The organism is Nocardia sp. CA-145437, assembly GCF_050956485.1.
Classification (GTDB): domain Bacteria; phylum Actinomycetota; class Actinomycetes; order Mycobacteriales; family Mycobacteriaceae; genus Nocardia.
In genome coordinates, this window is sequence record NZ_CP191204.1 from 6,251,086 (window position 1) to 6,307,436 (window position 56,351).

At 68.6% G+C, this 56,351-nt stretch carries 54 protein-coding genes and 1 tRNA gene (2 of these 55 only partly in view); 27 read left to right on the forward strand and 28 right to left on the reverse strand.

The window, feature by feature from the left end:
• From ACQPYY_RS29105 to ACQPYY_RS29115, 3 genes are all read left to right on the forward strand, one after another.
• Positions 1 to 272, forward strand: the 3' portion of a protein-coding gene (locus ACQPYY_RS29105) for a hypothetical protein (protein WP_433591736.1). It extends 193 nt beyond the left edge of the window; 272 of the gene's 465 nt are visible here — the last part of the coding sequence; the start codon falls outside the window, past its left edge; its stop codon occupies positions 270 to 272.
• A 182-nt stretch (positions 273 to 454) separates the two neighbouring features.
• A complete protein-coding gene (locus tag ACQPYY_RS29110; RefSeq protein ID WP_357280193.1) occupies positions 455 to 1,672 on the forward strand; it encodes an acetyl-CoA C-acetyltransferase in 1,218 nt (405 codons plus the stop codon).
• Positions 1,673 to 1,831: 159 nt separating this feature from the next.
• Positions 1,832 to 2,170, forward strand: a complete 339-nt coding sequence (locus ACQPYY_RS29115) for a DUF1330 domain-containing protein (RefSeq protein ID WP_433591737.1) — start codon at positions 1,832 to 1,834, stop codon at positions 2,168 to 2,170.
• Between the two features lie 90 nt (positions 2,171 to 2,260).
• On the opposite strand, the gene ACQPYY_RS29120 is transcribed toward ACQPYY_RS29115, so the two are convergent.
• From ACQPYY_RS29120 to ACQPYY_RS29145, 6 genes are all read right to left on the reverse strand, one after another.
• Positions 2,261 to 3,124 carry a Bax inhibitor-1/YccA family protein gene (locus ACQPYY_RS29120; protein WP_379093294.1) on the reverse strand — a complete coding sequence of 288 codons (864 nt, stop codon included), beginning with the start codon at positions 3,122 to 3,124 and terminating at the stop codon, positions 2,261 to 2,263.
• Between the two features lie 140 nt (positions 3,125 to 3,264).
• Complete coding sequence (locus tag ACQPYY_RS29125; RefSeq protein WP_433594760.1) at positions 3,265 to 4,191, reverse strand: LLM class F420-dependent oxidoreductase; 927 nt, start codon at positions 4,189 to 4,191, stop codon at positions 3,265 to 3,267.
• Between the two features lie 14 nt (positions 4,192 to 4,205).
• The gene (locus tag ACQPYY_RS29130) at positions 4,206 to 5,354 is read right to left on the reverse strand and encodes a class I SAM-dependent methyltransferase (RefSeq protein WP_433591738.1); all 1,149 of its coding nucleotides are present in this window, start codon (positions 5,352 to 5,354) and stop codon (positions 4,206 to 4,208) included.
• 92 nt (positions 5,355 to 5,446) lie between these two features.
• Entirely contained in the window at positions 5,447 to 6,874 is a 1,428-nt protein-coding gene (locus tag ACQPYY_RS29135) for an MDR family MFS transporter (protein ID WP_433591739.1), read from the reverse strand.
• A 355-nt stretch (positions 6,875 to 7,229) separates the two neighbouring features.
• Entirely contained in the window at positions 7,230 to 8,906 is a 1,677-nt protein-coding gene (locus ACQPYY_RS29140) for a DUF885 domain-containing protein (protein ID WP_433591740.1), read from the reverse strand.
• A 58-nt stretch (positions 8,907 to 8,964) separates the two neighbouring features.
• Positions 8,965 to 9,882 carry a ribonuclease Z gene (locus tag ACQPYY_RS29145; protein ID WP_433591741.1) on the reverse strand — a complete coding sequence of 306 codons (918 nt, stop codon included), beginning with the start codon at positions 9,880 to 9,882 and terminating at the stop codon, positions 8,965 to 8,967.
• Positions 9,883 to 9,988: 106 nt separating this feature from the next.
• Here ACQPYY_RS29145 and ACQPYY_RS29150 point away from each other — a divergent pair, with 106 nt between their 5' ends.
• Positions 9,989 to 10,456: a DUF6153 family protein gene (locus ACQPYY_RS29150; RefSeq protein WP_433591742.1), complete on the forward strand. Its 468-nt coding sequence runs from the start codon at positions 9,989 to 9,991 to the stop codon at positions 10,454 to 10,456.
• 89 nt (positions 10,457 to 10,545) lie between these two features.
• The gene (locus ACQPYY_RS29155; RefSeq protein WP_433591743.1) at positions 10,546 to 11,196 is read left to right on the forward strand and encodes a DUF305 domain-containing protein; all 651 of its coding nucleotides are present in this window, start codon (positions 10,546 to 10,548) and stop codon (positions 11,194 to 11,196) included.
• 58 nt (positions 11,197 to 11,254) lie between these two features.
• On the opposite strand, the gene ACQPYY_RS29160 is transcribed toward ACQPYY_RS29155, so the two are convergent.
• Positions 11,255 to 11,542 (reverse strand): hypothetical protein, encoded by a 288-nt coding sequence (locus tag ACQPYY_RS29160; RefSeq protein WP_357092367.1) that lies wholly within the window; start codon positions 11,540 to 11,542, stop codon positions 11,255 to 11,257.
• A gap of 147 nt (positions 11,543 to 11,689) precedes the next feature.
• Positions 11,690 to 13,147 carry an amino acid permease gene (locus ACQPYY_RS29165; RefSeq protein WP_433591744.1) on the reverse strand — a complete coding sequence of 486 codons (1,458 nt, stop codon included), beginning with the start codon at positions 13,145 to 13,147 and terminating at the stop codon, positions 11,690 to 11,692.
• 288 nt (positions 13,148 to 13,435) lie between these two features.
• On the opposite strand from ACQPYY_RS29165, the gene ACQPYY_RS29170 reads away from it, so the two are divergent.
• Positions 13,436 to 14,308 carry a hypothetical protein gene (locus ACQPYY_RS29170; protein ID WP_433591745.1) on the forward strand — a complete coding sequence of 291 codons (873 nt, stop codon included), beginning with the start codon at positions 13,436 to 13,438 and terminating at the stop codon, positions 14,306 to 14,308.
• Between the two features lies 1 nt (position 14,309).
• On the opposite strand, the gene ACQPYY_RS29175 is transcribed toward ACQPYY_RS29170, so the two are convergent.
• Complete coding sequence (locus tag ACQPYY_RS29175; RefSeq protein ID WP_433591746.1) at positions 14,310 to 15,062, reverse strand: hypothetical protein; 753 nt, start codon at positions 15,060 to 15,062, stop codon at positions 14,310 to 14,312.
• A 24-nt stretch (positions 15,063 to 15,086) separates the two neighbouring features.
• On the opposite strand from ACQPYY_RS29175, the gene ACQPYY_RS29180 reads away from it, so the two are divergent.
• On the forward strand, positions 15,087 to 16,019 hold the full coding sequence (locus ACQPYY_RS29180) for an alpha/beta fold hydrolase (protein ID WP_433591747.1): 933 nt from the start codon (positions 15,087 to 15,089) through the stop codon (positions 16,017 to 16,019).
• A gap of 6 nt (positions 16,020 to 16,025) precedes the next feature.
• Here ACQPYY_RS29180 and ACQPYY_RS29185 read toward each other — a convergent pair whose 3' ends face one another.
• The gene (locus tag ACQPYY_RS29185) at positions 16,026 to 17,066 is read right to left on the reverse strand and encodes an NAD(P)-dependent alcohol dehydrogenase (protein WP_433591748.1); all 1,041 of its coding nucleotides are present in this window, start codon (positions 17,064 to 17,066) and stop codon (positions 16,026 to 16,028) included.
• A gap of 139 nt (positions 17,067 to 17,205) precedes the next feature.
• On the opposite strand from ACQPYY_RS29185, the gene ACQPYY_RS29190 reads away from it, so the two are divergent.
• Both ACQPYY_RS29190 and ACQPYY_RS29195 read left to right on the forward strand, forming a co-directional pair.
• Positions 17,206 to 18,669 carry a flavin-containing monooxygenase gene (locus tag ACQPYY_RS29190; RefSeq protein WP_433591749.1) on the forward strand — a complete coding sequence of 488 codons (1,464 nt, stop codon included), beginning with the start codon at positions 17,206 to 17,208 and terminating at the stop codon, positions 18,667 to 18,669.
• Positions 18,670 to 18,674: 5 nt separating this feature from the next.
• The gene (locus ACQPYY_RS29195) at positions 18,675 to 19,592 is read left to right on the forward strand and encodes an alpha/beta hydrolase (protein ID WP_433591750.1); all 918 of its coding nucleotides are present in this window, start codon (positions 18,675 to 18,677) and stop codon (positions 19,590 to 19,592) included.
• 18 nt (positions 19,593 to 19,610) lie between these two features.
• Here the strand turns inward: ACQPYY_RS29195 and ACQPYY_RS29200 are convergent, their stop codons facing one another.
• From ACQPYY_RS29200 to ACQPYY_RS29230, 7 genes are all read right to left on the reverse strand, one after another.
• Positions 19,611 to 20,180 carry a TetR/AcrR family transcriptional regulator gene (locus ACQPYY_RS29200; RefSeq protein WP_379093253.1) on the reverse strand — a complete coding sequence of 190 codons (570 nt, stop codon included), beginning with the start codon at positions 20,178 to 20,180 and terminating at the stop codon, positions 19,611 to 19,613.
• A 161-nt stretch (positions 20,181 to 20,341) separates the two neighbouring features.
• Positions 20,342 to 21,577: a cytochrome P450 gene (locus tag ACQPYY_RS29205; RefSeq protein WP_379093250.1), complete on the reverse strand. Its 1,236-nt coding sequence runs from the start codon at positions 21,575 to 21,577 to the stop codon at positions 20,342 to 20,344.
• A gap of 82 nt (positions 21,578 to 21,659) precedes the next feature.
• The gene (locus ACQPYY_RS29210; protein WP_433591751.1) at positions 21,660 to 24,332 is read right to left on the reverse strand and encodes an alkaline phosphatase family protein; all 2,673 of its coding nucleotides are present in this window, start codon (positions 24,330 to 24,332) and stop codon (positions 21,660 to 21,662) included.
• Between the two features lie 101 nt (positions 24,333 to 24,433).
• Positions 24,434 to 25,570 (reverse strand): BTAD domain-containing putative transcriptional regulator, encoded by a 1,137-nt coding sequence (locus ACQPYY_RS29215; RefSeq protein WP_379093244.1) that lies wholly within the window; start codon positions 25,568 to 25,570, stop codon positions 24,434 to 24,436.
• A gap of 225 nt (positions 25,571 to 25,795) precedes the next feature.
• On the reverse strand, positions 25,796 to 27,943 hold the full coding sequence (locus ACQPYY_RS29220; protein ID WP_433591752.1) for a glycosyltransferase family 39 protein: 2,148 nt from the start codon (positions 27,941 to 27,943) through the stop codon (positions 25,796 to 25,798).
• Between the two features lie 228 nt (positions 27,944 to 28,171).
• Positions 28,172 to 29,068 (reverse strand): hypothetical protein, encoded by an 897-nt coding sequence (locus ACQPYY_RS29225; protein ID WP_433591753.1) that lies wholly within the window; start codon positions 29,066 to 29,068, stop codon positions 28,172 to 28,174.
• Between the two features lie 93 nt (positions 29,069 to 29,161).
• Positions 29,162 to 29,521 (reverse strand): hypothetical protein, encoded by a 360-nt coding sequence (locus ACQPYY_RS29230; RefSeq protein ID WP_433591754.1) that lies wholly within the window; start codon positions 29,519 to 29,521, stop codon positions 29,162 to 29,164.
• Between the two features lie 179 nt (positions 29,522 to 29,700).
• Between ACQPYY_RS29230 and ACQPYY_RS29235 the strand changes: the two genes are divergently transcribed.
• From ACQPYY_RS29235 to ACQPYY_RS29250, 4 genes are all read left to right on the forward strand, one after another.
• Positions 29,701 to 30,948, forward strand: coding sequence for a hypothetical protein (locus ACQPYY_RS29235; RefSeq protein ID WP_433591755.1), 1,248 nt, complete (start codon positions 29,701 to 29,703; stop codon positions 30,946 to 30,948).
• Entirely contained in the window at positions 30,945 to 31,433 is a 489-nt protein-coding gene (locus tag ACQPYY_RS29240) for a hypothetical protein (RefSeq protein WP_433591756.1), read from the forward strand. The genes ACQPYY_RS29235 and ACQPYY_RS29240 overlap by 4 nt, the downstream gene beginning before the upstream one ends.
• 236 nt (positions 31,434 to 31,669) lie before the next feature.
• Complete coding sequence (locus tag ACQPYY_RS29245; protein ID WP_433591757.1) at positions 31,670 to 32,515, forward strand: universal stress protein; 846 nt, start codon at positions 31,670 to 31,672, stop codon at positions 32,513 to 32,515.
• A gap of 78 nt (positions 32,516 to 32,593) precedes the next feature.
• Positions 32,594 to 32,670: transfer RNA gene (locus tag ACQPYY_RS29250), tRNA-Leu, on the forward strand.
• 266 nt (positions 32,671 to 32,936) lie between these two features.
• Here ACQPYY_RS29250 and ACQPYY_RS29255 read toward each other — a convergent pair.
• Positions 32,937 to 33,383, reverse strand: coding sequence for a hypothetical protein (locus ACQPYY_RS29255; RefSeq protein WP_433591758.1), 447 nt, complete (start codon positions 33,381 to 33,383; stop codon positions 32,937 to 32,939).
• Between ACQPYY_RS29255 and ACQPYY_RS29260 the strand changes: the two genes are divergently transcribed.
• Positions 33,373 to 33,981: a histidine phosphatase family protein gene (locus ACQPYY_RS29260; RefSeq protein WP_433591759.1), complete on the forward strand. Its 609-nt coding sequence runs from the start codon at positions 33,373 to 33,375 to the stop codon at positions 33,979 to 33,981. The genes ACQPYY_RS29255 and ACQPYY_RS29260 overlap by 11 nt on opposite strands.
• Positions 33,982 to 34,143: 162 nt before the next feature.
• Here the strand turns inward: ACQPYY_RS29260 and ACQPYY_RS29265 are convergent, their stop codons facing one another.
• From ACQPYY_RS29265 to ACQPYY_RS29280, 4 genes are all read right to left on the reverse strand, one after another.
• Positions 34,144 to 34,881, reverse strand: coding sequence for a biosynthetic peptidoglycan transglycosylase (locus ACQPYY_RS29265; protein WP_433591760.1), 738 nt, complete (start codon positions 34,879 to 34,881; stop codon positions 34,144 to 34,146).
• Between the two features lie 172 nt (positions 34,882 to 35,053).
• The gene (locus tag ACQPYY_RS29270; protein WP_433591761.1) at positions 35,054 to 35,563 is read right to left on the reverse strand and encodes a hypothetical protein; all 510 of its coding nucleotides are present in this window, start codon (positions 35,561 to 35,563) and stop codon (positions 35,054 to 35,056) included.
• Between the two features lie 11 nt (positions 35,564 to 35,574).
• Positions 35,575 to 36,807, reverse strand: coding sequence for a DUF6973 domain-containing protein (locus tag ACQPYY_RS29275; RefSeq protein WP_379093173.1), 1,233 nt, complete (start codon positions 36,805 to 36,807; stop codon positions 35,575 to 35,577).
• Positions 36,804 to 37,097, reverse strand: a complete 294-nt coding sequence (locus tag ACQPYY_RS29280) for a hypothetical protein (protein WP_433591762.1) — start codon at positions 37,095 to 37,097, stop codon at positions 36,804 to 36,806. The genes ACQPYY_RS29275 and ACQPYY_RS29280 overlap by 4 nt, the downstream gene beginning before the upstream one ends.
• A 178-nt stretch (positions 37,098 to 37,275) precedes the next feature.
• Between ACQPYY_RS29280 and ACQPYY_RS29285 the strand changes: the two genes are divergently transcribed.
• The 4 genes from ACQPYY_RS29285 (at position 37,276) to ACQPYY_RS29300 (ending at position 40,336) form a co-directional block, all read left to right on the forward strand.
• Positions 37,276 to 37,626 (forward strand): YbaB/EbfC family nucleoid-associated protein, encoded by a 351-nt coding sequence (locus tag ACQPYY_RS29285; protein WP_433591763.1) that lies wholly within the window; start codon positions 37,276 to 37,278, stop codon positions 37,624 to 37,626.
• Positions 37,627 to 37,809: 183 nt separating this feature from the next.
• A complete protein-coding gene (locus ACQPYY_RS29290; protein ID WP_433591764.1) occupies positions 37,810 to 38,952 on the forward strand; it encodes a hypothetical protein in 1,143 nt (380 codons plus the stop codon).
• Positions 38,953 to 38,980: 28 nt separating this feature from the next.
• Entirely contained in the window at positions 38,981 to 39,835 is an 855-nt protein-coding gene (locus tag ACQPYY_RS29295; protein WP_433591765.1) for a hypothetical protein, read from the forward strand.
• Between the two features lie 150 nt (positions 39,836 to 39,985).
• Positions 39,986 to 40,336, forward strand: a complete 351-nt coding sequence (locus ACQPYY_RS29300; protein WP_433591766.1) for a hypothetical protein — start codon at positions 39,986 to 39,988, stop codon at positions 40,334 to 40,336.
• Positions 40,337 to 40,353: 17 nt separating this feature from the next.
• Here the strand turns inward: ACQPYY_RS29300 and ACQPYY_RS29305 are convergent, their stop codons facing one another.
• Positions 40,354 to 42,498 (reverse strand): LuxR C-terminal-related transcriptional regulator, encoded by a 2,145-nt coding sequence (locus ACQPYY_RS29305; protein WP_433591767.1) that lies wholly within the window; start codon positions 42,496 to 42,498, stop codon positions 40,354 to 40,356.
• Between the two features lie 179 nt (positions 42,499 to 42,677).
• Positions 42,678 to 43,199, reverse strand: a complete 522-nt coding sequence (locus ACQPYY_RS29310) for a MarR family winged helix-turn-helix transcriptional regulator (RefSeq protein ID WP_433591768.1) — start codon at positions 43,197 to 43,199, stop codon at positions 42,678 to 42,680.
• Between the two features lie 72 nt (positions 43,200 to 43,271).
• Here ACQPYY_RS29310 and ACQPYY_RS29315 point away from each other — a divergent pair, with 72 nt between their 5' ends.
• From ACQPYY_RS29315 to ACQPYY_RS29345, 7 genes are all read left to right on the forward strand, one after another.
• Positions 43,272 to 43,946, forward strand: coding sequence for a hypothetical protein (locus ACQPYY_RS29315; RefSeq protein WP_433591769.1), 675 nt, complete (start codon positions 43,272 to 43,274; stop codon positions 43,944 to 43,946).
• Positions 43,947 to 43,970: 24 nt separating this feature from the next.
• Complete coding sequence (locus ACQPYY_RS29320) at positions 43,971 to 44,792, forward strand: SGNH/GDSL hydrolase family protein (protein ID WP_433591770.1); 822 nt, start codon at positions 43,971 to 43,973, stop codon at positions 44,790 to 44,792.
• Positions 44,793 to 44,801: 9 nt separating this feature from the next.
• Positions 44,802 to 45,482: a hypothetical protein gene (locus ACQPYY_RS29325; protein WP_433591771.1), complete on the forward strand. Its 681-nt coding sequence runs from the start codon at positions 44,802 to 44,804 to the stop codon at positions 45,480 to 45,482.
• Positions 45,483 to 45,590: 108 nt separating this feature from the next.
• Complete coding sequence (locus ACQPYY_RS29330; protein WP_357091916.1) at positions 45,591 to 46,436, forward strand: 3-hydroxybutyryl-CoA dehydrogenase; 846 nt, start codon at positions 45,591 to 45,593, stop codon at positions 46,434 to 46,436.
• Between the two features lie 205 nt (positions 46,437 to 46,641).
• Positions 46,642 to 47,052, forward strand: a complete 411-nt coding sequence (locus ACQPYY_RS29335; protein ID WP_379093134.1) for a hypothetical protein — start codon at positions 46,642 to 46,644, stop codon at positions 47,050 to 47,052.
• Between the two features lie 100 nt (positions 47,053 to 47,152).
• Entirely contained in the window at positions 47,153 to 47,521 is a 369-nt protein-coding gene (locus ACQPYY_RS29340) for a nuclear transport factor 2 family protein (RefSeq protein WP_379093131.1), read from the forward strand.
• 74 nt (positions 47,522 to 47,595) lie between these two features.
• The gene (locus tag ACQPYY_RS29345) at positions 47,596 to 48,414 is read left to right on the forward strand and encodes an alpha/beta fold hydrolase (RefSeq protein WP_379093128.1); all 819 of its coding nucleotides are present in this window, start codon (positions 47,596 to 47,598) and stop codon (positions 48,412 to 48,414) included.
• An 11-nt stretch (positions 48,415 to 48,425) separates the two neighbouring features.
• Here ACQPYY_RS29345 and ACQPYY_RS29350 read toward each other — a convergent pair whose 3' ends face one another.
• Positions 48,426 to 51,248, reverse strand: coding sequence for an ATP-binding protein (locus tag ACQPYY_RS29350; RefSeq protein ID WP_433591772.1), 2,823 nt, complete (start codon positions 51,246 to 51,248; stop codon positions 48,426 to 48,428).
• A gap of 307 nt (positions 51,249 to 51,555) precedes the next feature.
• On the opposite strand from ACQPYY_RS29350, the gene ACQPYY_RS29355 reads away from it, so the two are divergent.
• Together ACQPYY_RS29355 and ACQPYY_RS29360 are read left to right on the forward strand one after the other, a co-directional pair.
• Positions 51,556 to 53,037, forward strand: a complete 1,482-nt coding sequence (locus ACQPYY_RS29355) for an MDR family MFS transporter (protein WP_379093122.1) — start codon at positions 51,556 to 51,558, stop codon at positions 53,035 to 53,037.
• A 151-nt stretch (positions 53,038 to 53,188) separates the two neighbouring features.
• Entirely contained in the window at positions 53,189 to 53,500 is a 312-nt protein-coding gene (locus tag ACQPYY_RS29360) for a YciI family protein (protein WP_433591773.1), read from the forward strand.
• 4 nt (positions 53,501 to 53,504) lie between these two features.
• Here ACQPYY_RS29360 and ACQPYY_RS29365 read toward each other — a convergent pair whose 3' ends face one another.
• The 3 genes from ACQPYY_RS29365 to ACQPYY_RS29375 form a co-directional block, all read right to left on the reverse strand.
• Positions 53,505 to 54,971, reverse strand: coding sequence for a peptide MFS transporter (locus ACQPYY_RS29365; RefSeq protein WP_433591774.1), 1,467 nt, complete (start codon positions 54,969 to 54,971; stop codon positions 53,505 to 53,507).
• Positions 54,972 to 55,104: 133 nt separating this feature from the next.
• Positions 55,105 to 56,121: an exopolyphosphatase gene (locus ACQPYY_RS29370; RefSeq protein ID WP_433591775.1), complete on the reverse strand. Its 1,017-nt coding sequence runs from the start codon at positions 56,119 to 56,121 to the stop codon at positions 55,105 to 55,107.
• 52 nt (positions 56,122 to 56,173) lie between these two features.
• Positions 56,174 to 56,351, reverse strand: the end of a protein-coding gene (locus tag ACQPYY_RS29375) for a DUF501 domain-containing protein (RefSeq protein WP_357091942.1). The gene runs 371 nt beyond the window's last position; the window shows 178 of its 549 coding nt (coding positions 372-549); the start codon falls outside the window, past its right edge; it ends in the stop codon at positions 56,174 to 56,176.

A 56,351-nucleotide genomic window follows, 5' to 3' on the forward strand; every position in this document is an offset into this window, starting at 1 on the left:
GGGCGATCTTGAACGTGCAGGCGCTGCCGGTCGCCGGGTTCGATCCGGGCGAGTTCTCCTTCGCGCCGATGTGTGAGACCACCGCCACCGTCGCCTGGCGCAACATGAACACCGGCGCCGCCGGCGAATATCGAGTTCCCGTCCTCGCGGGCTTCTACGGCAGCGAGCACTACGCGTTGTTCCAGGACACCGGACCCGGGCACATCGTCGTCACCGTCTACACCGACATGGCGAACATCCCGTCCCACAGCACTTTTGATGTCCCCTCGTGAACGCGAACGTGCCCTACCCCTTCTCGACTCGTGCCGCGCTGCCGCAGGCAGTGCGGCACGAGAGCCGCGCGAGTGCGATTTCCCACAGACCAGTGGATGGGATACCGGCATACCGGATGTAGGACACGAAACACACCCGTCGTAAATTCGAAGAGGATCACCCCAGCAAAAAAGGAGTCCTCATGGCTGAGGCCGTCATCGTTTCGTACGCCCGCTCGCCGATCGGCCGCGCCGGCAAGGGTTCTCTGGTGAGCATGCGACCGGACGATCTGGCCGCGCAGATGGTGCAGGCCGCCCTGGACAAGGTGCCGGGCCTGGACGTCAACGATGTCAACGACCTGCTGCTGGGCTGCGGCCAGCCCGCCGGTTACGCCGGTTTCAACATCGCGCGCTCGGTCGCCGTGCAGCTCGGCTACGACTCCCTGCCGGGCGTCACCGTCAACCGCTACTGCTCCTCCTCGCTGATGACCACCCGCATGGCGTTCCACGCCATCAAGGCGGGCGAGGGCGACGTGTTCATCTCGGCCGGTGTCGAGACCGTCTCCAACTTCCCGAAGGGCACCGCGGACGGCTGGCCGGACAGCCACAACCCGCGCTTCGCCGACGCCGAGGCCCGCACCCAGGCGACCAAGGCCTCCAACGCCACCTGGACCGACCCGCGCGCCGAGGGCCTGCTCCCGGACGTCTACATCGCCATGGGTGAGACCGCCGAGAACGTCGCCACCTTCACCGGCATCTCCCGCGAGGACCAGGACCACTGGGGCGTGCGTTCGCAGAACCGCGCCGAGGAGGCCATCAAGGCCGGCTTCTTCGAGCGTGAGATCACCCCGGTGACCCTGCCCGACGGCACCGTCGTCACCACCGACGACGGCCCGCGCGCCGGCACCTCCTACGAGAAGATCTCGCAGCTGAAGCCGGTCTTCCGTGAGAACGGCACCATCACCGCCGGTAACGCCTGTCCGCTGAACGACGGTGCGGCCGCGCTGGTCGTCATGTCCGACACCAAGGCCAAGGCGCTGGGCCTGACCCCGCTGGCCCGCGTCGTGGCCACCGGCGTCTCCGGTCTGTCGCCCGAGGTCATGGGCCTGGGCCCGATCGAGGCCGTGCGCAACACCCTGAAGAACGCGAACATGACCATCAACGACCTCGACCTGTACGAGATCAACGAGGCCTTCGCCGTTCAGGTCCTGGGTTCGGCTCGCGAGCTGAACATGGACGAGGACAAGCTGAACGTGTCCGGTGGCGCCATCGCCCTCGGCCACCCGTTCGGTATGACCGGCGCCCGCATCACCGCGACCCTCATCAACAACCTGCAGACCCACGACAAGCAGTTCGGTCTGGAGACCATGTGTGTCGGTGGCGGCCAGGGTATGGCGATGATCATCGAGCGCCTGAGCTGATAACTCGGCACTGACGCGGGCCGCTCGACCTCACGGTCGGGCGGCCCGTTTCGTTTTCCCGGGCGCCGGGCCCGCGGTATTACCTGGCAGGTAATCGACTTCGTTCCGCGTAGGCGGAAACATCAAGGGCAGCACAGCAATCCGATCGAGGAGCTCGAAATGCCCGGTTACGCCATCGCCAATCTGTGGGACGTGGACCTCAACGCCGAGATCGTGGAATACCTGGAGCGCATCGACTCCACGCTGGAACCGTTCGGCGGCAAGTTCATCGTCCACGGCGGCACCCAGCGGGTCATCGAGGGCCCGGCGAGCGCGATCGCCATCGTCATCGAATTCCCCGACGACCAGGCCGTCATCGACTGGTACGAGTCGCCCGCCTATCAGGCGATCCTGCCGCTGCGCCTGCGGAACTGTTCGAGCGTCGGCATTCTCGCCGCGCACTGCGGCGAGAATCACGTCGCCACCGACGTGCTGAAGGAGGTGGTGACCAACGACTGACCCTGTTCTCAGGCTTGGCTACACAGCAGTGGGCGGGCACCGGATTCCCGATGCCCGCCCACTGTTCTCGCCTCTTGTCTGCGGCTGTCGCTACCGGTCCTGGAAGTAGCTGAGCAGGCGCAGGATCTCGAGGTACAGCCAGACCAGGGTGACGGTCAGGCCGAACGCCACGCCCCAGGCCGCCTTCTCCGGAGCCTGGGCCCGGATGAGCTGGTCGGCGGCGTCGAAGTCCAGCAGGAAGCTGAAGGCCGCGACAGCGATGACCACGAGGCTGAAGACGATGGCCAGCGGGCCGCCGTCACGCAGGCCGAAGCCGCCCGAGGTGAAGAAACCGGCGACCAGGTTGCCGAGCATGAGCACCAGGATGCCGATCATGGCGCCGACGATCATGCGGGTGAAGCGCGGGGTGACGCGGATCGCGCCGGTCTTGTAGACCACGAGCATGCCGAAGAACACGCCGAAGGTGCCGAGCACCGCCTGGGCGATCAGGCCCGAGCCGCCGACGCCGCCGATCTCGACATTGGTGAACAGGAACGAGAACGAGCCCAGCAGCAGGCCTTCCAGCGCCGCGTAGCTGAGCACCAGCGCCGGGTTGTCCTGCTTGCGGCCGAAGGTCATGATCATGGCGAGCGCGAAGCCGCCGAGACCGCCGACCAGCAGGAACAGCATGGCGAGGCCGTGGTTGGCCGAGGTGAGCGCGTAGGACAGGATCGCCGTCAGGGTGACCACGCCGAGGGTGATGCCGGTCTTCTGGACGACATCGTCGATGGTCATCGGACGGGTGGTGGGCACGGCCGGCTGGTAGGGCTGCTGGTACCCGCCCGGGTACTGCGGCGGCTGCTGACCGTAGGGGTTGCTGGGGAACTGTCCGGCTCCAGGCGCCGAGCCGAAGCCGGCATAGCCGCCCTGCTGCGGCTGCAAGTTCCGGAAGACCGGGTTGGATGTGGAGCGCATTTCCGTGCGTCCCTTTCTGGAGTCGCGGCTCACGTCGGTCGTGGCCAGTGAAGCTATTCGTCCAACGCGTGATGGGGGCCCGGAGTTCCCGAACCCCACAGATCGGACTGAACGGACTTTACCTCAGCTTTACTGAAGGATCAGCTCAGTTGACCCATCACACGAGTGGCGATCAGCTCCAGGTGGTCCAGATCCGACAGGTCCAGCACCTGCAGATAGACCCGGCGCGTCCCGGCGATCTCCGCGTAGCGGCCGAGCTTGTCAACCACCTCGTCCGGGCTGCCCGCCAGGCCATTGGCCCGCAGCTCGTCCACCTCGCGCCCGATGGCGGCCGCGCGCCGCGCCACCTCCGCATCGGTCGCGCCGACACAGGCGACCAGGGCGTTGGAGAAGGTGATGTCCGCGGGATCGCGGCCGATGTCCTTGGCCGCCATGCGGACCCGATCGAACTGGTCGGCGCTGGCCTCGGCGGACTGGAACGGCACATTGAACTCGGTCGCGTACCGCGCGGCCAGGCGCGGGGTCCGCTTGGCGCCCATACCGCCGATGATGACCGGGACGCGGTCCTGCGCGGGCTTGGGCAGCGCCGGGGAATCGGTCAGCGTGTAGTGCCGGCCCGCGAAGGAGAAGGTCTCCCCCACCGGGGTCGACCACAGGCCGGTCACGATGGCCAGCTGCTCCTCGAAGCGCGGGAACTTCTCGGCCGGGAACGGGATGCCGTAGGCGGCGTGTTCGGCCTCGAACCAGCCCGCGCCGAAACCGAATTCGACGCGGCCGCCGGACATGGCGTCGACCTGGGCCACCTCGATGGCCAGCACGCCCGGATGCCGGAAGGTCGCTGAGGTGACCAGGGTGCCCAGCCGGATGCGGCTGGTCTCGCGGGCCAGCCCGGCCAGCGTGATCCAGGCGTCGGTGGGGCCGGGCAGGCCGTCCGCGTCGCCCATCTTCAGATAGTGGTCGGAGCGGAAGAAGGCGTCGTAGCCGAGGTCCTCGGCGGCCTTGGCGACCGTGCGCAGGGTGTCGTAGGACGCGCCCTGCTGGGGTTCGGTGAAGATTCGAAGATCGATTCGTCCCATGAACCCTATTGTTCGGCGTCGCGCAGACCACACACCGACCGGGTCACAGTGAACTTGCGATTGCGGCCCATCACATCGGTTCTGCCGACCATGCGCTCCATGACGCTGCGGTAGTTCAGGTGCGTGTTGTAGACGGTCCAGAGTTCGCCGCCGGGGCGCAGGACGCGGCCGGTCTGCTGGAACATCTTGATGGCCGAACCGGTGTGCACGGCCGCACCGATGTGGAACGGCGGATTGCACAGCACCAGGTCGGCGCTGTTGTCCGGGGCGCTGGACATGGCGTCGTCGCGCAGCACGGTGACCCGGTCGGCGACGTCGTTGGCGGCGACGGTGGCGCGGGTCGAAGCGATGGCGGCGGCGGACTGGTCGGTCGCTGTTACCCGGATGCCGGGGCGGGCCTTGGCCAGGGCGACCGCGAGAATGCCGGTGCCGCAACCCAGGTCGATGGCGTCGCGGGCGTCGGGCTTCATCCGGCGCAGGTGGTCGAGCAGGAAGCGGGTGCCGATGTCCAGGCGCGGGCCGGAGAAGGCCGCGCCGTGCGCGACCACCTCCAGCCCCTGTTCGTCGAGGCGGTTGCGCACCGGAAAGCGGGGTTCGCCAACGGTTTTGGGCTCGGCCGCGAGCAGGATGCGGGACTTCTGGCGGCCGCGGCTGGCGTGCACCGAGCCGAAGGATTCGGCCAGCACCTCGTTCATGGCCGGGGTCAGGTACTTGTCGCGGCCGCCCGCGAAGACCTCCACCTCGGGCAGCGCGAAACGCGCGATGGCGTCAGCGGTCTCGGCCAGACCGGACAGGGCCCGCGGCAGCCGCCACAGCACCACGCGTACGTCGGCGAGGAGGTCCGGGCCTAATTCCTCGGTGGAATAGCGATCGGATAGTCCGACAATTCGGGCATTGTTGGCGAGCGCCAATTCTCCGGTCAGCAAATCCTGATGCACGCGCACGCCGCGCAGGTCGTGCGCGGCGATCGCGCCGAGCGTCAACGCGCCGTAGCCGTCGTCGATCACCGCCACCCGCCGGTCGCCCACGGCGGCCAGCGAATCGGCGGCGACATCCAGCATGAGCCGGTCAGCGGCATCGACCGCGTACAGGTTCACCGCTTCGACATCCGGATACCGGCGCAACCGGCGCAATACGTCCTCGACCTCAACCACACCTACAGTGTGCTAGATCATTGCCGGACTATTCCATTCGGCACCGCCGGTGGCCATTTTCCGAAATGGAATGACCTACGCGCAATTCCCGTTCACGCCGAATGGATTTCCGCCGCGATCCCGTCGCCCCGAGGCATGAACGCGGCCGCCGCGATCATGACCGCCGCCATCAAGGCCACGCCGACGAAGACCAGATGCACCGCGGGCGCGAGATCGGCCGCGGCCGGATGATCGGCGTTCCCCAGGCGCGCGTTGACCACCGCGCCGAACACGGCCACCCCGACCGCGCTGCCCAGCGAGCGGGCGAACATATTGGTGGCCGTCACCACGCCGCGCTCGGACCATTCGCTCTGCGACTGCGCCGCGATCAGGGTCGGGGTGGCGACCAGGCCCATGCCGCTCCCGACGATGAAGCAGCCGATCGCCACCTGGGTCAGGCTCGAGCCCGTGCCCACCAGCAGCAGTGACGCCGCACCCACGGTGGCGAGGACGGTGCCGATCAAAGCGGTCGATCGGAAACCTATGCGCAGGTACACCTTCCCGGCCTGGGACGCCGCCAGCGGCCAGCCGAGCGTGAGCGCGCCCACGGTGAGTCCGGCGATCATCGCGCCGCTGCCCAGCACGCCCTGCGCGAAGGTCGGCACATACGAGGTGAGCCCCAGCAGGATCGCGCCGACCAGCAGCGAGACCAGGCTGCTGGCCACCACCACGCGGCGGGTGAAAATCCACAGCGGCAGAATCGGATTCGCGGCCCGCCGCTCCACCAGCGCGAACGCCACCAGCGTCACCGCGCCGCCGCCGAACAGCGCCAGGCTGGCGGCCGAATCCCAGGCCCAGGCCTGCCCGCCCTCGAGCAGCGCCAGAATCAGCCCGCCCGCGCCGATGGTCAGCAGCCCGGCCCCGAGGTAGTCGATCCGATGGCTCTGCCGCGGAGCGCTTTCGGTGAACTTGCGCTGAATCATCCAGCCGGCCAACGCGGCGAGCGGCAGGTTGACGAGGAAGATCCACCGCCAGCTGACGTATTCGGAGAACACCCCGCCCAGCAGCGGACCCACCACCGAGGAGGTCGCCCACACGCTGGCCAGGTAGGCCTGCACCTTGGCCCGCTCCTGCACGGTGTAGACGTCACCGGCGATGGTCATCGCGATCGGGCTGACCGCGCCCGCCCCGATGCCCTGCACCGCACGGAAGACAATGAGCCCGAGCATGCTGGTGGCGAGCCCGCACAGCAGCGACCCGAGCGCGAACACCCCGATTCCGAACAGCATCACCGGTTTCCGCCCCACCATGTCGGCGAGCTTGCCGTAGATCGGCACGGTCACCGCCTGCGCCAGCAGATAGATGCTGAACAGCCAAGGGAACTGCGCGAATCCGCCGAGCTGGTCGGTGATGGTGAGCACCGCGGTCGCGATCACCGTGGAGTCCAGCGCCACCAAGGAGGTCGACAACATGAGCGCCGCGAGGATCGGCCCGCGCTCCGACCGCAATCCGACCGATGACTTCACATCCGCGACCGTCACCGGCAACCCCTTCTCCACGACCCGACTCACCAAGGAGTCGAACGCATCTCCCGGGCCACTATTCCCGCGGGGTCAGAACAGTCCGGCGCTGCCCGAGGACCATCCAGCGCTACCTGAGCCGAGCCGGCCTGCCAGTCCGCACGGGGAGGTCGTGGGTGGCGTGCTGCCCGCGGGTGCGGGTTGGATGTCGACAGCGACCGTCATCGTCTGCCCGGCGTACTCGACGGACAGGACGTGATGTCCGGCCGTCTCCGGGACCCACGTGATGCCGGCCCATGGCCGCCTCTCACTGTCGCCGACGTGCGCCGATTCCGTGCCCGTAATGCACTGGCCGTTGTCGTAGAAGCTCACCCATTCAGAGCTCGGCCGCCAGATCTCGCAGGACCGGCAGGCTGACCGAGCCGGCGCCGAGGACCTTGTCGTGGAAAGCCTTGATGTCGAAGGCGGTTCCCAGGCGCTCGGCGACCTGCGCGCGCTGGCGGCGGATCTCGAGCTGGCCGACCTTGTAGGCGACCGCCTGGCCGGGCATGGCGATATAGCGGTCGATTTCGACGCGGATCTCCTCGAGGCCGACGGGGGCGTTCGCGACCATGAAGTCGATGGCCTGCTGACGGGTCCAGCCCTTGGCGTGCAGGCCGGTGTCCACCACCAGGCGGCAGGAGCGCCAGGAGTCGGCGGCCAGCATGCCGATGCGGGCGAGATCGTCGGGGTAGAGGCCCATTTCGTCGGCGAGGCGTTCGGTGTAGAGCGCCCAGCCTTCGACGAAGGCGGTGTTGGAGAACGACATTCGCTGGAAGGCCGGGAGGTGGTCGAGCTCGTTGGCGATGGTGAGCTGGAGGTGGTGGCCCGGAATGGCCTCGTGGTAGGCGACGGCCGCGGTCTCGTAGCGGTTGCGGGTGCCGGGCTCGCGCAGGTTGACGTAGTACGCACCGGGGCGGGAGCCGTCGGCTGCCGGAGGGAAATAGTAGGCCGCGGGCGCGTCGGCGGCGAGGAAGTCGGGAACGGGCAGGATGTCGCAGGATTGGCGCGGCAGGCGGCCGAACCAGCGGGGCATCTCGGCCTCGGCGGCGGCCAGGCAGGCGCGGGCGTCGGACATGATGTCCGCGGCGTCGGTGTAGCGCAGCGCCGTGTCCTCGCGCAGCCGGGCGAAGATGGCGGTCTGGTCGGTGAGACCGAATTCGCGCCCGCCGATCTCCTCGTATTCGGCCCGCAGCCCAGCCAATTCGTCCAGGCCCAGCTGGTGGATCTCGTCCGCGCCGAGGTCGGGCAGCGTGGTGTGCCGTTGCAGCAGGCGGCGGTAGATGTCCGCGCCGTCGTCGCCGAGCCAGCACAGGCCGGGCCGCTCGTCGGGGCGGGCGACCGGCCGGAGTTCGGTGTCGAGCGCCTCCCGGTAGGCGGCGAACGCGGGCCGGATGACATCGCGCGCGACCTCGGTCAGCTCGGCGCGCCAAGCACTTTCGCCATCCCAGTCCGCCGGACCGGCGAGGGTGACGAAGGGATCGTCGGCCAGATCGGCGGAGAGGTACCCGTCGAGCTGGTTGATCGACCGCTCGATGGTGATGTGCGCGGGCGTGCGCCCGGCGGCGAGCCCGGCCCGGAACCGCTCCACCGCCTGCTCCATCAGCGTGCCGAACTGCCGATACCGCAGCACCAGATTGCGCGCGTTCTCCGGCGCGGGCGCGTTCACCTGCGGCGCCATGGTCAACATGGCCGAGTGCACCCCGGTCATCTGATCCGAGGCCATCTCCACCGGCCGCCACTCCAGATACGAGACCGCCGAAGCCAATTCGGTCCGCAGCAGACTCCGCGTGGTGCGGTCCTCCGCGCTCATCCCCGCCGCGTCCAACGCGTCCACCTCGGCCAGCAGCCCCCGCCAGGTGCCGAGCAACCGCTCCTCCGCCCCCGCCGACAGGTCCTCGATCCGGTCATCGAATCGCCTGTCCCCCAACAGGGTCGCCTCACTGGGCGCGGACTCCAGCATGGCGTCCCAGTACCGGTCGGCGAGTGCGATGAGCTCCTTGTGCGCGTCCATGCCGACCATCATGCCCGCGCCCGCCCCCGCGGCGGGGGCGCCGCGAAACTTCGCACCCTCAGCGTCGCGGCGGCACCGGGATTCGCATGAGGTCCTCGGCCACCACGATCTCGCCGTCGAAATGGGCTCGGGCGTCGACGAGATGCTGGTCGAGGGTGCGGTAGCGCTGCGAGTAGTGGGTGAGGACGAGGGTGCGGACACCGGCGCGGGCCGCGACCCGGGCGGCTTGGCCCGCGGTGAGATGGCCGTATTCGACGGCGAGCTTCTCGTCGGCGTCGATGAAGGTGGCCTCGATGACGAGCATGTCGACGCCCTGGGCCAGGTCGTACACACCGTCGCAGAGTCGGGTGTCCATGATGAAGGCGAAGCTCTGGCCCGGGCGGGCCTCGCTCACCTCGTCCAGAGTGACGGTGCGGCCGCCGATCTCGACGGCGCCGCGCCGCTGTAGTTCGCCGACTACCGGACCTGACAGACCGAGTTCGCGCAGTCGTTCGGGGATGAAGCGGAGGCTGTCGGGCTCGTCGAGGCGGTAGCCGAACGCCTCCACCGGGTGCGAGAGCCGCGCGGCTCGCAGGGTGAAATCGGCTCCCGGTGGAGGTAGTTCGCCGTTGTCGGTGATCGGGTGCGGGTGCAGTTCGACCTGGCGGTTGTGGGCGGAGGAGTCGACGAGCCGCTCGTAGAAGACCTCGCCCGAGGCGGGGAAGTAGACGTCCACCGGGTGCAGCGCCCCGTCGAGGCTGATACGGCCGAGTACGCCGGGTAGGCCGAAGCAGTGGTCGCCGTGGAAGTGGGTGACGCAGATGCGGGTGATGCCGCTGGCGGCCACGCCCGCGAAGCTCATCTGCCGCTGGGTGCCCTCCCCCGGGTCGAACAGCAGACCCTCGCGGTCCCAGCGCAGCAGGTAGCCGTTGTGGTTGCGCTGTTTGGTCGGTACTTGGCTGGCCGTTCCGAGAATGACCAGTTCGCGCTGTGACACGGCCGCCAGGCTACCGGCCGGCCCGCCGATCCTCGCGGCGGTGAGTCCGGCGCGTCCCGGCGGAGATACCGCAAGGGGGTATGACCCGCGTGCGTAGAATGTCCGGGTGGTCGAGCAACGGTCCCCCGGCACCCGGTTCATCCGGGCCTTCGGGCTGCTCGCACTGCTGGCCGGATTGGTGGCCATGCACGCCCTCGTGTTCGGCATGAGCCACGACGGCATGAGCCACGACTCCGATCCCGCCATGAGCGCACCGGCAGCGATGGCCGATTCGCACGACAAGCCGATTTCCCTGCCGGAAGCCGCACCGATCACCGTGCTGACGAACATGGATCAGTCCATGTCCGTACCGGGCTGCGGTGGCGACTGCGGTGATGGCCACGCCGGTATGCACGGCTGTCTGTTCGTCCTGACGGCCTTGCTGCTCGGCCTCGGGCCGGCGCTGCTGGCCTGGGTCGGGCCCGGCCGCCGCGACACGCTTGTCTCGACCCCGCGCCACCCGCGCGGATTCCCCGCCCGTCCACCTCCGTGGACGGTTCTCTCCCTGGCCGACCTGGCGATTCTGCGGATCTGATGGGCCCGCCGCGCCGCGTTACCTCGCGCGGACGCGGACTTCGGCATGCCCGGATCCGGATCGCTCACCAAACCCCAAGGAGTTCAACCATGTTCAGTGCCCGTCTCAAGTGCGCCCTGATCGCCGCCACCGCCGCCACCGCGCTCGTCGCGGCGGGCTGTAGCAGCAATGACAGCGACGGCTCGAAGGCCACCACCACGACCGCGGCCGTGGATCACGGGACCATGCCCGGCATGGATCACGGCCAGACCGGCACCTCGGCGCAGGCGGCGACCCGCAGCGACTTCAATGACGCCGATGTGACCTTCCTGCAGATGATGTACCCGCATCACGCGCAGGCCGTGGAGATGGCGAATCTGGTGCCGACCCGCTCGCAGAACCAGGAGCTGCTCACCCTGGCCAAGGCCGTGGAAGCGGCGCAGACCCCGGAGATGCAGCAGATCACCACGCTGCTGCGGAGTTTCGGCAAGCCCGCCCCGTCCGCCGACATGGGCGGTCACGCGGGCATGGACGGCATGATGACCAAGGATCAGATGGCGAAGCTGGAGAGCTTGTCCGGTCCCGAGTTCGACAAGCTGTGGATGCAGATGATGATCGAGCACCACAAGGGCGCGATCACCATGGCGAACACCGAACTGGCGCAGGGCTCCAACGCGGACTCCAAGGCCATGGCGCAGGCGATCGTCTCCGCCCAGCAGCAGGAGATCGATCAGATGAACAAGATGCTGGCGCAGGGCTAGTTCTCGAAACACGAACGGGTGCGCCAGGTTTCCGGCGCACCCGTTCGGTGGTTTTCCGCTAGCTGCCGATCACGGCGTTCATGATGGTTCCTGCGCTGGTGGCGGTCGCGCCGCCGATCATGGCCCCGGCCACCATCTTCGGTGACTCGAGCCCGCCGCCGCTCCACTTCTCCCAGGCGAACCGGCCGCCGCCGTAGGTGATGGCGGTGACGCCGGACAGCATGGTGAACCAGGTGAAGTAGCGGACCAGCTTCATCAGCTTGTCCGCCACCGGCGGCGTCTCCGGGGTGGGGTTGCCGATCTGCGCGACAACCGAGGTGTAAGCGTCATGCACGGCGAGGAGCATGCTCACGATCGGTTCCTCTCGGGATGCTGAGGCGGTGCTGATGGGCGGAACTTGTGGCACAACTCTCACTATTCGAGAGCAATTGAACCGCATTCCGGGAGGTGAATCCGTGACGACACACCACCAGCACCGAACCTGAGCACCCGATCAGCTACCGGTTTTGGCTTCCCGGCCGTTCAGCAGCGAGTGCCGGCGCCCGTAGGCGAAGTACACGACCATGCCGATCGCCATCCAGATGACGAACCGCAGCCAGGTCTCCACCGACAGGTTGAACATCAGCCAGGTACAGGCCAGCACAGACAGGATCGGGATGAGCGGCACCAGCGGCACCCGGAACCCGCGCGGCAGGTCGGGGCGGGTGCGGCGCAACACGACCACGCCGACCGACACCAGCACGAACGCGAACAGCGTGCCGATATTGACCATTTCCTCGAGGGTGCCGAAGTCGACGAACCCGGCCAGCACGGCGCAGACGACGCCGACGATGGCGGTGATCCGGACCGGGGTGCCCTTGGAGCCGGTGTGGGCGAGCTTGCGCGGCATCAGGCCGTCGCGGGCCATGGCGAACAGCACGCGGGTCTGGCCCAGGAACAGCACCATGACGACGGTGGTCAGACCGGCCAGCGCGCCGATGGAGATGAGGTTCTTGGCCCAGGTGACGCCGTGGATGGCGAAAGCCGTTGCGAGCGTGGCGTCGTTGCCCTGCAGGTCCTTGTAGGACACCATGCCGGTGAGCACCAGCGACACGGCCACGTACAGCACGGTCACGATGGCCAGCGAGCCGAGGATGCCGCGCGGCACATTGCGGGCGGGGTCCTTGGTCTCCTCGGCCGCGGTGGCGACCACGTCGAAGCCGATGAAGGCGAAGAACACGATGGAGGCCGCGGCGAGCAGGCCGTACCAGCCGAAGTGGCTGTTGCCGCCGCCGGTGACCAGCTGGAACAGGGTCTGGTGCACCGCGCTCGCGCCGCTGTCGGCGTTGGGGACCGATTCGGGGACGAACGGTTTCAGGTTGGAGGCCTTGAAGTAGGTCGCGCCGACCACGACCACCAGGGCGATGACGGCCAGCTTGATGGCGACCGCGACCGCGGACACGCGCGAGGACAGCTTGGTGCCCATGGCCAGCAGCACGCCGAGGATGGCGATGAGCAGCACCGCGCCCCAGTCGAACTTGACCGATCCGATGTGCCAGATGGGCTGGGTGTTCAGGACCGTGCCGAGGTATTGCGACCAGCCCTTGGCCACGACCGAGGTGCCGAGCGCGAATTCCAGGATCAGGTCCCAGCCGATGATCCAGGCGATGAGCTCACCGAAGGTGGCGTAGGAGAAGGTGTACGCGCTGCCCGCGACCGGCACGGTCGAGGCGAATTCCGCGTAGCAGAGGGCGGCCAGGCCACAGGCCACGGCGGCGAACACGAAGGCCAGCGAGACGGCGGGCCCGGCCATGTTGCCCGCGGTACGCGCGGTCAGGGTGAAGATGCCCGCGCCGACCACGACCGCGACGCCGAAGACCGTGAGGTCCCACGAGGTCAGATCCTTGCGGAGCTTGGCGTCCGGATCGTCGGTGTCGCGGATCGACTGTTCGACCGACTTGGTCCGGAACAATCCGCTTCCGCGCGGGGCAGCGGGACCGGCAGTGTCTCGCGGGGAGTCCGATAGCGCCACTATCTCTCCTAAATCTGGCTTCTCGGCAACAAAGTAGTTCTCACCGATCGGTCACCGGCAGGCTCCCGGCCGGTGTGCCGTCGCTGGTGGCCGGAGTTATCGGCATCACACGAAACCGTAGCATCGGCTGGTACGTACCAGTTCAGCAACTGGCTGGACAACGACAAGCTCCCTGCGTGCCGTCACCGCGCCACGCCGAGGACCGCCGGGTCGGATTACTGTTTCGGTATGGGTGTCGGGGGCCAGACCACGGGCGGTGATCCCGAAGCGCTGGACCGGGTGCTGGTCGGCGCCCGGGGAGTCCGGGTCCGCGAGATGCCGGGCGACGCGCCGACCCTGATCGAGGAGCGCGACCCGGTTGCCGTGCGAGCGCTGCGGGAGGCGTTGCGCGTCGCCGACCTGCCCGGCTTCGTGTGCATGTGCTGGGGCGATGTGGTGCTCGACTTCTTCGACGCCGACGAACGCCCCCTCACCTCGGTGACCCTGCATCACGGCTACTCGGTCCGCTGGCCGGGCTGGCCGCAGGACGCGCGGCTCGCGGACGGGATGCGCTCACTGGAATGGCTGGCGGTGCGCGGCGTCCCGGTGCCGCTGCAGGAGTTCCGCGCGGCCGAGCAGCGCCAGGCCGAGAGCGACCGCGTCGCATACGGCTGGGTGGCCGAGATTCCCGAACCGCTCATCCCCTTCGCCGGGCTCTTCCTGGATACGTCCACCACCGGCGGCGGTCTGACCGGACCCCAGGTGGAGGAGGCCCGCGCCCTGCTCCTCATGACGTATCCGGATCCCGTCGATCGAATCCTGCGACTGTGCGCCTGGTTCGCCGGAGGCACCGGGAGGTACTCGGGATACCCTGCGCACGAACGCATTCCGGCGCAGTTCCTCCTCCTGGAGGACCAGGCCGATTTCGCGCGAGCGGTGGAGCTGGCCGACGACCGCGCCACCGCGGGCGCGGTCCGCTACCTGCTCTGCTGGGATACCCGGAAGCGCTTGGCCCACCTGCTGTCCGCGCTCTCCCCGGGCGGCCGCCACAAGATTCTGGTGCACGCCCGGGACGTGGAAGCCCGCCGCTGGCTACAACGCCGCATCGCGGGATTGCAGTAGGTCAGCCGACCGGGGTCGGGCGCAGCAGCTGCTCACCGCAGAAGCGCCGGACCACTTCCTCATCGCCGAATTCGGACTCGGGAACGCCCTTTTCGTCGTCGACGCGGCAGCTGCTGTGGCCGTCCTTGTCGTAGGTCCGGATGATCTCCGCGACGAACACCAGCTTCGATCCGACGAACTTCTGGAATTCGATGTACTTGTCCGCGGGACCGTTCTTGGCCATGCCCGCGATGTAGCCGCTCGCCGTGCGATCGACTCCGATGCCGAAAACGCGTCCGGCCTCGACGAATTCGGACTTGCCGGCCTTGGGCCGGAAGATGACGTAGTTCGAGTTCCCCACGATCGCGGTGGAGATGGGCACGATCAGCTCGTCGCGACCGTCGGCGTCGAGGTCGGCCAGGTAGGGCTCGGCGGGCACCTCGGTGTCCCGGACGTACAGATTCTGCAGGGACTTTCCCCCGCTCCCCAGGACATCGATGTTCGTCCGGTCGTAGCCGTCGGCACTCGCCTTGTGCCGCACGATGAACGAGAGCCCCGCGCTGTCGCGAGAGGTCAGTCGGCAATCGGGCAGCACATCGTGTGCGCCCGCACCCGCGCCGGGGATGTCACCGCACATCGGCAGGGCCGCGGCATCCACCGTCGTCGCCGGAGGTGTTTTGGCCGGAGCCTGCGGATCCGCGGTGGTGTCGCCGGGCCCGCAGGCGGTGAGCAGCGTGCATGTCGTGATGGCCAGCATCGGCCAGAGCCTCCCCATACTGTGGAGATTAACCTGGATTCCATGGTCGAGTTTCCCGAGAGCAACGTGGGTCCGAAGTTCAAGGGCAAGCGGGTCGGGTACTTCCGCGAGACGGCGGGGTATCGGCGGTACGCGCAGGCGTACCGGGACGGGTTCGAGCAGCTGCCGCCGGCGCGCGAGACGATCGATGTGCCGACGAGTTTCGGTGTGGTGCGGGCCTACCGGTTCGGCGACGGGGACGCGACGCCACTGGTGCTGTTGCCCGGACGCCAGGCCGCGACTCCCCTGTGGGCCGCGAATCTGCCCGGGTTGATGGCGGTGCGGCCGGTGATCACGCTGGACCTGCTGGGTGAGCCGGGCCTGAGCGTGCAGTCCAAGCGGTTGACCGATGACGCGGATCAGGCGGCCTGGCTTTCGGAAGCGCTGGCCGAGCTGGAGCCTCGGCCCGTGCACGTGCTGGGGGTGTCGATCGGCGGGTGGTCGGCGGTGAATCTGGCGGTGCGCCACCCGGAGCGGGTCGCCTCCCTGATCACCCTGGACGCGCCGTTCGTGTTCGGCGCGATGACCTGGAAGATGATCGTCATCTCGTTGGGCTCGGTGCTGCCCGGCATGCCGGAGAAGTGGCGCAATTCGTTGCTGAGCTGGATTTCCGGTGGCGTGTCCGCGCCGCAGGACATGCCGGAGGGGCGGTTGATCGCGTCGGGCATGAAGGACTTCGCCGCGTACCTGCCGATGACGAGTCGGATTTCCCGGGAACAGCTTTCGGTACTCGCCCAGCCGTATCTGGGCATCTTCGCGGGCCGCAGCATCGTGCACAATTCCCGCAAGCTGGCGGACCGGGCGCGAAAGCTGGTGCCCGGCGGCCAGTTCGAGGTGTGGCCGGACGCGTCGCACGCCATCAACGGCGAGTATCCCGACGAGATCGCGGCGCGGGTCGCGAAGTTCCTCGGCGAGATCGAGCCCGCCGAGGACTGATGTCGGCTACGGCACCAGGACTGCGCGCCCCCGGATGTGCCCGGCGTCCAGGCGGCGCAGGGCTTCCGGGCCGTCGTTGAGGTCGAAGCGCTCGACCTCCATGTGGATCTTGCCCGCTTGCGCGAGCGCCACGCAGGCGTGCAGGTCGCCGCAGGTGCCGCCGAGCGACTTGCGCACGGTGGCGCCCCAGGGCCAGCCCGGGCCGCCCGCGGGTCCGGCGGTGATCTCCGGTGCGCCGCCGCCGATTCCGACCATGCGGTAGGCGCCGTTGGGGGCGACGGTCTCGCAGGCCAGTTTGGCGGTGGCGTCGACGCCGACGAAGTCGAACACGGCGTCCGCGCCGCGCCCGTCGGTGAGGTCGAGGATCTGCTTGGCGGTGTCGCCGCCGGAGAGGAAGCCGATGTCGGCGCCGCAGTCGCGGGCCAGGTCCAGCTTCTCCTGGGCCTGGTCGACCGCGATCACCCGGACGCCCGAGATGGCCTGCAGGATCTGCACGCCCACGTGGCCGAGCCCGCCGATGCCGATGGCGACGACGGTGCCGCCGGGCCGCAGGGCTTCCCGGGCGCCGCGAATCGCGTGGTACGCGGTGAGGGCGGCGTCGGCGACGGGGGCGGCCTGCACGAAATCGAGGTCGCCGATGGGTACGAAGGCGCTGGCCGGGATCCGCATGTATTCGGCCATGCCGCCGTCGAGGACCAGGCCCGGAGTGGGCGGCATGGCGACGCGGCCGGCGGCGAGGCAGACGTTCTCGTTGCCGCTCACGCATTCCCTGCAGACGCCGCAGGTCCAGAACAGGTAGACCAGGCCGCGTTCGCCGATCTCGCGGCCGTTCACGTCGGAGCCGATGGCCTCGATGGTGCCCGCGACCTCGTGGCCGAGGGTGAGCGGGTCCTCGCGCAGCTGGATGGGGAAGTTGACCAGCGTCAGGTCCGAATGGCACACGCCCGCGGCGCCGACCTTGATCAGCAGGTCGGTGGGTCCGATGTCCGGTACCGGGATGTCGTTGATCTGCACCTTTTCCGGGCCGGTCCACTGGAGTGCGCGCATCGTGTTTCCTTGCCTAGATGTTGTGACCTGGCGCACACGGTAGCAGTCGCTTTACACGGTGTCTAGCGAATGACGGAATGTCTACCGATATCCGCCAAACACTTCCCGCCCCGAAAGACACATGTCTAGGCTGCCGTCCATGAACTCACCGCGGATCGCCATCGTGGGTGCCGGAATCTCCGGCATCTGCATGGCCGTGGCCCTGCAGCGCGCCGGATTCCCCGAATTCACCCTCTTCGAGAAGGCCCACGACTACGGCGGGACCTGGCGCGACAACAGCTATCCGGGCCTGGTGTGCGATGTGCCGTCGCGGTACTACCAGTTCCGGTTCGCTATGAATCCGGAATGGACGCAGCTGTATTCGGCCGGACCGGAGATCAAGGACTACTTGGTCGGGGTGGCGCGCGAACACGGTCTGCACCGCCATACCCGCTTCGGCGCGGAGGTGACCGGCGCGGTGTTCGGCGACGACGGCTGGCAGGTCACCACGTCCGCGGGCACGACGGAACGCTTCGACTTCGTGCTGTGCGCAACGGGTTTCCTGCACCACCCGACCCGGCCCGACATCCCCGGCCTGGACGAGTTCGACGGCCCGGTCATGCATTCGTCGCGCTGGCGGCACGAGGTCGAGCCGCGCGGGAAGCGGGTGGGCGTCATCGGCACCGGGTCCACCGGCACCCAGCTGGTGGGCGCGCTGGCGGGCGTGGCGTCGGAAGTCGTACTGTTCCAGCGCACTCCGCAGTGGATCCTGCCGACCGTGAACCGTCCGTACACGATGGCGTCCAAGCGGCTGTACCAGCTGGCGCCCGCCCTGGGCGTGGTCCCCTACTGGTTCAATCGCGGGGCGTTCGCGGTGTTCTCACAGGGCCTGGTGCATCCCGGGTGGGTGCGCACGCTGATCCAGTGGGTGGTGGAACGCCATCTGCGCTCGGTCGAGGATCCCGAACTGCGCCGCAAGCTGACGCCCGACTACCAGGCCATGTGCAAGCGGCTGGTGGTCTCCGACCGCTTCTACAAGGCGGTGCAGCGTCCCGATGTCACGCTGGTGACGGAGCACATCGACCGCGTCGAAGGGCGTGGCGTGGTCACCGCGGACGGACGCCTGCACGAGCTCGACATCCTGGTATTGGCAACAGGGTTCGACTCGCACGCGTTCATGCGCCCGATGGCGATCACGGGCGCCCACGGTCGCACCCTGGACCAGGCGTGGGCGGACGGACCGCGCGCCTTCGAGGGCGTCATGATGCCGGACTTCCCCAACCTGTTCATGCTGGTGGGCCCGCACAGCCCCTTCGCCAACCACCCGCTGACCGCGGTCGCCGAGGCGCAGTCCGCGCGCATCGTGAGCTGGCTGCGGCGCTGGCGCGCAGGCGAATTCGCGACCATCGAGCCGACCCACGCCGCCACCGATCGTTACAACGCGCGCATGCGCGCCGCCGCGCCGAGCACGGTGTGGACCACCGGCTGCACCAGCTGGTACCTGGGCAAGGACGGGCTGCCGGAGCTGTGGCCGTGGACGCCGGGCCGTTACGAGAAGCTGATCCGCGGCACGCCCGATCCGGTGGATTACCATCTGAAGCACAGTGTTCCGAGCGGGAAGTGATGATCGTGGAGAAAGCAGTGTGGCGCTTCGTTTCCCGCCTGATCGGCCACTGGATGTTCGGCCCGGCCCCGGATTGGGCCCGGGTTCGCGCCCGGGTCGGCTCGAGCACCACATTCGCCCGCGCACCGCGCGGTGTCGCCGTCGAGGCCGGCCGACTCGGCGGTGTACCGGTCGAAACCCTCACGCCGCGTGGGGCTCCCGCCGACGCGGCGGTGCTGTATCTGCACGGCAGCGGCTATGTGATCGGCAACTCGAGCATGGTCCGACCCCTGACCGGCGCGCTGGCGGCGGCCGTGGGCACGACGGTCCACTCCCTCGACTATCGCCTGGCTCCCGAGCACCCGTACCCCGCACCCATCGAGGACACGGTGGCGGCCTATCGAGCGCTCCTGGCGCAGGGCATTCCAGCTGAACGCATTGCCGTGGTGGGTGATTCGGCCGGTGGCGGGCTGGCGCTGGATCTGGCGATGCGGTTGCGCGACGAGGATCAGCCACAGCCCGCGATCCTGGGACTGATCTGCCCGGTGCTGGATCTGACCGCCGATTCTTCAGCGTTCCACTGCGATCCGAGCCAGGAGCCGCTGCTGAATCCGCCCTTGATGGCCCAGTTCATGGACGCTTACCTGCCCGGTGTCCCCGAGCCGGAGCGGCACGCTCGGTCCCCGCTGTATCGGGACATCACCGGTCTCGCACCGATCGTGATGCATTCGGCGAGCGACGATCTGCTCGCCGGAGACGCACGGAAGTTCGCCGCGCAGGCCGCGAAAGTCGGCGCGCCCCTGCGGCATCGCGAGTATCCGCAGCTCTGGCACGTCTTCCACGTCATGCCGATGCGGGTAGCGCGCGAGGCGGTGGACGATCTCGCGACCATGCTGGCGGACCGTCTCTTCGGCCATCACCTCGGCCACCGGACGGGCCGCTGACCAGAGCCGAACACGGGCTCAGACGAAAGCACGGCTGACCACCGGCACCACGAATTCCTCGAGCATGGCGCGTTCCTCCGCGTCGTCGCGGCCGGGTGCGGCGAGGAAGGACACGATGATCCGGGTCAGCCAGCGAGCCAGACGGCTGCGTTCCGGATCGGTGAGCGGGGTGGGCGCGAACAGGCCCGCGGCGATGGATTCGATGACGTCGGAGTCCTGGCTGATGCGCCCGGCCGCGCCGGATTCGCCCGGCCGGAACCAGGCGATGAGCATGGGATCGGCGCGGACCGCGCGAATCGAGCCGAGCATGGCGGCCACCACCCGTTCGCCCGGATCCTCGACGGCGGCGACCTGCTCGAACACCCCCGCGGCGATGCGGCGGGTGGCGCGGTGCACGAAAGCCAGGCGCACGGCCTGGCGGTTCTCGAAGTAGCGGTAGAGGGTCGCGCGGGAGCATCCGGCCGCCTTGGCGATATCGCCCATGCCGACCGCGGCGACGCCCCGTTCGGCGAACAGGCGCGCGGCCGCGTCGAGAATGCGTTCGGCGGCCAGGTCGGCCCGTCCGTCGGCCAGCCAGTCTCGGCTCATGCGGTGTCCCTTCCCATCCGATCCGGACCCGTTCGCGTGTCCCGTGTTCCGGTCACGGGTCCGGCGGCGACGCTGCCGCCGGACCCGTTCCCTCACACTCTGCCCGCGCGATACGAGGGCGGTGCAACCGGGCCGTCCGAGGCTGCGGACGGCCCGGAGTCTCAGGCCTGTGCGCGGAACGGCACCGAGATCGGCCAGCGCACGTAGTTGCCGTGCGCCCACTGCACCGCGTCGAGGTCGACGGTGAAGTCGGGGCAGCGCGCCAGCAGTTCCTCCAGCGCCACCCGGGCGACCATGCGCGCGGCGGCCGCGCCCAGGCAGTGGTGGTGGCCGTGACTGAAGGTCATGATCCGCTTGGGGTTGCGGCGCACGTCGAGTTCGGCCGCGGTGGGACCGAATTCGCGTTCGTCGCGGTTGGCCGACCCGTAGCACAGCAGCACGCGCCGACCCTCGGGAATGGTGACGCCGTGCAGTTCGATGTCGTGGGTGGCGGTGCGGGCCAGGCCCTGCACCGGGGAGGTCATGCGCAGGAATTCCTCGACCGCGTCGGTGATCAGGGCCGGGTTCTCGACCAGCAGGCGACGCTGGTCGGGGAAGGCGGTGAGCAGTTGCACCGCGCCGCCGAGGTTTCCGGTGGTGGTGTCGTTGCCGCCGGTGATCATGGTGAAGGCGAAACCGAGCATGGCCAGCAGGCCCTCGTTGTCGCCGTCCTCGCCCAGCCCGGAGGCCAGCAGGTGCGAGATGGTGTCGTCGCCGGGTTCCTTGCGGCGGCGGTCGATGAGCTCACTGAAATAGCCGACCATCTCCCCGACCGCGGTGAAGGCGTTCTGGTCGCCCGCGGCCAGTCCGGCCCCGGCGACCGCGCCGCCGACGATGTTCTCGGTCCAGTCGTCGAAGCGGCCCCGATCCTGTTCCGGCACACCGAGGTAGTGCGCCACCACCATGGTGGGCAGCGGCTTGAACAGTTCCTTGACGATGTCGCCGCCACCGGCCGCGCGCAGCCGTTCGATGCGTTCGACGACGAAGGCGCGCACCGCGGGCTCCACCGAATTCACTTGGCGGGGAGTGAATCCCGGTGAGACGCGGCGGCGGAAGTCGGTGTGGTCGGGCGGGTCCATGAACACGAACGGCTTGGCGGCGCCGAAGCCGGCGGCCACCAGGTCGACGTAGTCGACGGTCAGTCCGGAGGCCGAGGAGTAGTTCTCGGGTTCGCGGGCGGCCGCGTACACGTCGGCGTGCCGGGTCAGGACGTAGAAGTCGTCGGATTCGCGACCTTCGGGGACGACCCGGTGGACCGGATCATGGTCGCGCAGTTGGGAATACATGGGATACGGATCGCGCCAGGTCTCCCCGGACCGCAATTCGAATCGCACCGCATGAGACGCCATTGAACTCATGAACCGACGGTAAGACAAAACACCCAATATGTCTAGAACCCGTTGCAAAGTTCTCCTGATGTACCAGGCGGTCGGATCGGTACTAGAGCACCCGGAAACGCACCGGATGCGCGAGCGGACGACCCCCGTCATCGAGGTGATGCAGCAGGTAGGAGCCGGTGGGCAGCGGTCCCAGCCGCGGGCCCGGGTCGATCACGGCCACCTGCCGCACGCCCGCCATAGGGGCGCTTGCGGCGTCGGGGCCCGCCTGCTCGGTGACGCCGAGGACCACCTGGTCCCGGGTCACCCCGTTCCCCAGGGCGAGGCCGCGCAGCACCGGCGTCGCGGGGACGGCGGTGGTGAATCCGCCGGGATCGGCGTAGACGGCGAGGCGGTGCCCGGCCACCGCCTCGGCGAGGCCGTAACTCACGACGAGATCGCGGCCGGGCTCGTACAGGGACCGGTCCAGCAGCAGCCGAGTGAAGGGCGCGGCATCGTCGGCGGTCTTCCCCGCAGCGCCGGTCTCCACGAATCCGCGTACGCGGCACAGGAATCCGGCGTCGGCGGCGGCGGACACCGAGAGGTCGTACCAGCCCGCGCCGTCGGCCTCGCTCTCGCAGAGCATGTCCCGGCGCTCCGTCGCCCCCGCGGCGATCTCGATGGTCCAGGGTCCGTCATCGCGGTACGCGTTCGAGATCACCCGCACCGAAACAGGGTTCTTACCAGGGTTTTCGAATGTCCACGCCAGTCTGCGCGGCCCGGAGCCCGCGGCGGTGGCGGTGACCCGCAGCCCGCCGCACGGTCCGCCGAGATCTCCGGCGAATCGGCGCTGGAAGCCGTCCGGGCCATAGAGGGTGTAGTCGTAGTGGCCGTTCACCGCCGGTAGATCGTGAGTGACCGAGCCGCCGCCGGTGAGGTCGAAGCGGGTCGGCGTGAAATCCGTGGCGAAAGCGTTCGGGTACACCAGGCAGTGCGCCGCCGCGGTCCCGCCATTGTCGATGGTCAGCGTGATCCCGCCGTCGGCCCCGGGAGCACAGCGCGCCTGCAGCCGATACTGCAGCGGCACCCGTGGCCGGCTGCCGCTCTGCTGCCTGGGCATTCGCTGGACGAACGGAAGCGGTTGCGCTACGCCGGACATCGGCTGCTCGGCGCGGGGTGAGGCGTTCGGCAGGATGAGGGTGCGCCGGGAGCCGAAGTCGAACAGTGAGGACAGGTCGCCGCACATCTGCCGCCGCCACGGGCTGATGTTCGGTTCGGCGACGCCGGTCACGCGTTCCAGGAACTTCAGAACCGAGGTGTGGTCGAACAATTCGGAGGAGACCGCCTGCTTGCTCCACGGCGACACGACGATCGCCGGCGTCCGCGCGCCGAGGCCGACATTGTGGCGGCCGAAATACTCCCCCGGGGTGCCCGGCGGTGGGGTCGGGGCCGGGATGTGGTCGAAGTACCCGTCGTTCTCGTCGTAGTTGAGGATGAAGACGGTCTTGTTCCATACGTCCGGGTGTTCGGCGAGCGCCTCCAGCACCCCGCGGACCAGAGCCTGGCCATTGCGCGGGCCCATCACCGGATGTTCGCAGTCGACGTAGGGCGCGACGATCCAGGACACCGTGGGCAGTCGCCCGGTGGCCACGTCGGTGCGGAACGATTCCACCAGAGTGCCTGTGCGCGAACGCAACAGCCCGCGCTCGACCAGCGCGCGCTGCCCGGCCGACAGTTCGTCCATGCCCCGTTTCAGGGCGGCGGCGTAGGCGGGTTCCAGGCTCGGATCCCGTTCCAGGTCGGAGTAGTAGCGGAAGAAGTTCTCGAAGGCGACGCCGCGGCCGCCGTTGGTGTACTTCAGCGCGGTGCGCGCGGCCTCGCGGAACGGCAGGAAGAAGTCGAGCGCGTTGTCGGTGTAGTTGTCCCACTCCTGGTAGACGCGCCAGCCGATGCCGCGGTCCTGAAGTCGTTCGGCGTAGGTGGTCCAGGGCAGGCCGAAGATGATGTCGTTGACATAGCGCCCGGCGTCGGGGCTGAGCAGGGCGTCGTAGAGGAACAGGTTGCCGGTGCGCGGCCCGACCAGTCCGGCCAGCGCGGCGGCCACCGGCGGCGGGAGCGCGCCGGTCAGGCCGTGCACCAGGCCCAGGACCGCGTCCACGATGCCGGTGACCGGCAGGCTGCGCATCCAGCGCAGTTTCAGGTCGTCGGAGAACAGCGAGACCTGCAGGTTCTCCGCGTAATTGTCCAGGGCGAGCGGGTTTTCCACGGTGCCGGTGAACAGGTACATGCGGTTGGGGTCGGTGGGCCCGTTCACCGAGCAGTGGTAGCCGTCGCAGAGTGTGAACGCCTCGGCGAGCTGGTAGTAGAAGCCCAGGCTGTCGCGGTCGTAGCCGACCATGGTGCCCTCGCCCTTGGCCTGGAGCCAGCCGTCGTTGCGGCCGGCGGCGAAAGCGTCGTGGCCGGTGCGGGTTCCGTGGTCGGTGCCGTCGATGTTCTGCAGCGTGGTGGTGTACGGCAGGACGACGCGGCCGCCGTCGGGCTGGTGGAAGACCGAGCGGCCGGTGGACAGTTGCAGCGCGTTCAGGTCGGCGTATCCGCGGACGCCGGGCATGGACCCGAAGTAGTGGTCGAAGGAGCGGTTCTCCTGCATCAGGATCACCACGTGCTCGATGCGGTCCCAGCCGCCGGGCGGGGCGGGTTCGGCCCAGGCCTGGGCCAGGCTCGGCGGGAGCATGGACATCGCTCCGGCCGCACCACCAGCGTGCGCGGCGTGCTTCAGAAAACGCCTCCGATCCATGGCATCCCCTAATGAGCATCGGAACGGCTATCTCGAGGATCGCCGACCGACCTTGGGGATTCGTGGCGGTGAGGGGGCTCACCGGTGAAGGGTCAGTTAATTCAACCGGTGCTGTCATCGGTGCGGACCAGCACGAACACCAGTTCCGTGTCGCCGATGCGCAACACCGCTCCGTCGGACAATAACCCGCTGTCCACGATGCGCGCACCATTGACATACACGCCGTTGGAGGAGTGCAGGTCCTTGATCACCCAGGTGTGACCGTTGTCGATGAGCAGGGCGTGGTGGCGGCTGACCCGGCCGTCGGCGAGCGCGATGTCGTTGTCGGACAGGCGACCGATCCGGGTGGTGGAGCCGACCACCGGATGGACGTGCCCGGACCGGTCGCGCAGCAGCGCCTGCGGTTCGTGCCAGCTGCGGTCCACGATGGTGGTGGCGCGGGTGGCCGAGGCGGCGGCGACCTGGCGCACGCTGAGCGGGTCCTGGCGCAGGATGCGCGATTCCAGTTCCCGGATGCGGTGGCCGGGATCGATGCCGAGCTCCTCGGCGAGGATGCCGCGCAGGCGGCGGGCCGCCTCCAGCGCGTCGGATTGGCGGCCGGTCATGTAGAGCGCGGTGATCAGCTGCTCCCACAGCGATTCCCGCAGCGGATGGTCACGGACCAGCAGGTTCAGTTCGGCGACCACGCCCTCGGCGCGGCCCTGCGCGATCTCGGCCTCGGCGCGGGCCTCGATGACGCCGATCCGCTCGTCGTCGAGGGCGACGGCGTAGGCGTCGGCGAAGCCGAGCCCGCGCAGATCCGACAGCACCGGGCCGCGCCACTGCGCGAGGGCGTCGGAGAGGGCCTCGGTGGCGGCGGCGAAGCGTCCGGCGGCCAGCGCGCGCATGCCGTTCTCGCGGCGGGTGCGGAAGCGGAAGACGTCGCAGGCGCTGTCCTCGACCACGATGCGGTAGCCGGTGCCCATGTGCTGGAGCATGGTCCGGGCGTCGATGCCGCCGTCGCGCAGCGGCTTGCGCAGGTTGGAGACGATGGCGTGCAGGCTGACCCGCACGTCGGGCGGCGGATTGTCCTCCCAGACGGCGCTGGCCAGCGCGTCCACCGAGACCGGCCGGTTGGCGTTGATGGCCAGGTAGGCCAGCACCGCCCGCTGCTTGGGCCCGCCCAGCTGCTGCGCCACCCCGTCGATGGTCAGCTGCACCGGACCGAGCACGCCCACCCGCGCTCGCACCCCATCCATCGCCGACCTCCCGCCGGGCCCGATTTCTCGCCCGTCACTGTAACTTCGCACGGCCGCCCCCGCCCTTCGCATCCACCGAATTCGTCTCACCGAACTGGTCGGTCCCCGTCGCGATTTCGTTCCATCGGCCGGGTACTCAGAAGCATGCACCGGTGCGGGCGGCTTTCGGGAGGGTGCCTGCACCCGTGCATGCGAGCGATACGAAAGTAGAAGGCGTTCAGTGGGTCACGGGTTGAGGTTGTACACCTCCACCGAGCCGACCATCGTCACCGGATAGTTGGCCTTCACCCAGGCGGTGATCTCCGCGCCGGTGGATCCGTTGGATTCCGAGCCCTGCCCGCTGGGTTGCTGAAGGCCCGGCTGCTGGCCGTTCTGATCCTGGCGGGGCTGGTGTCCGCCACCGGCATGGGTGTTGCCGCCGGGCTGGGAGTTGTTCGCCTGCCCCTGGTTCGAGGCGCCGCCGGGCTCGTTGCCCTGACGGGGGCGGATCAGCAGGTAACCGATCTGATGGTCGGCGACGTACTGCTGGAACTGGGCCAGCGTCGGGGACGGATCGCGGCCGCTGAAGCCGCCGATCGCGAGTAGCGCCTTGCCGGTGGTCAATTCGAGGGTGCCGACATCCTGCGCGCCGATCGCGGCCGCCGCCCAGCGGGCATCGCTGCCGTCGACGAGCGAGACGATCTGCGGATCGGCGACCCCGCCGCGCTGTCCGCCGCCGTATTGGCTGGGGCCACCGGCATTCTGGCCGGGACCACCGCGCTGGCTCCGGGCCGGGCCCGCGATCGGGCTGCCGCCATTGTGCACGCCGGCCACGGTCTCGAGGGTGTAGGCGGTGGGGCCGAGCAGCCCGGCCAGCAGCGCGAACACACCGATGGCGAGGGTGAACCGCGGCAGCTTCGGGGCGATCAGCAGCGTTGCCGCGGTGACCACCGCCAAGGCCATGATCGTCCAGCGCAGCCACGGCAGCCATTCGGGCGTGCGGTGCAGGAGTACGAACGACCAGACGCCCGTGCCGAGAGCCATGACCGCGAGGGTGACGCACGCCGCGAGATGGGTTCGGCGCTGCCACAATTGGGTCGCGCCGATGCCGAGGACGGCGGCCAGCGCGGGGACCAGTTCCATCGAGTAATAGGAGTGGAAGCTGCGGCTCATGTAGCTGAGCACGATGCCGGTGACCAGCAGCCAGCCGCCCCACAGCAGCAGGCCCGCCCGGACGCGGTCGGTGCGCGGCTGCCTGCGGGTCAGCCACAAACCGGCGATCAAGGCGATGAGCGCGGCGGGCAGCAGCCACGAGAACTCGGTGGCCAGTTCCCCGGAGAACAGGCGGGTGATGCCGGGCTGCGAACCGAATCCGCCGAAGCCGCCGCGCATCTGGGACGGATCGGGGTGCGCGCCCGGGGTGGGCAGGGCGGAGGGATTCGGCACCGCCGACGGCGTCGGCGCGGCGGACGGTGTGGGCAGCGTCGACGGCATGGTGCGAGGTCCGCCGCCACCCCCGTTGTGGTTGCCCAGGATCCGGCCGAGACCGTTGTAGTCGACGGCCAGCTCCCACAGGCTGTTGCTGGTGGATCCGCCGATGAAGGGCCGCGAGCTCGCGGGCCACAGTTCGACCAGAGCCACGTACCAGCCCGCGGACAGCACCAGCGCCGCGCCCGCGGACGCCAATCGTGTGATGCGCGTGAGCCATCCGCCCGCACCGGCCACCAGCACCACCAGCGCCAGGCCGGGCAGGACCAGGAAGGCCTGCATCATCTTGGCGAGGAAGCCGAACCCCATGAGCACGCCCGCGCCCACCAGCCAGCCGGTGCCGCTGGACCAGAAGCGTTGTCCTGGTGCGTCGATGGACCGCACCGTGCAGTACGCGGCGGCCACCAGCAGCAGCACCATGAGGGCGTCGGGGTTGTTGAAGCGGAACATCATGGCCGCCACCGGGGTGACGGCCAGCGCCGCGCCCGCGATGAGCGCGGCCACGGGTCCGGCCCAGCGCCGTACGGCGGCGATCAGCAGCGCGACCGACGCGACGCCCATCAGCGCCTGCGGCACGAACATGGACCAGGCGTTGAAGCCGAAGATCCTGCCGGACAAGGCCATCACCCACATGGCGGCGGGCGGCTTGTCGACGGTGATGGAGTTCTGCGGGTCCAGCGAGGCGAACAGCAGCGCCTTCCAGCTCTGGGTGCCCGCTTGCACGGCCGCGGCGTAATACCCGTTGCCCCAGCCCGCTCCGCCGAGTCCCCACAGATAGACGACGGCCGTGGCGATCAGCAGCGCGGCGGTGGCCGGTAGTTCCCAGCGCGGCCGCCCACTGTCCTGGGACACGTCACCGTCCTTGGGTACGGCCGCATCATCCGCAACACCGGTGATGGTCGACATGCCACCCGCTTTCTGCTGTTCCAGCCCGATTTCTCTGTCGTCGCGGAGCCTAGGCCGCGGGATTTGACCACAGCTTCGAGACGGCTGGGAGTTCCCTGTGAGGGCCTGAACTGCGGGAAAGGGGGCAGAAAAGCCGGAAGGGCACCCGCTGTGGCGGGGGCCCTTTCCAGGTATCCGGTCGTGCTTGTCAGTGACGGAGTGGCTCGAGCATGCTGGGGGCCTCGAGGATCAGACCGTCGGAAGGGTGAAAGCCGCCGTACGGACCTTGTCGCCGTGCTTGAAGTCCAGGAACAGGCGGTAGGCGCCGCGGCCGGGAACGGCGGTGTGGAAGGTGACGTCCGGGCCGGGCGCGGTGACGCCGTCACCGGGCTCGCCGTTCGGGTGCACCTGGACGTAGGCGAGGTCCCCGGCGCGCAGGATCACCAGGTGACCGTAGGCGGCCAGGTAGGGCTGCAGGTCGGTGACCGGCTCGCCGTCCTTGCGCACGGTGAGGGTGAGCAGGCGGCCCTCCCCCGCGACCAGGTCGCCGTCCAGGGTGACCTCGTAGCCGTCGACGGTGAAGGTGCGGTCGGGCTGGGGCGCGGCGCCCGGCCGGTAGTCGCCGGCGATGGCGAAATCCGCTCCGAGCGTGATGGTCCGGCCCAGGGCGCGCGGCGCGATATCGGTGAAGGCGCGGTAGGCGCCCGCCTCGGGAAGGTTCAGGCGGACCGTCCAGGTGCCGTCGGCCTGCCGTTCAGGGTGTACGTGCCAGAAACCGGTGAGCTCGCGCTGCACGACGATCAGGTGCAGTTCCTTATCGTGGATGGCGTCGAACTCGGTGACGGGCGCGCCGTCCGGGCCGAGGATGCGGAACCGGAACTCGGTTTCGCCTGCGGTGACGACCTTTTCGGCGAGATCGAGGGTGTAGCCGTCCTGGGTGACCTGGAGGCCGCCCGGCACTCCGGCGTCGTGACCACCGTGGGCGTGACCGCCGTGCCCGGCATGGTCGCCGTGCCCGGCGTGATCGGCATGGGCGGCGTGCGCGGCGTGGGCGTTGTGATCGGCGTGCGCCGCGTGCTCGGTGTGTCCGGCGTGCTCGCCGTGAGCCGCGTGGTTGTGGTGTCCGGTGTGGGCCTGGGCGGTCATTTTCTCGTCCCTCTCGAGTGCTTTCACTGCCTTACGAAAGATCAAGTTAATACCCCAGGGGGGTATCTGCAAGAGGGGTCTATGTGAACTGGATCACCGAGATGGCAGCCCGCGCGTCCAGTGCCGCGCGGGCAACTCCCCCGTCGCGTAGCGGGCGTACGTGTTCTCCGGCGTCACCGTGATGACATCGGTGACCGCCACCAATTCCGCGGGCACGCAACCGCCTTCGAAATGCTCCACGCTGGGCACGATCACGGCCTCCAGGGCGAGCCGCGAGACGAGCACCCGCAAACGATGGACCGGTCGGTCGGTCCAGGGTCCGAATACCACCGTTCTGCGCAGGTCATAGCCCAGCCGGTGGGCCATGATGCGAATCCGGGCCTCATCCCATTCGCGACGTTCGCCCGAAATGTCGCTCCGCAACCATCCGATGGCGTGGGGATCCGATGTCATGGCTATTCCTCAGGTGTGCTCACTGACGGCGACTGTGCCGACTTCAACGTTGGTCCGCCGAATCCGATTGATCGATGGCGTGCGGTGGGGAAAGTACGGGGCAAATCCGGGTCAGCCCGGCACGGCAAATCCGTGGAAGACCTATTCTCGGGAGAGGTCCAGCAGAGAGGCCGCATGCCGTGACCGGACGGAACGAGCTGCTCATCGAGGCTCGACTGCGCATGGAATCGCCCGGTGCGCCGGGGCATTCGATGACCCGACAGGAGTTGGCGAACGCCGTCAACGATCACGTCTTCCGGGCCACCAGCAAGCGCGGGGCCGTCGACGAGCGACACGTCGGCAAGTGGGAGCGAGGCGAAACGACATGGCCCAGAAAGCATTACCGGTCCGCGTTGCGGGCCGTCCTGAACGTGGCGACCGATGCCGAACTCGGGTTCAGCGCTCCGCGCCGCGTGGCGGATGACGCGGGCGTGAACCGCAAGCAATTCCTGTCCAGCGCGCTCGTGGCGACCACGAACGCGGTGTTGTCGAATTCCGCGCCAACCGAATCCGAGCTCATCGACACCCTGGCCGGGCCGACCGCCAACTACCGGCGAATGGAATCCTCGGTGCCCTCGGATCGGCTGGCGCCCGCGGTGGACGCGCACCTGACGCTGGTGGCGGGTGTGGTGCGGGATCGATTGCGCACCTCCGGCGGATTCCGGGCACTGTCCGAGATCGCCGGACTCGCAGCATGGCTGGCGGCCGACCGCGGCGACGACGCGGCAGCGCGGCGGCGGTACGTGGAGGCCATCCGGCATGCCGAACGGACACATCATCCGCTGCTCGTCTCGTACATGACGGCGAGCCTCGGGCACTACGCGGTCGAAACGGGTGACGGCCGAGCGGGTTTGACCTTGTTGCGGACCGCGGCCGGGCAGTTGGGGTCCGATGCTCCCGACAGCGCCGGGGCGTGGATGTCGTCGCTGCTGGCCGTCGCCTACGCCGAGTCCGGTGATCGGGCGGGGGCGCTGGGCGCGTTGCGGCGGGCCGAGCGGCTGGTGGATCGGCAGCGCGGGGAACCGCGGTGGCCGTGGGTTTTCGTGTTCGACGGACCCAAGGCGGCTCGGTATCAGGCCAGTGCGCTGGCCCGGCTGGGCGATCACCGGGCGGCGCGGATCGCGTTCGAGACCGCGGACGCCGCGTTCACCGCGGAGAAGCCGCGGGCGCTGGCCAAGGTGGAACACGCGCGGGTGCTGGCCCGCGGCGGCGACATCGAGGCGGGCTGCGGGCTCGCGGCCCAGGCGCTGACCGTGGGGATCGCCTATCACAGCGAGCGAATCACCAGGCTGGCCAGAGCATTCCGCGCCGACCTGCCCGCGCGTACCGTCGAGGCCAGGGCGCTCGACGACGCCCTCGCGACTCTGTACGGACGTGACGATCGATGACGAGCGTCGCCATCACCGGGCACCGCGGCCTGCCCGCGGCCACGCTGGCGCTGGTGGATCGGGCGCTGCGGCTGGAGATCGCGGCGCGCGTCCGGCCGGGCGGGCCTGGGCTGACGGGTGTGAGTTGTCTCGCGGACGGCCCGGATTCGCTGTTCGCCCAGGCGATTCTGGATGTGGGCGGGCGGTTGATCGCCGTCGTTCCGGCCCGGCGTTATCGTGCGAGCCTGCCCGCGTTCCATCGGCCCGCGTACGACCGGCTACTCGCCGCGGCGGATCGGGTGATCGCCCTGGATCGGGAGGAGTCGAATTCGGCGGCGCATCAGGCCGGGAGTCTGCGCATGCTCGACGAGGCGGATGAACTGCTCGCGGCGTGGGACGGCTTGCCGGCGCGGGGTTTCGGTGGCACCGCCGATGTGGTGGCGACGGCTCGGGCCCGTGGGCTGCCGGTCACGGTGTTGTGGCCGCCCGGCGCCGAGCGTCCGTGAGCGCGACTTGACCTCAATAGCTGTTGAGGTACCAGGATGTCCCCGGGTCGCCTCACGACCCGCGCCCGCGGCCGCGGCGAGCCCGTACACCCCTCGTCGCGGCCGCGGGTTCTTCGGCGAGGCATGTCGCGGTGCCGCTCGGACGCTCCCCAGCCGGGGCGGCGTAGGGTCGGTGGCGATCGTTCAGCTATCCCGTAGCCGCACCGTGTGATTCGCCGGTGGGAGAGGACGTAGCAATGTCGACCGGGGAAACCGTGATCGTCGCCGTGGACGAATCGGCAGGCTCCGCCGTGGCCTGGGCCGCGCACACCGCCGCCCTGCACCACGCGCCGCTGCACCTGCTGCGGGTCCTGGAGATCACCCCCGATCAGGGTCTGGGCCTGGGGACCACGATCACCACCCAGGACTACGACCAGCTGGAGGAGCACGGCACCTGGCTGCTGCAGACCGCGGCCCAGGCGGCCTCCGAAGCCGCTCCCGGCCTCACCGTCACCACCGAACTGACCACCGGCGCGGTCGTTCCGACGCTGCTGGAGCGCACCCACGCGGCCCGCATGCTGGTCGGCGGCGCCCGCGGCGGCGGCACCCTGCGCCGCGCCTTGCTCGGCTCGGTCAGCTCGGTCCTGGCCCGCCGCGCCCACTGCCCGTTCGTGGTGGTCCGCGACGGCGTCCCGCTACCCCCCGATCTCCCGACCCGCCCCATCCTGGTCGGTGTGGACGGCACCCGGATCAGCGAGCCCGCCATCCGGGCCGCCCTCGAGGAGGCCTCCGTGCGCGGCGTGGCCGTCATCGCCCTGCACGCCGAAGGCGCCTCCGACGACCCCGAGATGGACGCTCTCGACGACTACGTCCTCGCCGAATCCCTCGCCGGCTGGCAGGAGCGCTACCCCTCCGTCCGCATCGACCGCGAAACCACCCACGACACCCCCGAACGCTCCCTCCTCGAGGTCTCCTCCGGCACCCAGCTCCTGGTGGTCGGCACCCGAGGCCGAGGTGGCTTCGCCTCCAAGGTCTTCGGCTCCACCAGCCAGTCCCTCCTGCTGTCCGTCCAAACCCCCATCATGATCGCTCCCACCCCCTAGCCCCGGCCTTTGTGAACCCTCCCGCGCCCGAATACCTGCTACCCGTACGAACGTACGGCTCGGTAGTCTGACCCAGACGCCCCCGTAGCCCAATTGGCAGAGGCAGCGGACTTAAAATCCGCACAGTGTCGGTTCGAACCCGACCGGGGGCACCAACCGACAACCAGGTCTGCGCAGGTCGCGAGTCTTCTACCGCGTCAACACCGTCGAGACCGATGGCGAACGCCGAGGCCGGATGGTGTCGGTTCGACAATTTGTACCGGGGCATAACCAGCGACCGTCGGCACGCACTGCACCTCGGCTCACCCACATCGACCGGACAGTCGGCGCTCCGCCCTATATGTCCCCGGAACAGTCTCTGGGGCAAGCGGTTATGGCGGCCTCCGATATCTACTCCCTAACCGGAGAACGCTCGCGGCGGTCAGGATTCTGCAGCCGGTTCAGCCATGATCCGCCCGAACGGGACGGAGCGATCTTCCCAGGTCGCCTGACGAATCGGCGGCATCGAGAACGGCCGGGTGAGCGGGTCGCGTGAGTCGACATGACGCTCGGAAGGTGGTTTCGCCTGCGCGCGGTCCGGTGCGCGAAAGATCCCGATGAATGGGATTTCCCGTATTTGATTCGGGTAGATAGCTGCTTCTGTGAGACGCGACACCCCAAATTCCGGTTCTTCGGCATACCTGAAGTGGCGTTCGCCACGATGAAAGGCATTCCCACCCATGCGAATCCGATCTCTTCGATTGTCCCTTGCGGTGATGGCGACCGCGGTCGCGGCCACAACCGCTACCACCGGCGTCGCGTCCGCCGATATCGGCTTCGGAAACTCCGGCAGCAGCTCCGGGAGCAGCGCCGGCGAAATGGTCGTCACCCTGGTGCGCCACGCCGAGTCCCTCGGTAACACCTCCGGCCTGATCGACACCAAAGTGCCCGGGCCCGACCTGACCGCGCGCGGCCGGACGCAGGCAGACAATCTGGCCACCCAGCTGGCCGACAAGAATTACGACTGCGCCTTCGCGTCCAACATGGTGCGTACCGAGCAGACCGCGGCACCGACCGTCGCGAAGCGCAACCTGAGCCTCAACGTTCAGCCCGGTTTCCGGGAGATCGAGGCAGGCGAGTACGAGGGCACCCCGGAGGCCCAGGCGATGTCCGGGTACCTGCAGGCGCCGATCAAGTGGCTCTCCGGCGACCTGAACGCGCGGATTCCGGGCTCCATCGACGGCAACGAGTTCGACGGCCGCGTCGATCAGGCACTGCTCGAGGTGCAGCGCCGCAACTGCGCCAACCCGGTGATCTTCTCGCACGGCGGCACCATCATGTTCTGGGCCATGATGAACGCGAGCAACGCCGACAAGAGCAAGCTCGGCACCGATCCGATGCGCAACGGCGGCCGCGTCGTCCTCAAGGGCAACCCGCAGAAGGGCTGGACGATTGTCGAGTGGGTCGGCCACCCGGACCTGGGCTGATTCACCCTTCCGCGCCCCGGATGTCACCGACACGATCGATGGCACCGGGGCGCAGTTGTCTCTCGACCCAGGGGCCCCACGGACCTGCTCACCTTCGAAGCCCGGTTCACCCAGCAGTCGGAATGATGAGCGCGTCAGCCGCCCGGCCGGAAGGCCCGGTGGTCAGTCGTGGCAACCCGGCGTGGTCGTGAGATGCCATGCGGCCGGAGAGATTTCGGTTGCGAGCTCGTGAGTCAGGGCGCCGGTCGCGACCAGGCGGTCGACGACGTGTTGCTGACGGATGGCTGCCAAGTCCGGGTTGGTCAGCGGGTCGTAGTTGCTGGGAGCCTGGGGCAGCCCAGCCAACAGCGTTGCCTGGGACCAGCTCAACTGGGCCGGCGGAACCCCGAAGTAACCGCAGGAAGCGTCCTGCAAACCGTAGAAGCCGTGACCGAAATAGGTGACGTCGACATACATCCGGAGGATCTGGGACTTGGAGTAGGTGGTGTCGAGCTTGACGCCGAGCAGCAGCTGTTCGGGGGCGCCCACCAGAGGATGGTCACCATGGAAATACAGCATCTTGATCAGTTGCTTGTCCAGCGTCGACCCGCCGCTCTCCCGGGAACCGAGTAGACCGAGGCCGCCGCGCACCATACCGAGGATGTCGATGCCGTGATGCCCATGGAAACGACTGTCCTCGGTGGCCAGCAGCGCTGTCGCGAACCGCGCCGGCACCGAATCGGACAGCAGCGCCGAATGCCGATCCGCTGCCAGATCCCGGACCCGCTGATCGGCGTCGGCAACCGACGGGGTGAGCGCCCACCCGGCAGCCACCACGACCCCGAGCACCAAGAACACGACCAAGAGCACTTTCCCCAGCCGACGCAGCCGGTGACGGCGCCGAGGCTTACTGGATTCCATAACCAGTGACCCTAAGCATCGCGGGTGGAGTTGCTTTGCGCCGAATGTGAAGATTCTGCGCGGATGGCATCGGCCTCCTGGCCGCTCATGTCATCTTCTCGCTACGGACCGCTTCCGCCGACGCCCTCCCGGGCACAACAGTTTTCGATGAAGCGTGGCGTCGGTGAGGGCCTCAGTAGGTTGCGAGTCCTCCGCCCTTGGCGTTCAGCATGGTTTCGTGAGTCAGCCGCTCGCTGGGACGGAGGAGCAGGGGCATGTCGCCGGCGTGCCACACCACGGACTGCACCACCTGCCGGTCTTTGAGGAAGACGTAATACCCGAAAGGCGCCGGATATTCGGCATCGATACGGGGTGGTAGCCCCTTCCAACAGGTGCCCGCTGGGGTTTGCGCGGTCTTGTTCATCCAGTCATCGTTGTAGGCTTCGGCGGCCTCGATCATCGTGTCCCAGTCGTCGGACCAACCTGCCGCGTGAGCGACCTCGCCGAGGCTGATGGCTTGATGTCCTCGCCCGGCGGTTTCGAGTTCCGCCGTCAGCGCCTTGCTCGAGCCGAGCGGCTGCGGCTCCCGGTCGAGGCGGATTTCGGATTGACAGGTTTTCGCAGCGGGCTTTGCCGGTTTGGCAGCACATCCAGCCAGCAGCGGAACCATCAGGATGCCGACAACGATCGTGGCTGGTTTCACTTACCTCGCACTCACTTTCCCTTGCCCGGAAGTGGGATATCCACTTGCTCGGGACTCCTCGTATCCGTCCAGGGAACGGTATTGCTGAAGGCGATCTGGGCGGGAGCCTGGTCCCCATTGGGACTGTGGATGACGACGGTGTCGCCCTTGTCGACCGCGGCGATGACCGCCGTCTTCAGGTCGTCCTTCGATGCGTTCATGTTCGCCAGACCGATCTGGCGGCCCACATCATTGTTCTTGAGATCCATCGCCTCTCGCTGCGGACCGTTTCCGCCGACGCCCTCATGGGCGGTGGCGTACTGCTTCGCCCAGTCGGCGCCGAACTCCTGGGTCATGCGCGCGTTCCAATAGGCATGCCGGGCCGCGTCCCCGTGACCGTCATCCTTCGATTTCGGATTCACTTCGGTGTACTTGTTGTTCTTCCCGAACTCTTCCGCTTCGTCCTTGATGTCGTTGAACTTCATGTAGTTCAACGGATTGCCCCCATACAGCGGGTTGCAGAGCTCATCCATGGCGGCCTTTTCCTCGACCGTCATCTCTACCGGTTGCATGTCGGGCTTGGACATTCTGATCAGGTTCAGCAGGGTCGAGTCGGGCCAGACAACGATCTCGGACTTCGTCGTGTCCACCTGATACTTCAGGAGAATATCCCTGAGCGCGGCGTCCTCCGGAATACCGGCCAGCACCAGCTTGACATCATCGGACACGTGCTCGAGTTGCGTGGCCAGGTCGCGCGCGCCGATCTTGTCGGTTGCCTGCACATCCCAGAACGCCTGCTTGAGACTCGCACCCAAGGTGAGGCATTCGGCGGTCTTCCAGGCGACGGAAGCCGGGTTGCCCCAATGCTTTTTGATGGTCTCCCAGTTCGAGTCGTATGACTTCACGTCACCGGTCTCGTCGTCGTAGAAGAGGTTGTACTCCGAGTCTTCGACGTCGTCGACAGCCGACTGCAAACTCTTGATATCCGATTGCAGTGCGGCGGCCGTGGTGTCGATCTGCTTGTGGATGGCATCGAGGACGTCACCGGTGGTGACCGCCTCGTTCTTCAACTTGGTCGACATGGTGCGGGCGGCACTACCGGCGGCCTCGCCGAAGTAGGAGTCGGAACCCTGAATCGCCTTGTCGGCATTGAGGGATTCGGCCTCGACGGTGATACCGGCGTTCATCGCATCCGCGCCGGCGAAGCGTGCCGAATCGAGCTTCCACCCGAGCACCGTGGAGATGGTGATCTTCTCACCGCTCACTTGATCCCCTTGAATCCGGCCACATTCGCTTCTTCCATCCCATCGACCGTGCCGGCCGCGTTGTCGGTCAGAGTCGCGAACTGGTCGAGCCTGCCTTGATGGAGCGCCACCACCCGATCCATCGCCTTCAGTACCAACCCGACGTTGTTCGCGAAGGCGGAGAACGGCATCGCGCCGGGAGCAGCGTCACGGTTGTGCTCGCCGATCGGGCTCAGTTTGCCGATCGCACCGGCATGGGTGCGGGTATCGGTGGCGAGCGCGCGCAACTTCTCGGGATCGAAGGCAACCATGTCTACAGTCCCACCAACAGCTTTCGCTTCATGAATCCCCCAGCACTGGCAATAGCATCGCTAACAGTAGCGGTCGGTATGTACTGCGAACAATCGGACGCTTGGTGTCGGTACAGTGTCGAGCAGTCGGGGGGAGACATCCCGGCATGGACGATCCGGATGAAAGGGTGCGAAGCACGTGGACCAGCGTCGCGCGCGGGCCGAGAAGATCGATGAGGCCATCGGCGTGGTCCGAGCCCAGGCTCGCGCCGCGGACCGCAGCATGGCGATCGAGGTGGACGCCTACGGGCGGATCACCCAGATCAGGCTGGCGCCGCACGCCGCCGCCGAGGGGACCCAGCAGCTCGAGCGGACCATCATCGAGCAGTACCGGGCCGCGCGCGCCGATGCGGAAACGCAGGCACACAAGGTGTACGAACAGTTCCTTCGAAACGAGAAGAAGGACGCCGCACCGGCAATGCCGCCGCAACCCGAGTGGGCCGATCCAGACGATGTGCAGCCGGTCAGGCTCTGGACCGACACGCGGTAGTGAACCGAGCCTCGGAACCGACCTGTTACCGGAATCAGCCCAGGCCATATCCGGTGCGGGCGTAGTATCTCTGCCGGGCTGGTAGCCCACGTCTTCGCATGCTGTCCGAAGTAGGCCTGACCGCTGAACCGAGAGCTTTCCCATCGAAATGATCTGACGGCACCTGCCATGGGAGAGGCGACCATGCTGCTCGATCACACGAAACAACACATCACGGTGGTGTCGCGGGCGTCCGGGCATCTGGATCTGTTCGCGATCGGGAACGACGACCGACCCGTCACGACCTTCTGGAGCGCCACCGACGGCTGGCGCGGCGAGTGGATGACCCTGCCCGGCAACACCCTCATCGACCACCGAACCCAACAGATCACCGCGATCGCGCGCCAGCCCGGAGTCCTCGATCTGTTCGCGATCGACAATCAGGGGCGGCCGATCACCACGTTCTGGAGTGCCGCGAGTGGATCAGCGGACAACCCGACCGGCTGGCGGGGTGACTGGATGGCGCTGCCCGGCAACACCTTTCTGGATCACACGACGCAGCGCATCACCGCGGTGGCGCGGAAACCCGGAAACCTCGACCTGTTCGCCATCGGCAACGACGACCGACCCATCACCACCTTCTGGACCGCCACCGACGGCTGGCGCGGCGACTGGATGACCCTGCCCGGCAACACCCTCATCGACCATCGGACACAACAGATCACCGCGGTGGCGCGGAAACCCGGAAACCTCGACCTGTTCGCCATCGGCAACGACGACCGACCCATCACCACCTTCTGGACCGCCACCGACGGCTGGCGCGGCGACTGGATGACCCTGCCCGGGAGCCCCTTCATCGACCGCCGGACACAGCGGATCAGCGCGGTGGCCCGCAAGCCCGGAAACCTGGACCTGTTCGTCATCAACAACAACGACAGGGTCATCAGCACGTTCTGGAACGCCACCGACGGCTGGCGGGCGGACTGGGTGACGTTGCCCAGCACCCTCGGCGGTGATACGACGCTGGTCCTCGACCACACCGTCCAGCAACTGACGGTGCTCGTGTCCAAGCCTTCCGGGATCATGTTCATCACGGCTGTCGCGCCCGACGGGCGGCAACTCGGCAACGGCTGGAGTCCCCGCGGTGGCTGGGGCCCATGCTGGGGCGCGGTGCCCGGGACCGTGCGGCTCGATCACCGAACGCAACAGCTCGCCGCGGTCAGCCGCAAACCGTTCCTCCTCGACTTCTTCGCCGTCGGCGACGATGACAAGCCGATCTCCATAGCCTTCAGCGGTGCGGGCGAAACCGGCTGGAGCAGTGACTGGTTCGCATTGCCCTCCCATTGACCACCACACCGGCAGGCAGGTACCGACCATGTCCGAGTGGAACGCGATCGACAAGAATCCGGCGACCCGCGCGATCGCCGTCGGGAGCAGGCTGTACCAATTGCATGACACCGGAGCGGTCTTCCGCTTCACCGGTCCCGCGATGACCGGTTGGGAACAGCTGGACAGGAATCCCCTCACCGCGGCCATCGCCGCGAATGACACCGACCTGTACCAAATGCACGAGACGGGTGCGCTTTTCGTGCTCGGGCCTGATGCCCCGCCTTTCACGGGTTGGCAGGCGATCGACGCCAACCCGATGACGGCCGGGATCGCCGCCTCCGCCGACCGGCTGTATCAGCGACATCAGACCGGCGCGATCTTCCGCTACACGGGAACGCCGTTCAGCGGCTGGGAATTACTCGACCGCAACCCCGCCACCGTCGCCATCGCGGCTGGTGGCCACGACCTCTACCAACTGCACGAAACGGGTGCGATCTTCCGCTACACCGGAACCCCGCTCACCGGCTGGGAACAACTCGACCGCAACCCCGCCACCGTCGCCATCGCCGCCGGCGCCAACAAGCTCTTCCAACTGCACGAAACGGGTGCGATCTTCCGCTACACCGGAACCCCGCTCACCGGCTGGGAACAACTCGACCGCAACCCCGCCACGGTCGCCATCGCCGCCACCGGCGGCGAGCTGTACCAGTTGCACGAGACAGGAGCGACTTTCCGTTACACCGGAACTCCTTTCACCGGCTGGTCCACGATGGGCCAGACCCCCACCCCGGCATCCGACACCTGGTGCACCGCGATCGCCGCAAGCCATCCTCCCGACTTGTTCGTCGACATCGTGTTCCAGCTCGCCGGATTCGGCCCGATCCTCGAATTCCGCGAGTGACACGGACCGACCAGGACGACCCGCGGCCGTTCGCGCTCAGGAGCAATACGCACTGATGAATACGAGCGGTCCGTAGAACCCTTGTGGGTGTTAAGGATTCGGTAAGCCGGGGCGGCGAGAGTTCCTCGCATGAATGGGAAGCGTGGGGCCGTGCTGGAAGCGGCCGGGGGCGTTGCGGGTGGAATTGCCGGGGCGGTAATGGGTTTCCTCTACCCGTGCGCGATCATCGTGCTTCAGCGCAGTGTGGGAATCACCGACCCGCACCGGCCCGCCACCGTCACGCAGGACGGGCCTGTCGAGTACGGCGTGGGCTCGGTCGGCTATTGGGCCAGCTGGATCGCGACGTTCGCCGCGATCATCGCGATCGGGGTGATGGGGTCGCGGTATCGGCACACACGGGCTGCCGCCGTGCCCGCGACCATGGCGTTCGCGATCGTCAGCCTTCCTCTGGCCCTGCTGTTCATCGCGTTCGACTTCGGGGGTGCGCCGCATCCGAGCTGATCGGGCGGGGTCGGGGGTCAGGCGGTTTGCTGGGCTTGCTGTTTGATCACGAGGGCGACGTGGAGGCGGGACGGGCAGTCGAGTTTGGTCATGACCTGGCGAAGGTGGTTGACGACGGTCCATTCGGCGATGCCGAGGCGGCTGGCGATCATGCGGTTGGTCATGCCCTCGGTGACGAGGCGGGCGATTTCCAGTTGGCGTTTCGTCAGGCGGGAGACGGGGGAATCGGGGAGTTCGGTGGGGAGGGGCGGGGTGGAGAGGGCGTAGGCGACGGCCTCGTCGATGTCGAGGACGGAGCCGACGGTGGAGATGGCGGGGTCATGGCTGTCGAGGGTGCAATCGGGGATGTCCACGTGGTCGGTGAGTTGCGGTAGGGCGTAGGCGTCGCGGATCCAGCGGGCCGCGGCGGACAGCCGGGGTACGTGGTCGGAATAGTGTTCGCCCGCTGCGTGATAGGCGCGAGCACAGCCCTCGAGGGCGACGACCATCTCGACGGGATTGCGGGCCGGGTCGGGGGTGCGCAGGGCGAGGCGGAAGACCTCGTGCGCGTGCTGGGGGGCGCCGGCGCGCAGGAGGGTGCGGCCGAGGACGGCGAGGAGGCCGAGGCGGTCGCGGCGGTGCGGCAGGGCGGCGATGCGGTCGCGCAGGGCCTGCCAGTCGCCTTCGCCATCGTGGGGACGGTCGACATGGACCAGCGCTTCGACCAGTGCGCCGACCTCGCGTTCGCGGGGTGTACGGGCGGTGGCGGGTGGGGCGCTGACGATCAGGGTTCGGGCCCGCTGCGTATCCCCCATCTCGTAGCAGGCCACGGCTAGTCGCCAGACTGCCGAACCGGTCGGCTCCACGGCCGAGGTCAGCAGGCCGACCGCGTCCGCGAAGCGGCCGGAGCGTAAGGCCCAGTGGCCCAGTAGTTCCCGGCCCAGCGCGGCCGCCGTCGGATCCGCGGTCTTCGACAGCCGGATGAGCGTCGCCTCCGCCCAGGTGAACGCGCGCCGCTCGATCCAGACGTCCTCGAGTTCGCGCAGCATGCGCACCGCGCGGGCCGCCTCGCCCTGGATCGTGAAATAGTCGATGGTCGCGACCAGATCGCCGTGCCAGCGTTCGGCGAGCTGGACCGCGGCGGGGCGACGGGCCGGGTCGTCGAGCATGCGCGCGATACGGGCGGCGAGCTGACTCATCCCCGCCGCGCGCATGGCTCGAATCCGCAGTGCGCGTTCGGGGTCCGCGAAGAGCAGCTGCCGCAGACAGGTGCGCGTGAACCCGGACATGACGTAGGTGTAGTGCCCGTTGTCGGCGACCGCGTGGTCGAGCAGGCTGCGGTTGACCAGGTCCGCGAGCCGATCCACGATGGCGTCGCGCTGCTGACCGCACAGCAGCAACAGCACTTCCTCCAGATCGGTGAGCACGTCGGAGGTGGCGATCTGCAGCAGCAGGTCGGTGGACAGCGGGTCCAGATCGCTTGTCCCCCACTCCAGGCAATCGCGGATGGTGCGATGCCGGGCAGGCGTGTCGACGAACGGCGACGGCGGCAGCGGCTGGCCGGATTCGATGCGCCGCAGCGTCCGCTCGGCCCCGAACCGCGCGATGGCGGCCGCGGCCAGTTCCAGGGCGAGCGGCACGCCGCCGAGCGCCGCCGCGATCTCCTCCACGATCGCGAGGTCCACGGATGTCGCTCCCCGGAAACGGGTTTCGACGCTGTCGAGCAGCAATCGCGCGGCTGGGCTCGGCGTCTCGATGTCCGGGGTGCTCGCCGTGGGCAGCGGATGCACCTGGAACAGGCATTCCTGGTAGAGCCCGAAGGCCCGGCGGCTGGTGGTGACGACGGTCAGGCCGGGACAGCGGTTCAACAGCGCCGGAAGCTCGTCCGCGAGCGCGCGAACGTGGCGATCACAATTGTCCAGGAACAGAATCGAAGGCGCGGCTCCGGATTCGGCCTCGATCGCGGACCACACCCCGCGCGTATCCGCCGGCTCGGCCAGATCCACCGCGACCACCCGCGACGTTCCGTCCTGTACGGCTTCGGCGGCCAGTCGGCTCTTACCCACCCCCGCGATCCCGGTCACCGTCAGTACCCGGACCCGAGGGTCCGCGATGAGCCGCCGAACCTCGTCGACCTGGCCTTTCCGCTCGAGTAGCGCGGGAATTCTGTAGCTGTCAGGCATCGCGAAGGCATCCCATCCGATCGAAATCCGGCAGTCGTCCCCCAAAGCCGCAGTCTAGGACCGGTTCCCGAGGTCCGCGCCTCGACAGTGCCCCCGATTTCACCGGCACGGAGCTGGCAGAAACTTGCCGGTGTCCCCGGGCACCGCGGGTGGGATAGGTTGTCCGGTTCGGCGCCGGATCAGTTCCCGGGCGCCGGTTCCGGGGTCGGGGACGCGTATCCGGGGTGCACGCCCGGGGTCAGGTCGCGAGCCGCGACCAGACGATCCAAGAGATCGGCGAGCTGCCGATATTCGTCGTCCGACAGTGCCGCGGTCTGTTCGCGTTCGTGCGCGAAGGCGATCGCGCCGAGCTGGGCGAGGAGTTCTCCCGCCGCCGGTGTGAGATGCAGTTCGTGGTTGCGGCGGTCGGCGGGGCTGCGGCGGCGTTCGATGAGGCCCTTGGTGTCGAGGGGGTCGATGAGGGCGACCACCCGGCTGGGGACGACACCGAGTTCGGCGGCGAGTGAGCGCTGACTGCGGCCCGGCTCCGCGACGATCATCCGCAGGATGCCGACTTCCGGTGGGGTGAGTCCGATTTCGGCGATTCGCTCCGAGAACCGTTGCGTGGCCTGCGCGCCCAGCTGAGCGAGTTGGAAGGCGACCGCGCGCATCGGGCGGGTCGGCTGCGCTCGCCCGGATTCCTCTTGCTTCGCTTCGGCCACGGCGTTATCGTACACGGCAGGCAATCGTTCACAGCAGAGAACGATTCATGCAAGAGAACGGAACCCTCCGTCATGTCTGCCGAATCCCCCGCCATCCCCAAGCCCGCGGCACTCGAGCCACCCCTGGGCAGTCTCGGCGTCGCCGTCGCCGGACTGTTCGTGGCCGGACTCGCCATCAGCACCATCCGCGCAGGTGGCAGCCCATTCCCATCACCCTTCGGGGAGGCCGGGGACGCGCTCGCCTACTTCCGCGACCACCCCTCGGCCGTGCGGACCGGTGCGGTGTTGCAGTACGCGAGCGCCATCCCATTGACCCTCTACACGGCGGCGGCCGCGGCCCGGCTGCGGCGGGTCGCCGACGGCTTCGGGCCCGCGCTCGCCGCGATCGGCGGCGCGCTCGCTGTCGTGTTCCTGATCTGCTCCGGACTCGTCAGCTGGGCGCTCACCGTGCCCGAGGTGGTGAACGATCCGGCTCTGGTCCGCGGGTTGCACACGCTCGCGTTCCTGTGCGGCGGCCCGGCCAACGTGATGGCCACCGGCCTGCTCATCGCGGGAATCGCAATGAGCGCCATGCCGCGACAGCTGCTCGCCCCCTGGCTGATCAGCGCCGGCCTGGTGATCGCCGTCATCGCCCTGTGCACCACCGCGGCGCTGGCCCTCACCGCGGCGGCCTTCCTGCTGCCGATCGCGCGCTTCACCGGCATGGCCTGGTTGATCGCCGCCGGATTCCTTATTCCCCGTTCGTAATTCACAGTTCCAGGAGAACCCCGGATGACCACCCCGATGATCACCAAACTGGTGCGGTTCCAGCGGCCCGAGCTGTCGCTCCCCTATCTGAACGGCATCGACGACGCCCACGTGGCCGCGCTGTTCGGCCTCGAATCCGACGGATATCGGTCGCTGCGCGAGGAATTCACGACGCGGGCGCGAGCCGCGGCGGCGGATCTGCTGACCGAGGACGCGGTCGCCGAACAGGTCGACCGGCTCCCGTTCACACCCGGCGCCCGTGTGGTAGCGCTCGGTGAGAGCAGCACCGCGGATCGACTGTCCTGGTTCGAGATCCTGCGCCACCTGCTCGAACTACGACGGCCGGGAGACGCGATCACCCTGCTCAATCTGGCGGTCACCGGCGCCACCACCACGAACACCCTGAAAAGCATTGCGGCGCTGGGGTTTCAACGCCCCGACTGGGTCCTGTGCCAGCTCGGCGCGAACGACGCGCAGCGCCTCGGCCCCGACGGGCCGCGTGTGGTCAGCGCCGAGGAGACGGCGCGCAATCTGGGCGTCCTGCACGACGAAGGGGTACGGCTCAGCGGCGCACGCTGGGTCTGGCTCACCCCGACCGATGCCGACGAGTCGCTGATCGCGTCCTTCCCGCCGTTCCGGCAGGCCGGAATCAGCTGGCGCGCGGCCGATCACGAGGACACCGCGCGGTCGCTGCGCGAGCGGCCGGAACCGGTGATCGATACGCTCACCGTCACCCGCCCCGACTCGGGTCATCGGCTCTACGAGCCGGACGGCGTGCACCTCACCCCCGTGGGTCAGGTCGCCGTCGCCCGGGCCGTGGTGTCGGCGCTCGCGGCGATGGCGTGAGGGCATCCCATGCGAATGACCATGATCGCCCTCGCTCCCCTGCTGGCCGCGGGCGTGTGCGCGACCCAGCCGACCGCTTCCGCCGCATCCGATGACGCGGTGGCGGTCACCGCCGCCCAGGTCGGCGATGCCGCGGTCATCACCGTGGAGGACGGCGTCCTCGCCCTGCGGGACGGGGTGCTCACCATCGCCGCGCCCGGCGGCGCCGTGCTCGCCGGAGCCGAAATGTCCTTCCGGGTGGACGATTTCGTCTTCCCGATCGCGGCCTCCCTCACCGACCGGACCGCGACGCTGGTCCCCGACCTCGATCCCGCCCACGCCGTCTACGCTCTGGTCGCGCTGCCGTTCGAGGACTCCGCCGGATTCCAGACGCCCTATCAACGCGAGCAGGCCGCCTGGAATCGCATGAACAGCACCATCGGCATGGGCGCGGTCCTGGGCACCCTGGTCGGCGGTGTCGGCGGGGCGGCGGTCGGTTGCGTGCTGGGCGCGGCGGTGGGCGCCACGGTCGCCGCGGCCACCATTGTCGGACTCTTCGGCCCGTTCCTGCCCGGCGCGGTGGTCGGATGCCTGGGCGGTGTGGTCGCGATCGGGACGCTGGGCACCATCGCCGGCCAAATGCTGGTGACCGCGCCCGTGGCGGTCCTGGCGGCGGTCCAGTACTTCACCACCATCACCGCTCCGCTCTGACGACCGGCGCCGGGTGTGCGGTGTACCTCACAATGTCCGCCCAGCTGAGAGTGGGTGCGGGCGGTCCAGGAAGATGGTGCCCGAGTAACTCGAGTACAAGGAGATTTCGTGGAACGCATTGGCGTGATCGGTGGCGGCACCATGGGTGCCGGTATCGCCGAGGTGGCGGCCCGCGCGGGCGGGTCGGTCCTGATCCTGGAGCGCGACACCCAGGCGGCGGACGCCGCGGTGGAGCGGATCGAGAAGTCGCTGGCGCGCGCGGTGAAGTCCGGGCGGCTCGAGCAGGCCGCCGCCGACGAGGCCCGCGCCCGCATCGCCCTGACCACCTCGATCGACGACTTCGCCGATCGGGAGCTGGTGATCGAGGCCGCGCCGGAGATCGAGTCGCTCAAGGCCGACTTCTTCACCAAGCTCGACGGCATCGTCTCCCCCGAGACCATCCTGGCCACCAACACCTCCTCCATCCCGGTGATCCGGCTGGCCAACGCCACCGCCCACCCGGAGCGCGTGGTCGGCGTCCACTTCTTCAACCCGGTGCCGGTGCTGCCGCTGGTCGAGATCGTGGTCACCCTCAAGACCGACCGCGCGGTGGTCGACAAGGTCACCGGCTACGCCCGCGACGTGCTGGGCAAGCGCACCATCGAGTCCAAGGACCAGGCGGGCTTCATCGTCAACGCCCTGCTGATCCCGTACCTGTGCAGCGCGATCCGCATGTTCGAGACCGGCTTCGCCAGCGCCGAGGACATCGACGAGGGCATGGTCAGCGGCTGCGCCCACCCGATGGGCCCGCTGCGCCTGTGCGACACCGTCGGCTTGGACGTCACCCTCGCGGTCGCCGAGTCGCTGTTCGCCGAGTTCGGTGAGCCGCAGTACGCGCCGCCGGTGCTGCTGCGCCGTATGGTCGACGCGGGCTACCTGGGCCGCAAGACCGGCCGCGGTTTCTACACCTACTGATTCACCCGAATTCGGCCGCCCGCACCCGGAGTGCGGGCGGCCGATTCGTGTCCGGCTGCGGGCGAACGAATTACGGTCACGAACTTGTCAATTGTCCAGCATGGTTGGTTTGTTATGCACTACCCTGACCCGCGATGCGCCGCTGACTTCCTGAAATCTGGTGCAGGAAACAGTGAATCGGTTCCGGAACAGCAAGGAAACAACCGTGCACGCACGCAGCCTCGTCACCGCCCTCGGCGCATTCGCCGCCGCCGTCACCCTGGCCGCCGGTAACGCGCAGGCCATTCCCGCGCTGGCCGTCGACAGCGCGCGAGAGACCAATGGCAATGCCGTGATCACGATTTCGTATTTGTGTACCGGACCGGCCGCCGCGCTGTCGGTGACCGTGCGGGCGACGCCCTATCAGGGGTCCGGGGTCAATGGCAGCACGCTCGCGCCGGTCGTGTGCGCCGGGCAGCCGCAGCAGGCCACCGTCACGGTCAATCCGGTCCAGCTGTTCGGGGAATCGGCCAAGTTCCAGTCGGGGGCGCTCACCGACGTGACGGTCACCGTGCTGGACCTGACGCTGAATTCGCCGGTCAACACCACCAAGAAGCGGATCGAACACCTCGGCTGAGCGAGACCGGTCGTCAGTACCTAATGACGACAGATTCCCGGTCGCCGCGATCTTCATAACGTTGTCCTCATCAAGTTCACACGAACCGAGGAGAACGACAATGAGTGACATCACCGAACTCGTGCAGCGCTACCTGGCCGCCTGGAACACCACCGACGCCGCCCGGCGGGCGGCGCAGGTCGCCGAACTCTTCACCGAGGACGCCGAATACACCGACCCGCTGGTGTCGGTGCGCGGGCACGCCGGACTCGACGCCACCATCGCCGCCGTGCAGGCGCAGTTCGCCGGGCTCGAGTTCACCCTCGGCGGGGCCGTGGACGCCAACCACCACATCGCCCGATTCACCTGGCACCTGGGCGCCCCCGGCGCGGAACCGCTGGTGATCGGCTTCGACGTGGCCGCCCTCGCCGCCGACGGGCGCATCGAGCGCGTCTACGGCTTCCTCGACCAGGTCCCGGCCGGACTCTGACCCACGACCGGCCGGGCGGCGCGCGATCCCCGCCCGGCCCTCCACCGAAACTTCGGTACGACAAGGGGATTCCCATGTTCTTCACCACTCCCACCGACGGCACCACGCTCGCCTACGAGGACTACGGCACCGGCACGCCGCTCGTGTTCATCTCCGGCTGGGCCCTGCCCACCGACATGTGGGAGTGTCAGGTGCCGTTCTTCCTCGAGCAGGGCTACCGCTGTGTCCTGCTCGACCGCCGCGGCCACGGGCGTTCCGACCGCCCGTCGTCCGGCTACGACACCGACACCCGCGCCGACGATCTCGCCGCGCTGCTCGAGCACCTGGACCTGCGGGACGCGATCCTGATCGCGCACTCCACCGGCGCCGCGGAAGCCGTCCGCTACCTCGCCCGCCACGGCGCGGACCGGGTAGCGCGAATCGCCTTGCTGGGACCCGCGATTCCGTACCTGCTCCAGACCGAGGACAACCCGGTCGGCGTCCCCGCCGCGATGATCGACGCCTCCACGGCCGACCTGCGCGCCGACCGCGCCCAATGGCTGGCCGACCGGGCGCAGGGCTACTTCGCCACCCACCTGGGCACTCGGGTGTCCGCGGCGGCGATCGAGGCCGAGGTGCAGCGCAGCATGAGCTGCTCCCCCATCGCGGCGCTCGAGGTGCAGAAGGCGGTGGCCCGCACCGACCACCGCGCCGATGTCGCCGCGCTGGCGGTGCCCACCCTGCTGCTGCACGGCCTGCACGACCAGTCCATTCCGATCGAGGTCAGCAGCCACCAGGCCGTGCGGCTCTACCCCGAGGCGGTGCTGAAGGAGTACCCGACCGCCGGGCACGGGCTGTACCGCAGCCACGCCGACCAGGTGAACGCCGACCTGCTCGAATTCGTCAAGGCGTGACGGCACCGCGATCAACGCAGCTGCGCGGCAATACCTTTCAATTCGCCACGGGAGGTCACCCCGAGCTTCGGGTACGCCTTGTACAGGTGGTAGCCGACGGTGCGGTGGCTCAGGAACAGCTGGGCGGCGATATCGCGATTGGACAGGCCCTCGGCGGCCAGGCGGACGATCTGCAACTCCTGCGGGGTCAGGCCGGTGGCGGTCGACACCGCCCCGGCCGCATCGGCGGCGGGGGCTCCCGCCGCCGACAGCTCGTGGCGGGCTCGCCCGGCCCACGGGCGCAGGTCCAGGCGGTCGAAGACCTCGAGGGCCTCGGTCAGGTGGGTGCGCGCCTCGGACTTGCGGCGGGCTCGGCGCAGCCATTCGCCGTACAGCAGTGCGGTGCGGGCGAATTCGATGGGACGGGCCTCGCGATCGTGGATCGCCAGGGCCCGGGTGTAGAGGTCCTCGGCGTGGTCGTCGTCGAGCAGGGCGCGGCAGCGCAGCACCAGGGCCTCGGCCCAGGGTTGGCCCACCGATTCCGCCCAGCCCGCCAGCTTCGCGACAGGTGCGGCGGCGCGATCCGGGGCTCCGAGCCGGACGGCGGCCTCGACCAGGTCGGGAATCGAGCGGGTGGCGCAGATGTGGTGGCTGAAGGGGACTTTCGTCAAACGCTCGAAGCGGGAGAGCGCGGACTCGGCACGACCGGCGCCGAGGTCGAGCAGACCCAGCGACCAGTGCGCCCAGGGCGCGCCGGGGGCGATCGATCCGGGGGTGTTCCCTTCCAGGCCCAGTTCGGCGTGCGCACGGCACTCGGCTTCATCACCGCGCAAGGCGTCGAGATGCGCCAGCACACTGCTGAGTTGGCGCACCCACTGCTGTTGGCCGGTATCGCGCGCGAGATCGCGGGCTTCGACGGTGGCGGTGCGTGCGTCGGTCAGGCGGCCGGTGAAGATGTCGGCCTCGGCGGCGAAGAACAGCACCGTCGGCAAGCGGCCCGCCGCACCCGCCGCGCGATGGCGGACGGCCAGGGATACAGCCAGGTCGAAGGCGGGACCGTCCTGGCCACGAGCCAGCGCCACGCCACACAGGATCAGCAGCACCTGGTCGGAAACCTCACCACGGGAACGGATCTCGGCGAGAGTTTCGGCGAGGGACAGTGGCGCGCCGGGGCCGGTGTCGAACAGTCTGCCGAGGAACCGCACGACCGGTGTCACGGCCGGCTCGTCCGTCAGGCGCAGGTCGCCCAGGCGCTTCAGCACGTCGGCCAGTTCCGGCTCGCCCAGGTACCAGCCGGTGTGGATGGCCTGCACCAGCATTCCCGCGGCCTGCTCCGGATCGTCGGCGGCGATGCTCGCGGCCGCGTCGATCAACAGCCGATGCGCGCCGGGGAACTCGCCCTGCCAGAACTTGGCCAGCGCCTGCACCTGGGAGAGGCCGGCGCGCAACGACTCCGAACTCACCTCGCGGGCCGTCCGCCGGGCCAGGTCTCCGGCCCGCTCCAGATCGCCGGATTCCAGCGCCGCCTGAGCGGCCAGCGTCTGCCGGCGCGTGCGATCCTCCGGCCGGTCGCTGAGCCGGGCCGCCCGATCGTAGGCGGCGGCCGCGGCCGTATGACCGCCGCGCTCACGGGCTCGCATGGCGGTGCGCTCCAGAGCATCCGCCACCTCGGCATCGGGGCCGAGGGCGGCGGCCGCCAGATGCCAGGCGCGCCGATCCGACTGCTCGGGCGCGTCCAGGGCATCGGCGAGGGCCCGGTGCGCGGCCAAACGCTGTCCCAGCGGCGCACGTTGGTAGACGGCCGCGCGGATCAAGGGATGACGGAACGTGATCGAGACACCGGTGTCGCGCCGCAGCAGATCCGCGGCCTCGGCGGGCGCGAGATCGTCGACACCCGCGCCCAGACTCGCCGCCGCGCGCAGGACGATCCCAGGTTCCCCGGATTCGTCGGTGGCGAGCACCGTGAGCAGCGTCCGGGTGGCCTCCGGCAGCCGGCTGATCCGGCCGTGGAAAGCCACGCGCAGGCGATCGGTCAGCGGCAGCGCGCCCGCGGCGAGATCGGAGGCGGCTTCGGTGGTCATGGCCAACGGCAGTTCGCGCAGGGCCAGCGGATTGCCGCGCGCTTCCGCGAGCAGCCGGTACCGCACCGCCGGACTGAGCCGTAGCCCATCCACGCCCGAGGAACGCCCGTCCACGCCGGACGAACGCCCGTCGGCACCGGAGGAATTCTCGGCGGCGCGGAAGGCGCGCTCGTCGAGCAGGGTGGCCGCGGCCTCGGGTGACAGACCGGTCAGTCGCAGCTCGGGCAGGCCGGCCGCCTCGAAGGAACCCTCGCCGTCACGGACGCCGAACAGCAGGACCACGCCCTCGGCTCGGAGCCGCCGCGCCGCGAACAACAGCGCGTCCCGCGAGGCGCGGTCGAGCCATTGGGCGTCGTCGACGACGACCAGCACCGCGGCGCCGTCCGCGTACTCGGCGAGCAGGGACAGCACGGCCAGGCCGGTGAGCATGGGCTCACGGCCGCCGGGACCGAGTCCGAGGGCGGCGGACAGTGCGTCGCGCTGGGGTTCGGGGAGGGCGGGTAGCCGGTCCAGCGCGGGGGTGAGGAGTAATTGCAGACCGGCGAACGGCAATTCCGCCTCGGCCTCGAGGCCGGTGCCGCGCAGCACCCGCAATCCCTCCGCACCCGCGGCGGCATCCTCCAGCAGCGCGGTCTTGCCGATCCCGGCCTCGCCGCGCAACACCAGGACCCCGCTGCGGCCCTCGCGCGCGCCGTCGATCAGCGCGCCGAGCGCCTGTTGCTCCCGCTCACGTCCACGCAGCGGCGGAAGTTGTTCGGCCACGGTCGTTCTCACACCGTCCATCATGGCCGGTCCCAGAACGGGGGCCGCCGGCCCGGCGGCTGCGGAAAATCGTGACCTGCCTCACCTTTCGATCTTTCGGGCAGTCATAAGCACTGGTGAGAGCACATATTCAGCATCCCGCTCAGCGGTGAGACACCCGATAATCGGATGAATTCTGTCGGACCCCGCCGGAATACTTGTCGCCGACCGATGAGTTGAGCGATCAGTACCCGTCTGCATCGATGTGGCACCCGGACGGCGATCACCGATTCCGCGGACCACCCCACCCCTCGTACACGAACACCCCGGAGGTTTACCGATGCCCGCCGACCTATCCGCGAGCTCGACCAAGCAGCGGACACCAACGGTCATCCGGTTGCTGGTGCTCGCGACCTTCACGGTGATCCTCAACGAGACCATCATGATCAACGCGATTCCGCGGCTCATGACCGATCTCCACGTGACCGAGCGGTCCGCGCAGTGGGTGTCCACCGTCTTCATGCTCACCATGGCCGCGGTCATTCCGGTGACCGGCTGGTTCCTGCAGCGGGTCTCCACCCGCCGCGCGTACGCCATCGCCATGGGCGTCTTCCTGGTCGGCACCGCGCTCGCCGCGGTCGCGCCGTCGTTCGCCGTGCTGCTGATCGCGCGCGTCATCCAGGCCGGCGGCACCGCCGTCATGATGCCGCTGCTCATGACCACGCTGATGACCGTGGTTCCCGAGCAGGATCGCGGCCGCGTGATGGGCAACGTCACCCTCGCCATCTCGGTGGCCCCGGCCATGGGACCGGTCATCTCCGGCGCGGTGCTCAATTACGGTTCCTGGCGCTGGCTGTTCGTGCTGGTCCTGCCGATCGCCGGTGCGGTGACCGTGTTCGGTCTGCGCAACCTGGAGAATGTCGGTGAGCCGCAGGCCGGTTCGATCGACTGGTTCAGTGTGGTGTTCGCGGGCTTCGGTTTCGGCGGTCTGGTGTACGGCCTGAGCAAGTTCGGTTCCGGCAGCGTCGCCACCCCGGCCCTGTTCGTGGCCGGCGGTCTGGCCCTGGTCGCCATCTTCGTGGTCCGTCAGATCTCGCTGCAGCGCAACGGCACCCCGCTGCTGGACCTGCGTGTCCTGCTGTCGGGCACCTACGCCAAGGCGCTGGTCCTGATGGCCGTGGCCTTCCTGGCCATGATGGGCTCGATGATCCTGCTGCCGCTGTACCTGCAGACCCTGCGGGAACTCACCCCGCTGCAGACCGGTCTGCTGGTCATGCCCGGCGGCCTGGCCATGGGTCTGCTCGGTCCCACCGTGGGCAAGATCTTCGACCGCTTCGGCGGACGGGTCCTGGTGATCCCCGGCTCGATCGGCATCACCGCCGCCCTGGTCGGCTTCACCCAGATCTCGCTCACCACCCCCTACGCCGCCCTGGTCGCCCTGCACATCCTGCTGATGGTGTCCCTGGCCGCCGCCTTCACCCCGGTCTTCACCCTGGGCCTGGGCGCGCTCCCCATGCACCTGTACTCCCACGGCAGCTCGATGCTCGGCACCCTCCAGCAGGTGGCCGCCGCCTTCGGCACCGCCCTGGTCATCACGGTCATGACCTCCCGGGCCACCCACCTGGTCGACGGCGGCGAGAACCCGCTCAACGCCCACCTCGACGGCATGCGCCTGGCCTTCCTGGTCTCGGCGGGCCTGGCGCTGATCGTCATCGTGATGGCGGTCCTGCTCCCCAACCGCTCCGACGCCCCGGCGCACGGCGAGCAGATCCCGGACACCCTGGACGAGCTCGACGACGCCCCGCAGCTGGTCAAGGACTGACCTTCCCGGCACACCGACAGCGCCCGCGGCCGACCGCCGCGGGCGCTTTCGCGTTCCCGCCCACCCATCGGACGGTCGGCATACGATGAGCAAACAATCGGGAATTGACCCGGTCAACCGGAGTCGGCCGGGCGACACTCAGGAGCCACCGATGACCAAATTCCTCGTGCTCTACAAATCTGACCAGTCCGCCCGGGAGCAGATGGCACAGAGCTCCCCCGAGGACATGGCGGCCGGAATGCGGGCCTGGATGGACTGGGCCGCCCGCGCCGGAGACGCACTCGTCGACCTCGGTTCCCCGCTGGGACCCGGTTCGGTGAACGCCGACGGCGGCATCGGCGGCTTCTCGATCCTCCAGGCGGAGTCCGGCGAATCCGTCCAGGCCGTCTTGAAGGACCATCCGCACACCGAATCCGGCGGCACCATCGAGGTTTACGAGTTCCTGGCGATGCCCGGCATGTGACCGGTCAGTGCACGCCTTCCATGTGACGGCTGATCCACGGGGACAGGCTCCAGACGACGATGCCGACGGCGATGGCCACCAGGCCGGTGATGCCGAAGTAGGCGAGTTCGTGGGAGGGGTCGTAGTACTTGGCGAGGACGCCGGACATGGAGGTGCCGATGCCGACCGAGAAGAAGTAGAGGGCCATCATCTGGGCTCGGAAGGCGTTGGGGGCCAGCTTCGTTGTGACCGAGAGGCCGATCGGGGAGAGCATGAGCTCGGAGACGGCGAAGGCACCGAGGATGAAGAAGACGATGACGAAGGACACCGATTTGCCCTCGGTGCCGGAGAAGAGGGTGAAGAGGAGGAACGCCGCGCCCATGCCGATGACGCCGAGGGAGAACTTGCGCGGGGTACTGGGGGCGCGCGTGCCGAGGCGGGTCCACATGACGGCGAACAGCGGCGACAGGGCGATGATCCAGACCGGTTCCATGGAGCCGATCCAGTTGGAGGGAGCGGTCCAGCCGAGGATGGACCAGGTCATGCGCTTGTCGGAGTAGGCCGACAGGACCGTGAAGATCTGCTGGAACAGCGACCAGAAGACGGCGTTGGCGATGAAGAGAGGCATGTAGGCGCGGACTCGGGTGCGCTCCACGGGGGTGACCTTGGCACTGGTCAGCATGATGCCGAAGTAGACGATCGAGGCGGCGGTGATGACGCCGGTGGTGACATTGGGCAGGTTGGACAGGGTCACCAGCCCGGTGGCCGCGGCGATCGCGACAATCACGGCGAAGGCGGCCAGGACGGCGATCACCTTGGGGATCTCGGTGCGCGGCAACGGGTTCGGGACGTCGCGGCCGTGCTCGCCGAGGTTCTTGCGGAAGACGACGTACTGGGTGAGGCCGATCGCCATACCGATCGCCGCCGCACCGAAGCCGTAGTGGAAGCCGATGTGGTCCTGCAGCAGGCCGGTGATCAGCGGGCCCGCGAAGGCGCCCAGGTTGATGCCCAGATAGAAGAGGGTGAAGCCGCCGTCCGCGCGCGGGTCGTCCTTGTCGTAGAGGGTGCCCAGCAACGAGGACGCGTTGGCCTTCAGACCACCCGAACCCAGCGCGACCAGCACCAGACCGACGCCGACGCCGGCCAGTCCGGGCAGGATCGCCAGTGCGATGTGACCGGCCATGACGACGACGCCGCCGTAGAAGACGGTCCGCTCGGAACCGAGCAGCCGGTCGGCCACCCACGCGCCGAGCACCGTCGACAGGTAGACCAGACCGCCGTACGCGCCGACGATGCCGAGCCCGGTCGACTCGGCCATGCCCAGGCCGCCGTCGGTGGTCGAGTAGTACAGGTAGTAGCCGAGAATGGTGAGCATCCCGTAGAACGAGAACCGTTCCCACAACTCGACGCCGAACAAATTCGCGATACCGATGGGATGGCCGAACAGGGTCCGTTCAGTGGCCGGTTTCGCGTCGTGTGCTACTCCTGACATACCGAGACCCTCCCATATGGGGCAATCTGACAGCAACCTCGTGGGTTAACTTACGTCACATTTTCCCAGGGGAAGGTCGGCCCGACCTCGGCATCGGATAAATGCCCTCGAATTCGCTTGAAGAATGGCCTTATCAGGCAATCGAAAGCGCGATGCCGTCCAGGATATCGTGCTCGCTGACAATCAGTTCGGAGATCCCGGCCCGCCGCGCCAGCTCATCGGCCAGCACCTCAGCAACCACCGCGCCACCGCCGATCACATCCACCCGGCCCGGGTGCATGGGCCCGAGCGCGGCCCGCTCGTCGTGGTTCATGCCGATCAGCCGATCGCACACCTGGCGCAGCTCCGACAGCGGCATCCGGGTGAGATGCACTCGCTCCGAATCGTATTCGGGCAGATCCAGCGCGACCGCCGCGATCGTGGTCATGGTCCCGGCCACGCCCACCCAGGTGCGCGCGCGTTCCACCGGCACCACGCCGAAGGCCTGCGCCAGCCGCTCGGAGGCGAAGAACCGCGCGGACGCGACCTCCTCGCGGGTGGGCGGATTGCCGTGCAGGCACCGCTCGGTGATCCGCACGCAACCGATGTCGGCCGAATACGCCGACTGCACACCGGCGGCGTCGCCGAGCACCACCTCGGTGGACCCGCCGCCGAGGTCGACCACCACGAAAGGCCCGGCGGCGCTGGACAGTTCCCCGACCGCGCCCGCGAACGACAGCCGCGCCTCCTCGTCACCGGTGATGACCTCGGCCTGTGCCCCGGTCACCACCCGGCCCAGCTCCTCGCCGGTCATGCCGAAGAAGTCCTCGCGATTGGAGGCGTCGCGGGTGGCGGAGGTGGCGACCATCCGCACCCGGGTCACCCCGTGCTTCAGCATCAGGTCCACGTAGTCGCGCAGCGCGGCCCGGGTCCGTTCGATCGCTTCGGGATTCAGCGCGCCGGTCGCGTCGACGCCCTGCCCCAAGCGCACGATCCGCATCTCGCGGTGCACGTCGGTGAGGTGCGGCGCGCCCGCCTCGTCCCGGGTGGCGTCGGCGATCAGCAGACGAATCGAATTGGTGCCGCAGTCGATCGCCGCGATCCGCCCGTGTCCTTCGGCCGCCGTGTCTCCGGCAGCCGCCGAGCTCTGGGCGAATTCCGCATTGCTCATCAGTGACCTCTGAATTCGAGTGGTGCCGAACGACTCCGGCGGACGCGCCGGGTCAGGCGTCGCCGGTGGCCGAATCGGTGCGGTACTGGTCGTATTTCGGCCAGTCGGCGGGGATGGCGGTGCCGCGCAGGCCGTGGTCGGCCGCCAGGGCGACGGCCTCGTCACCGAGCGTATTGAGCCCCGGCCCCTTGGCCAAGGAATGCGCGATCAGGACATGCAGGCACTTCACC

What these genes read in the sequence shown, in the direction of transcription:
- ACQPYY_RS29365 (WP_433591774.1), bottom strand. Translation starts at nt 54,971, where the DNA reads ATGTCAGGAGTAGCACACGACGCGAAACCGGCCACTGAACGGACCCTG.
- ACQPYY_RS29315 (WP_433591769.1), top strand. Translation starts at nt 43,272, where the DNA reads ATGTCTGCCGAATCCCCCGCCATCCCCAAGCCCGCGGCACTCGAGCCA.
- ACQPYY_RS29215 (WP_379093244.1), bottom strand. Translation starts at nt 25,570, where the DNA reads ATGGATGGGGTGCGAGCGCGGGTGGGCGTGCTCGGTCCGGTGCAGCTG.
- ACQPYY_RS29190 (WP_433591749.1), top strand. Translation starts at nt 17,206, where the DNA reads ATGAACTCACCGCGGATCGCCATCGTGGGTGCCGGAATCTCCGGCATC.
- ACQPYY_RS29320 (WP_433591770.1), top strand. Translation starts at nt 43,971, where the DNA reads ATGACCACCCCGATGATCACCAAACTGGTGCGGTTCCAGCGGCCCGAG.
- ACQPYY_RS29305 (WP_433591767.1), bottom strand. Translation starts at nt 42,498, where the DNA reads ATGCCTGACAGCTACAGAATTCCCGCGCTACTCGAGCGGAAAGGCCAG.
- ACQPYY_RS29265 (WP_433591760.1), bottom strand. Translation starts at nt 34,881, where the DNA reads ATGGAATCCAGTAAGCCTCGGCGCCGTCACCGGCTGCGTCGGCTGGGG.
- ACQPYY_RS29180 (WP_433591747.1), top strand. Translation starts at nt 15,087, where the DNA reads ATGGTCGAGTTTCCCGAGAGCAACGTGGGTCCGAAGTTCAAGGGCAAG.
- ACQPYY_RS29280 (WP_433591762.1), bottom strand. Translation starts at nt 37,097, where the DNA reads ATGGTTGCCTTCGATCCCGAGAAGTTGCGCGCGCTCGCCACCGATACC.
- ACQPYY_RS29290 (WP_433591764.1), top strand. Translation starts at nt 37,810, where the DNA reads ATGCTGCTCGATCACACGAAACAACACATCACGGTGGTGTCGCGGGCG.
- ACQPYY_RS29115 (WP_433591737.1), top strand. Translation starts at nt 1,832, where the DNA reads ATGCCCGGTTACGCCATCGCCAATCTGTGGGACGTGGACCTCAACGCC.
- ACQPYY_RS29210 (WP_433591751.1), bottom strand. Translation starts at nt 24,332, where the DNA reads ATGGATCGGAGGCGTTTTCTGAAGCACGCCGCGCACGCTGGTGGTGCG.
- ACQPYY_RS29370 (WP_433591775.1), bottom strand. Translation starts at nt 56,121, where the DNA reads ATGAGCAATGCGGAATTCGCCCAGAGCTCGGCGGCTGCCGGAGACACG.
- ACQPYY_RS29360 (WP_433591773.1), top strand. Translation starts at nt 53,189, where the DNA reads ATGACCAAATTCCTCGTGCTCTACAAATCTGACCAGTCCGCCCGGGAG.
- ACQPYY_RS29205 (WP_379093250.1), bottom strand. Translation starts at nt 21,577, where the DNA reads ATGAGTTCAATGGCGTCTCATGCGGTGCGATTCGAATTGCGGTCCGGG.
- ACQPYY_RS29340 (WP_379093131.1), top strand. Translation starts at nt 47,153, where the DNA reads ATGAGTGACATCACCGAACTCGTGCAGCGCTACCTGGCCGCCTGGAAC.
- ACQPYY_RS29200 (WP_379093253.1), bottom strand. Translation starts at nt 20,180, where the DNA reads ATGAGCCGAGACTGGCTGGCCGACGGACGGGCCGACCTGGCCGCCGAA.
- ACQPYY_RS29260 (WP_433591759.1), top strand. Translation starts at nt 33,373, where the DNA reads ATGGTCGTCACCCTGGTGCGCCACGCCGAGTCCCTCGGTAACACCTCC.
- ACQPYY_RS29220 (WP_433591752.1), bottom strand. Translation starts at nt 27,943, where the DNA reads ATGTCGACCATCACCGGTGTTGCGGATGATGCGGCCGTACCCAAGGAC.
- ACQPYY_RS29155 (WP_433591743.1), top strand. Translation starts at nt 10,546, where the DNA reads ATGTTCAGTGCCCGTCTCAAGTGCGCCCTGATCGCCGCCACCGCCGCC.
- ACQPYY_RS29345 (WP_379093128.1), top strand. Translation starts at nt 47,596, where the DNA reads ATGTTCTTCACCACTCCCACCGACGGCACCACGCTCGCCTACGAGGAC.
- ACQPYY_RS29170 (WP_433591745.1), top strand. Translation starts at nt 13,436, where the DNA reads ATGGGTGTCGGGGGCCAGACCACGGGCGGTGATCCCGAAGCGCTGGAC.
- ACQPYY_RS29120 (WP_379093294.1), bottom strand. Translation starts at nt 3,124, where the DNA reads ATGCGCTCCACATCCAACCCGGTCTTCCGGAACTTGCAGCCGCAGCAG.
- ACQPYY_RS29355 (WP_379093122.1), top strand. Translation starts at nt 51,556, where the DNA reads ATGCCCGCCGACCTATCCGCGAGCTCGACCAAGCAGCGGACACCAACG.
- ACQPYY_RS29160 (WP_357092367.1), bottom strand. Translation starts at nt 11,542, where the DNA reads ATGCTCCTCGCCGTGCATGACGCTTACACCTCGGTTGTCGCGCAGATC.
- ACQPYY_RS29230 (WP_433591754.1), bottom strand. Translation starts at nt 29,521, where the DNA reads ATGACATCGGATCCCCACGCCATCGGATGGTTGCGGAGCGACATTTCG.
- ACQPYY_RS29140 (WP_433591740.1), bottom strand. Translation starts at nt 8,906, where the DNA reads ATGGACGCGCACAAGGAGCTCATCGCACTCGCCGACCGGTACTGGGAC.
- ACQPYY_RS29325 (WP_433591771.1), top strand. Translation starts at nt 44,802, where the DNA reads ATGCGAATGACCATGATCGCCCTCGCTCCCCTGCTGGCCGCGGGCGTG.
- ACQPYY_RS29225 (WP_433591753.1), bottom strand. Translation starts at nt 29,068, where the DNA reads ATGACCGCCCAGGCCCACACCGGACACCACAACCACGCGGCTCACGGC.
- ACQPYY_RS29110 (WP_357280193.1), top strand. Translation starts at nt 455, where the DNA reads ATGGCTGAGGCCGTCATCGTTTCGTACGCCCGCTCGCCGATCGGCCGC.
- ACQPYY_RS29245 (WP_433591757.1), top strand. Translation starts at nt 31,670, where the DNA reads ATGTCGACCGGGGAAACCGTGATCGTCGCCGTGGACGAATCGGCAGGC.
- ACQPYY_RS29185 (WP_433591748.1), bottom strand. Translation starts at nt 17,066, where the DNA reads ATGCGCGCACTCCAGTGGACCGGCCCGGAAAAGGTGCAGATCAACGAC.
- ACQPYY_RS29240 (WP_433591756.1), top strand. Translation starts at nt 30,945, where the DNA reads ATGACGAGCGTCGCCATCACCGGGCACCGCGGCCTGCCCGCGGCCACG.
- ACQPYY_RS29295 (WP_433591765.1), top strand. Translation starts at nt 38,981, where the DNA reads ATGTCCGAGTGGAACGCGATCGACAAGAATCCGGCGACCCGCGCGATC.
- ACQPYY_RS29175 (WP_433591746.1), bottom strand. Translation starts at nt 15,062, where the DNA reads ATGGGGAGGCTCTGGCCGATGCTGGCCATCACGACATGCACGCTGCTC.